At 43.9% G+C, this 57,671-nt stretch carries 45 protein-coding genes, 1 other RNA gene and 1 pseudogene (1 of these 47 only partly in view); 28 read left to right on the forward strand and 19 right to left on the reverse strand.

All coding sequences use genetic code 11. The features are described 5' to 3' along the window. Positions 1-55: 55 nt before the first annotated feature. Together ssrA and AC5JP1_RS05655 are read right to left on the reverse strand one after the other, a co-directional pair. Positions 56-414: a transfer-messenger RNA gene (ssrA, locus tag AC5JP1_RS05650) on the reverse strand. Positions 415-499: 85 nt separating this feature from the next. Next, on the reverse strand, positions 500-1,171 hold the full coding sequence (locus AC5JP1_RS05655; RefSeq protein WP_493843474.1) for an alpha/beta hydrolase: 672 nt from the start codon (positions 1,169-1,171) through the stop codon (positions 500-502). A 395-nt stretch (positions 1,172-1,566) separates the two neighbouring features. On the opposite strand from AC5JP1_RS05655, the gene AC5JP1_RS05660 reads away from it, so the two are divergent. From AC5JP1_RS05660 to AC5JP1_RS05675, 4 genes are all read left to right on the forward strand, one after another. After that, on the forward strand, positions 1,567-2,931 hold the full coding sequence (locus AC5JP1_RS05660; protein WP_493843475.1) for a glycerophosphodiester phosphodiesterase family protein: 1,365 nt from the start codon (positions 1,567-1,569) through the stop codon (positions 2,929-2,931). A 233-nt stretch (positions 2,932-3,164) separates the two neighbouring features. Beyond that, on the forward strand, positions 3,165-3,941 hold the full coding sequence (locus AC5JP1_RS05665) for a response regulator (RefSeq protein WP_493843476.1): 777 nt from the start codon (positions 3,165-3,167) through the stop codon (positions 3,939-3,941). Between the two features lie 16 nt (positions 3,942-3,957). Next, a complete protein-coding gene (gene creC, locus AC5JP1_RS05670; RefSeq protein ID WP_493843477.1) occupies positions 3,958-5,715 on the forward strand; it encodes a two-component system sensor histidine kinase CreC in 1,758 nt (585 codons plus the stop codon). Between the two features lie 130 nt (positions 5,716-5,845). Further along, entirely contained in the window at positions 5,846-6,046 is a 201-nt protein-coding gene (locus AC5JP1_RS05675; RefSeq protein ID WP_493843478.1) for a hypothetical protein, read from the forward strand. Between the two features lie 134 nt (positions 6,047-6,180). Here the strand turns inward: AC5JP1_RS05675 and aroC are convergent, their stop codons facing one another. Further along, positions 6,181-7,284 (reverse strand): chorismate synthase, encoded by a 1,104-nt coding sequence (aroC, locus tag AC5JP1_RS05680; RefSeq protein ID WP_493843479.1) that lies wholly within the window; start codon positions 7,282-7,284, stop codon positions 6,181-6,183. A 159-nt stretch (positions 7,285-7,443) separates the two neighbouring features. Then, positions 7,444-8,616, reverse strand: a complete 1,173-nt coding sequence (gene prmB, locus AC5JP1_RS05685; protein WP_493843480.1) for a 50S ribosomal protein L3 N(5)-glutamine methyltransferase — start codon at positions 8,614-8,616, stop codon at positions 7,444-7,446. Between the two features lie 359 nt (positions 8,617-8,975). Here prmB and AC5JP1_RS05690 point away from each other — a divergent pair, with 359 nt between their 5' ends. Continuing rightward, positions 8,976-10,334, forward strand: a complete 1,359-nt coding sequence (locus AC5JP1_RS05690) for a L,D-transpeptidase family protein (protein ID WP_493843481.1) — start codon at positions 8,976-8,978, stop codon at positions 10,332-10,334. 224 nt (positions 10,335-10,558) lie between these two features. Here AC5JP1_RS05690 and AC5JP1_RS05695 read toward each other — a convergent pair whose 3' ends face one another. Then, the gene (locus tag AC5JP1_RS05695) at positions 10,559-10,771 is read right to left on the reverse strand and encodes a hypothetical protein (protein WP_443524476.1); all 213 of its coding nucleotides are present in this window, start codon (positions 10,769-10,771) and stop codon (positions 10,559-10,561) included. A 279-nt stretch (positions 10,772-11,050) separates the two neighbouring features. Here AC5JP1_RS05695 and AC5JP1_RS05700 point away from each other — a divergent pair, with 279 nt between their 5' ends. The 5 genes and pseudogenes from AC5JP1_RS05700 (at position 11,051) to AC5JP1_RS05720 (ending at position 18,408) form a co-directional block, all read left to right on the forward strand. Next, entirely contained in the window at positions 11,051-12,823 is a 1,773-nt protein-coding gene (locus AC5JP1_RS05700; RefSeq protein ID WP_493843482.1) for a TIGR00341 family protein, read from the forward strand. 205 nt (positions 12,824-13,028) lie between these two features. Beyond that, on the forward strand, positions 13,029-15,701 hold the full coding sequence (gene alaS / locus AC5JP1_RS05705) for an alanine--tRNA ligase (RefSeq protein ID WP_493843483.1): 2,673 nt from the start codon (positions 13,029-13,031) through the stop codon (positions 15,699-15,701). A gap of 354 nt (positions 15,702-16,055) precedes the next feature. Beyond that, the gene (locus AC5JP1_RS05710; protein WP_319050114.1) at positions 16,056-17,342 is read left to right on the forward strand and encodes an aspartate kinase; all 1,287 of its coding nucleotides are present in this window, start codon (positions 16,056-16,058) and stop codon (positions 17,340-17,342) included. Positions 17,343-17,704: 362 nt separating this feature from the next. Next, positions 17,705-17,872: pseudogene (gene csrA, locus AC5JP1_RS05715) on the forward strand (carbon storage regulator CsrA); the annotation flags it as partial. 161 nt (positions 17,873-18,033) lie between these two features. Further along, positions 18,034-18,408: a HopJ type III effector protein gene (locus AC5JP1_RS05720; RefSeq protein WP_443524480.1), complete on the forward strand. Its 375-nt coding sequence runs from the start codon at positions 18,034-18,036 to the stop codon at positions 18,406-18,408. Positions 18,409-18,532: 124 nt separating this feature from the next. Here the strand turns inward: AC5JP1_RS05720 and AC5JP1_RS05725 are convergent, their stop codons facing one another. Continuing rightward, positions 18,533-18,844, reverse strand: a complete 312-nt coding sequence (locus tag AC5JP1_RS05725; protein ID WP_493843484.1) for a YeaC family protein — start codon at positions 18,842-18,844, stop codon at positions 18,533-18,535. 52 nt (positions 18,845-18,896) lie between these two features. Next, entirely contained in the window at positions 18,897-19,901 is a 1,005-nt protein-coding gene (locus AC5JP1_RS05730) for an NAD(+) kinase (RefSeq protein WP_443524483.1), read from the reverse strand. Positions 19,902-20,219: 318 nt separating this feature from the next. Here AC5JP1_RS05730 and AC5JP1_RS05735 point away from each other — a divergent pair, with 318 nt between their 5' ends. After that, positions 20,220-20,942 carry a Bax inhibitor-1/YccA family protein gene (locus AC5JP1_RS05735; RefSeq protein ID WP_058024171.1) on the forward strand — a complete coding sequence of 241 codons (723 nt, stop codon included), beginning with the start codon at positions 20,220-20,222 and terminating at the stop codon, positions 20,940-20,942. 145 nt (positions 20,943-21,087) lie between these two features. Here the strand turns inward: AC5JP1_RS05735 and AC5JP1_RS05740 are convergent, their stop codons facing one another. Then, positions 21,088-23,877 carry a heavy metal translocating P-type ATPase gene (locus AC5JP1_RS05740; RefSeq protein WP_493843485.1) on the reverse strand — a complete coding sequence of 930 codons (2,790 nt, stop codon included), beginning with the start codon at positions 23,875-23,877 and terminating at the stop codon, positions 21,088-21,090. Between the two features lie 592 nt (positions 23,878-24,469). Here AC5JP1_RS05740 and mrcB point away from each other — a divergent pair. From mrcB to purH, 6 genes are all read left to right on the forward strand, one after another. Then, on the forward strand, positions 24,470-26,914 hold the full coding sequence (gene mrcB / locus AC5JP1_RS05745) for a penicillin-binding protein 1B (RefSeq protein ID WP_493843486.1): 2,445 nt from the start codon (positions 24,470-24,472) through the stop codon (positions 26,912-26,914). 46 nt (positions 26,915-26,960) lie between these two features. Further along, positions 26,961-27,776 (forward strand): tetratricopeptide repeat protein, encoded by an 816-nt coding sequence (locus AC5JP1_RS05750; RefSeq protein ID WP_493843487.1) that lies wholly within the window; start codon positions 26,961-26,963, stop codon positions 27,774-27,776. A gap of 187 nt (positions 27,777-27,963) precedes the next feature. Further along, positions 27,964-28,890: a 50S ribosomal protein L11 methyltransferase gene (prmA, locus tag AC5JP1_RS05755; RefSeq protein WP_493843488.1), complete on the forward strand. Its 927-nt coding sequence runs from the start codon at positions 27,964-27,966 to the stop codon at positions 28,888-28,890. A 162-nt stretch (positions 28,891-29,052) separates the two neighbouring features. Beyond that, a complete protein-coding gene (locus tag AC5JP1_RS05760) occupies positions 29,053-30,228 on the forward strand; it encodes an MJ0042-type zinc finger domain-containing protein (protein ID WP_493843489.1) in 1,176 nt (391 codons plus the stop codon). A gap of 180 nt (positions 30,229-30,408) precedes the next feature. Then, complete coding sequence (fis, locus tag AC5JP1_RS05765; protein WP_443524491.1) at positions 30,409-30,771, forward strand: DNA-binding transcriptional regulator Fis; 363 nt, start codon at positions 30,409-30,411, stop codon at positions 30,769-30,771. Between the two features lie 149 nt (positions 30,772-30,920). Then, positions 30,921-32,501: a bifunctional phosphoribosylaminoimidazolecarboxamide formyltransferase/IMP cyclohydrolase gene (purH, locus tag AC5JP1_RS05770; RefSeq protein WP_493843490.1), complete on the forward strand. Its 1,581-nt coding sequence runs from the start codon at positions 30,921-30,923 to the stop codon at positions 32,499-32,501. Positions 32,502-32,663: 162 nt separating this feature from the next. Here the strand turns inward: purH and AC5JP1_RS05775 are convergent, their stop codons facing one another. Next, positions 32,664-34,538, reverse strand: a complete 1,875-nt coding sequence (locus tag AC5JP1_RS05775; protein ID WP_493843491.1) for a SurA N-terminal domain-containing protein — start codon at positions 34,536-34,538, stop codon at positions 32,664-32,666. 351 nt (positions 34,539-34,889) lie between these two features. Then, positions 34,890-35,210 (reverse strand): HU family DNA-binding protein, encoded by a 321-nt coding sequence (locus tag AC5JP1_RS05780; RefSeq protein WP_161808411.1) that lies wholly within the window; start codon positions 35,208-35,210, stop codon positions 34,890-34,892. A 453-nt stretch (positions 35,211-35,663) separates the two neighbouring features. Between AC5JP1_RS05780 and AC5JP1_RS05785 the strand changes: the two genes are divergently transcribed. The 8 genes from AC5JP1_RS05785 to fdx all read left to right on the forward strand — a co-directional run bounded on the left by AC5JP1_RS05785 (position 35,664) and on the right by fdx (position 42,792). Continuing rightward, the gene (locus tag AC5JP1_RS05785; protein ID WP_493843492.1) at positions 35,664-36,308 is read left to right on the forward strand and encodes a hypothetical protein; all 645 of its coding nucleotides are present in this window, start codon (positions 35,664-35,666) and stop codon (positions 36,306-36,308) included. Between the two features lie 475 nt (positions 36,309-36,783). Next, complete coding sequence (locus tag AC5JP1_RS05790) at positions 36,784-37,293, forward strand: Rrf2 family transcriptional regulator (RefSeq protein WP_493843493.1); 510 nt, start codon at positions 36,784-36,786, stop codon at positions 37,291-37,293. Further along, positions 37,290-38,516, forward strand: a complete 1,227-nt coding sequence (locus tag AC5JP1_RS05795) for an IscS subfamily cysteine desulfurase (protein ID WP_493843494.1) — start codon at positions 37,290-37,292, stop codon at positions 38,514-38,516. The genes AC5JP1_RS05790 and AC5JP1_RS05795 overlap by 4 nt, the downstream gene beginning before the upstream one ends. Positions 38,517-38,672: 156 nt before the next feature. Further along, the gene (gene iscU / locus AC5JP1_RS05800) at positions 38,673-39,083 is read left to right on the forward strand and encodes a Fe-S cluster assembly scaffold IscU (protein ID WP_319050099.1); all 411 of its coding nucleotides are present in this window, start codon (positions 38,673-38,675) and stop codon (positions 39,081-39,083) included. A 223-nt stretch (positions 39,084-39,306) separates the two neighbouring features. After that, positions 39,307-39,627 carry an iron-sulfur cluster assembly protein IscA gene (iscA, locus tag AC5JP1_RS05805; RefSeq protein WP_493843495.1) on the forward strand — a complete coding sequence of 107 codons (321 nt, stop codon included), beginning with the start codon at positions 39,307-39,309 and terminating at the stop codon, positions 39,625-39,627. A 64-nt stretch (positions 39,628-39,691) separates the two neighbouring features. Beyond that, complete coding sequence (gene hscB, locus AC5JP1_RS05810) at positions 39,692-40,273, forward strand: Fe-S protein assembly co-chaperone HscB (protein ID WP_493843496.1); 582 nt, start codon at positions 39,692-39,694, stop codon at positions 40,271-40,273. Between the two features lie 216 nt (positions 40,274-40,489). Further along, positions 40,490-42,370, forward strand: a complete 1,881-nt coding sequence (hscA, locus tag AC5JP1_RS05815) for a Fe-S protein assembly chaperone HscA (RefSeq protein WP_493843497.1) — start codon at positions 40,490-40,492, stop codon at positions 42,368-42,370. Positions 42,371-42,453: 83 nt separating this feature from the next. Beyond that, the gene (gene fdx, locus AC5JP1_RS05820) at positions 42,454-42,792 is read left to right on the forward strand and encodes an ISC system 2Fe-2S type ferredoxin (RefSeq protein WP_319050095.1); all 339 of its coding nucleotides are present in this window, start codon (positions 42,454-42,456) and stop codon (positions 42,790-42,792) included. Positions 42,793-42,887: 95 nt separating this feature from the next. On the opposite strand, the gene AC5JP1_RS05825 is transcribed toward fdx, so the two are convergent. From AC5JP1_RS05825 to mfd, 3 genes are all read right to left on the reverse strand, one after another. Beyond that, the gene (locus AC5JP1_RS05825) at positions 42,888-44,312 is read right to left on the reverse strand and encodes an adenylate/guanylate cyclase domain-containing protein (RefSeq protein WP_319050094.1); all 1,425 of its coding nucleotides are present in this window, start codon (positions 44,310-44,312) and stop codon (positions 42,888-42,890) included. A 402-nt stretch (positions 44,313-44,714) separates the two neighbouring features. Further along, a complete protein-coding gene (locus AC5JP1_RS05830; protein ID WP_057759208.1) occupies positions 44,715-45,146 on the reverse strand; it encodes an HIT domain-containing protein in 432 nt (143 codons plus the stop codon). Between the two features lie 172 nt (positions 45,147-45,318). Next, positions 45,319-49,029 (reverse strand): transcription-repair coupling factor, encoded by a 3,711-nt coding sequence (mfd, locus tag AC5JP1_RS05835; protein ID WP_493843498.1) that lies wholly within the window; start codon positions 49,027-49,029, stop codon positions 45,319-45,321. Between the two features lie 395 nt (positions 49,030-49,424). On the opposite strand from mfd, the gene AC5JP1_RS05840 reads away from it, so the two are divergent. Further along, positions 49,425-51,059 (forward strand): BCCT family transporter, encoded by a 1,635-nt coding sequence (locus AC5JP1_RS05840; protein WP_493843499.1) that lies wholly within the window; start codon positions 49,425-49,427, stop codon positions 51,057-51,059. A 117-nt stretch (positions 51,060-51,176) separates the two neighbouring features. On the opposite strand, the gene rraA is transcribed toward AC5JP1_RS05840, so the two are convergent. Together rraA and AC5JP1_RS05850 are read right to left on the reverse strand one after the other, a co-directional pair. Beyond that, positions 51,177-51,695: a ribonuclease E activity regulator RraA gene (gene rraA, locus AC5JP1_RS05845; RefSeq protein WP_493844440.1), complete on the reverse strand. Its 519-nt coding sequence runs from the start codon at positions 51,693-51,695 to the stop codon at positions 51,177-51,179. Between the two features lie 198 nt (positions 51,696-51,893). After that, positions 51,894-52,595: an NAD-dependent epimerase/dehydratase family protein gene (locus tag AC5JP1_RS05850; protein WP_493843500.1), complete on the reverse strand. Its 702-nt coding sequence runs from the start codon at positions 52,593-52,595 to the stop codon at positions 51,894-51,896. A 462-nt stretch (positions 52,596-53,057) separates the two neighbouring features. On the opposite strand from AC5JP1_RS05850, the gene rpsT reads away from it, so the two are divergent. Both rpsT and AC5JP1_RS05860 read left to right on the forward strand, forming a co-directional pair. After that, entirely contained in the window at positions 53,058-53,324 is a 267-nt protein-coding gene (rpsT, locus tag AC5JP1_RS05855; RefSeq protein WP_058024191.1) for a 30S ribosomal protein S20, read from the forward strand. A 129-nt stretch (positions 53,325-53,453) separates the two neighbouring features. Next, a complete protein-coding gene (locus tag AC5JP1_RS05860) occupies positions 53,454-54,605 on the forward strand; it encodes an FAD binding domain-containing protein (RefSeq protein WP_493843501.1) in 1,152 nt (383 codons plus the stop codon). A 97-nt stretch (positions 54,606-54,702) separates the two neighbouring features. Here the strand turns inward: AC5JP1_RS05860 and AC5JP1_RS05865 are convergent, their stop codons facing one another. From AC5JP1_RS05865 to AC5JP1_RS05880, 4 genes are all read right to left on the reverse strand, one after another. Beyond that, entirely contained in the window at positions 54,703-55,539 is an 837-nt protein-coding gene (locus tag AC5JP1_RS05865; protein WP_493844441.1) for a histidine phosphatase family protein, read from the reverse strand. Positions 55,540-55,646: 107 nt separating this feature from the next. After that, positions 55,647-56,444 (reverse strand): metallophosphoesterase, encoded by a 798-nt coding sequence (locus AC5JP1_RS05870; RefSeq protein WP_319050088.1) that lies wholly within the window; start codon positions 56,442-56,444, stop codon positions 55,647-55,649. Between the two features lie 246 nt (positions 56,445-56,690). Continuing rightward, entirely contained in the window at positions 56,691-57,389 is a 699-nt protein-coding gene (gene pyrF / locus AC5JP1_RS05875) for an orotidine-5'-phosphate decarboxylase (protein ID WP_493843502.1), read from the reverse strand. 72 nt (positions 57,390-57,461) lie between these two features. Further along, positions 57,462-57,671, reverse strand: the 3' portion of a protein-coding gene (locus AC5JP1_RS05880) for a lipopolysaccharide assembly protein LapA domain-containing protein (RefSeq protein ID WP_493843503.1). It continues 198 nt past the right edge of the window; the window shows 210 of its 408 coding nt (coding positions 199-408); its start codon lies beyond the right edge, outside the window — the gene reads right to left on this strand; it ends in the stop codon at positions 57,462-57,464.

Raw genomic sequence — 57,671 nt, forward strand, 5'->3', positions numbered from 1 at the left:
AGACAGGCAAAATAAAGGGCTGACAGTCTATGACGGTCAGCCCTTTATCAATGTTTGGTGGAGATGGCGGGAGTTGAACCCGCGTCCGCCAGCATTACGCTCATGAATCTACATGTTTAGTTTCTGTCTTTAAATTTAATCCGCACCGATCCGACAGTCAGGATGGATTGGACGATTCTCTACTTTTGAACCCAAGCGATTGAGACAATCCCTTGTGGCGAGCCTACATGCGGACGCTTCAACTTAGTTAACCAACTGTAGGTGATCAGCAACTAAGTAAGCAGGGTTTATGCTGCTAGAGCGTAAGTTTCGTCGTTTGCGACTATAACAATATATGTTTGATTAACGAGAGGACATACACTCTCGACATGCATCATTGAGTTTCATCACCAGCGTCGAAGCCAGAACATCCCCAATAAGGTCGCTTATTATATAGGAATATCAGGCAAGTTTTCAACCTATAGTAGACTTGCATTACATTACGTTACAGCTTAGTAGACTAAGCCAAAACCGTATTTAACCATCTACCGATATTTTGAATCTGCGGCATGCAGACTTGATGTGCCATCGGATACGCATTATAAGAGACATTATAGTCTTTTGCCGATAATAACTGCTTCGCTTGCTCACCTAGGATGACAGGCACGACTGGATCATGAGAACCATGCTCAATCAAAATGGGCATGTCTTTATTGGCAGCACTATACTCGATATTGTCGTTGGTTGCTAAGTAGGTAGAAAGTGTCATCAAGCCAGCCAAACGTTCTGGATAGCCAAGTGCCACATGATATGCCACTGCCCCGCCCTGCGAAAACCCTGCAATAACGATATGCTCTGCTAGTACACCGCGCTCCATCTCACGGCTAATCAAATCTTGTATCTGCTGAGCAGACTCTTCAATCTGAGCCACATCTACTTTACGCTCTAGACTCATCTCTATGATGTCGTACCATGCTGGCATCACCATGCCGCCATTTACCGTGACTGGGCGTTTGGGTGCATGCGGAAAGATAAAACGTACTGCCATATCATCAGCCAGTCCAAGCTGCGGTACCACTGGCTCAAAATCATGACCGCTAGCACCTAAGCCATGCAGCCAAATCACTGCGCGATCTATCTTTTTTTGAGAGGGATTGTGTTCAACGACGACTGCGTCTAAATAGTTACTCATAGTTATCCTTAATAATGTAGTGAGATATGCCCTAAGCATTTCTATATTTTTTGCCAAAATAATGTGGGTGTCATTAGATGGTCAATATCATCTGTTAGTTTGAGAGTGTGGTCAATAGTGCAGCATGAAACAGACCATAGCAAAAATGTGAACCCTATAAAAAGACACGTATGACCTTAAGACCGATAGGTTCAATACTATCAAGCTTGAATACTGTTAACTGTCTATTCTTTAGTACATGTGCTTACAATAGTGTCCGCATTAATGCTAAATTCTTACACGGTTAAGCTTTTACAAGAATACATTGACTTTAGTGCTTTTTAGCAAAACGTTATTTTTTTAATTCCTATCCATATAACCGATGGGATTTTTATAATTTTGCAGGAACATTTTACATGACAATTTCTAATAAATCAGCGCTTGAGCTGAGTAAGCAGACGCCGGCCAAGGTTAATAAGATTAATCTTGCCTTACCTTTAACGCTGATCAGCTCATTATTGATAGTAGGTTGCACTGCCGATAGCCACTCAATTCTCACATCAAAAGCATCTTCATCAACTGCACAACTGCAACCACAGTCGTCTTCACCTTTCGCGTATACTTATGGGGTACGTCCGTTTTATCTGATCAATGATATGGACGAAGGACCACTAAAAGAAGAGCTATTGGCGTGCAAATCGCAAACGCCTAGTAAGACAGACTTCTCTATTGCACATCGAGGAGCGCCATTACAGCTACCTGAGCATACTTATGACAGTTATGTGGCTTCGGCACAGATGGGTGCTGGCATCTTGGAATGTGATGTGGCGTTTACCAATGATGGGGAGCTTGTCTGTCGTCACGCCCAAAACGATTTGCACACCACTACTAATATTTTGACCACACCGCTGGCCAAGCAATGTACGGTACCGCCCATCTTAGATGCTAAAGGCAAACTTACCAATGCTGATAGTATCGAATGCCGAACCTCAGACATTAGCGGTGCTGAGTTTAAAACCTTGACGGGTAAGATGGATGCTGCAAACAAAGAAGCAACCAGCATTAGCGAGTATATGAATGCAACCGCGCCGTGGCGAACAGATTTGTATGCACAAAACGGCAAGGTGATGACGTTAAAAGAGCATATCGCATTGGCGCGCAAGCTTGGTATGAAGCACACGCCTGAGTTAAAAGCGCCTGCAGTAGCCATGCCGTTTAATAGCTATCGTTTAGACGACTATCGCCAACAGCTGATAGACACTTATAAAGCTGCCAACGTACCTGCAAGCGATGTTTTTGCTCAGTCATTCAATATAGAAGATCTTGATTACTGGATCAAAAAAGAGCCAGCTTACGGGGCTAATGCTGTCTACCTCATTGATGACAGCAACGAGACCGCTAACGATAAAATATTTGATAAAGATGACGCAACCACTTGGAAGCACTCATTGGCTGATATCAAGGCTCGCGGCATCAATACTATTGCACCAGCGCTTTGGCTATTAGTCACTACCGATGGTAAGGGTAAACTGTTGCCCTCAGCATATGCAAAACAAGCCAAAGCCAATGGTCTCAATATTATTACGTGGTCGATAGAGCGTTCAGGGCCATTAACCGATGGTGGCGATTGGTACTATAGCGGTCTTGGTGATGCTATCAACAATGATGGCGATATGATGAATTATATTGACGTCCTAGCGCAGGACGTTGGTGTCCAAGGTATTTTTTCGGATTGGCCCGCTACGGTAAGCTATTATGCCAACTGTAAAGGTCTTAAATAGGTTTTAGCTTAGTCTGTTAATAGACAATCACGCTTAATCTTTATTATCAAGGTCAGCTTATCCGTTAAGCTGGCCTTTTTTGTTGAATGCATTAAGGGAGTAACGTCATAAACGGTTTACTGAGCACACCCCTTTTCCATTAACTTTTCACACCATTTAACTCGTGGCAGCCAGAGCAACCCACGCTTTTGTGCTACGATAATTTACTAAGCTTATAAGACGATATAGAGACTATGACCCATATTTTACTGGTAGAAGATGATCCTGCTATTGCCATGTCACTCAAAGTGACTTGCAAGCGTGAAGGCTGGGATATGACATGGTTGGATAATGCCAGTAGTGTGTTACCCATGCTGCATAGTGATGAGGCTCGCGACCTATCGGCGATTATTATGGATGTCGGTCTACCAGATGGTGATGGTCTGAGTCTATGTCAGCAAATACGCCATGCAACTGATATCGATACGCTAAAAGATTTACCTATTGTGTTTTTGACCGCGCGTAGCGATGAGGTCGATCGTATTTTGGGGTTGGAGATGGGCGGTGATGACTATTGTGCCAAGCCCTTTAGCCCACGCGAATTGGTTGCACGCTTAAAGGCTATCTGGCGACGTGAGCAGTTACTGGTTCAGCAGTCTGAATCTTATACAACTAATGACAAAGTTGAAAACACGCCCGCAATCAACCTAACTGGGCAGGCACTGACGTTTGAAAATCAATCTGGTGTTTGGCACTATCAGCCGCTTAATTACTCATTGAGATGGCAAGGACAAAAGCTTGAGCTTAGTAATACAGAACGCAAAATCTTACTGTCATTATTACAAGCACCGAACCAAGTGTTTAGTCGTGAGCAACTGCTTAATGCAGTAAGCGACTATCCCGATCATCGCTTGGCGCGCACGATTGACAGTCATGTTAAGTCGATTCGTAAGCAGTTGGCGACCGTCGATGCGAGTATCGATGTGATTCACACACATCGCGGACTGGGTTACGCACTATGTCCTGCTTGATAATGGCTTTGAACCTATGAATCAAAAAGCCGATAACCGTAGTGATAGTAATAGTGACATCAATCGCGATCACAACATCGACGATGATCAAAGCAATTGGTATGCCAAACTACACCCTATTGGTACTGCGCAGCAAGTCCCTAAACGCAAACGACTGCTCAATCTAAGTATCTTCTTTAGAATTTGGTTGGCGGTCGCTTTGGTACTCATTGTCTGCGGTGTGGTTGCCTTTACGCAGTTATTCGGCTACGTCAAGCCTACTGCACAGCAAGTCATTGAAGATACCCTACTAGATACCAGTAAATTACTTGCTGCTAGTCTACAGGTGCCTCTATCTACAGGTCAGCTTTATGATGAAGCTTACCAGGCACAGCTTGATGCTGCGTTTGTTGCTATGTCAACGACTGACGATAGTCTGGGTCCTATCTACCAAACCAAGAACCATACCAGCTTTCGAGTATATGTGACAGACAGTAGCGGAAAGGTCATTTACGATTCGCTCCCCAAACCTGATAATAACGAAGGGCAGAATTACGGACGCTGGAACGACGTCTACCTCACACTAAGAGGTCAGTACGGCGCAAGAAGTACGCTAAAAGACTACCAACGACGTGATGGTTCGGTCATGTATGTGGCACAACCAATAAAAAACGCATCTGGTGACATTATGGGCGTAGTCAGTGTCGGCAAGCCTGTCGCCAGCATATTGCCCTACTTAGACGATACGCGTAATCGCATGCTCATCACCGCGATATTTATGAGCATCGCAGCCCTCATTCTGGCAGGGCTAGTAGCATGGTGGCTCAAACAAAGCATTACCTTAGTCACCCAATACACTAGTGCACTGGCAGAAGACACCAAAAAGCCCTACTTTTATCTCGGTCATGAACTAAACAGCCTGACAGACACAATCGAGTCCATGAAACATCGCTTGGAAAATCGTGCTTACGTCACTGACTATGTGCATACGTTGACCCACGAGCTTAAAAGCCCGCTGACTGCGATACGCGCCAGTGGTGAGCTATTAGAGGATGATGGCATGGATGGAAATGCCCTTGATCATGATGATCGGCAGATGCTCATCGAAACAATAGGTGAACAAAGCATAAAAATGCAGCAGCTTATCGATCGACTGCTATTACTTGCTAAAGTGGAGCAGCCTACCTTTAAGCTCAACCGTCAGCCAACACCCCTACTGCCATTATTGCAGAGCCTGATAAAAGACAATACAGCTAAACAGCAGCGGCAGAACCTTAAACCTATTGATATCTATATTGATAATGAGCAAGTGACCGACAGTATAGACTTGCCAGCAGATATCTTAGCGTCTACTAGCGTGTTCGCTGATGAGTTTTGGTTGATACAAGTGCTACAGAACGTACTAGATAATGCCATTCATTTTGCTGACAGCATTGTTGAGATTTCTTTGTATAGTACAGCGCGGAAGGTCACTATCGATATATTTAATGATGGCAAGCTGCTGCCTGAATACGCTATCGCAAAAGCTTTCGAGCGTTATTTTAGCTTATCGCATCAGAGCCAACCCTCTTACCAAACCGCTGAATCAAAACCGGCTACTAACGCTGGTAGTACGCTCAAAAAAGGTACGGGGCTTGGACTGACTTTGGTAAAACAAGTCATCGAACATCATGGTGGTCAAGTCACTATTAACAACACCCATGCCGACAAGAGTAAAGCTAGTGCTAGTAAACTCAGCACCCATCAAAAGCAACGTTATGGCGTTATCGTTAGCATCACCCTGCCATTGGCTTAAAAATAAACATGTACGGCAGTTCATCAATTTTACATCATGACTGCATATGATTTCTATCTCTTCATTTTACGATAGCGCTATAGGCTGTTGAACAGCCAAATTCGTAAAGCAAATTAGGAGAAGATATCAAATGGCAAAATTACTCACTGACAGCCTTACTATTAGAAATTTAGTAGGTCATAGCCGTTATCATTGTATAGAGATATTATCAAACCAAGGGCTGAGTAGCATTACTTTTGGGCACTGGTTAGCAATTCCCAGTCAGCGGTTATTACTGATCTTTCGGCATCAACAATGTGTGGCTATTGATACGTATCAATTGGCAGCCTAATACTTTGACAGTTCAAAACGTTTATTATATTTAGATATAATCAATATTATAACGAGCCATAAAAAAGCCCTTTATCGCCTCTAGTAATTGGATACTGAAAGCGATAAAGGGCTGATTACTCTACGACGGAAATACTAGGTGATTGATTGCACTGGTGGTTTCACGTCCGCGTTTTGACCGCGGTGACGCAGATAGTGATCGAGCACTACAATTGCTAGCATCGCCTCTGCGATGGGCGTCGCACGTACACCAACGCATGGGTCATGGCGACCTTTAGTCAGCATATCGACTGCCTCGCCTTGCGTATTGATACTCTTACCAGCCGTGGTAATACTAGACGTTGGTTTTAGCGCAATACTCACACGAATATCTTGCCCTGATGAGATACCGCCCAAGATACCACCTGCATGATTGGCCGCAAACCCATCTGGCGTCAGCTCATCACGAGCACTATGTCCGAATTGACCTGCCACGTCCATACCATCACCAATCTCAACCCCTTTGACCGCATTAATACTCATCATCGCATGCGCGATATCGGCATCTAAACGATCGAACACTGGTTCGCCCAAACCTACGGGTACACCGCTTGCAATGACTTCAAGACGGGCACCGCAACTGGTCCCTTCGCGGCGCAGACTATCAATGAGAGTCTCAAAACGGCCAATCGCTTCTTTATCAGCACAAAAGAACGGATTGCTGTTTACGAAGGCCCAATCGATTCGGCTAGGGTCTAGGACATTACTGTGCTCACTACCGATTTGGGTCACGTGACCACGAATTTGTACGCCCAGACGTTCTTGCAAGTATTTCTTTGCAATAGCACCCGCTGCCACACGCATGGCAGTCTCACGAGCAGATGAACGACCACCGCCACGATAATCACGGAAGCCATATTTCATGCTATAAGTATAATCAGCATGCCCAGGGCGGAAGGTATCTTTGATGTCGCTATAATCTTTTGATTTTTGATTGGTGTTACGAATCAATAGACCGATAGACGTACCTGTGGTCTTGCCTTCGAATACACCGGAGATAATCTCAACTTCATCAGACTCGCGGCGCTGGGTCGAATACTTAGACGATCCTGGCTTGCGGCGATCCAAGTCTACTTGCAAATCTTCTGCAGATAACGCCAAACCTGGTGGTACACCGTCAACAATCGCCATAAGGCCTGCGCCATGTGACTCACCGCAAGTGGTAACCGTAAAAACCTGCCCAATACTATTGCCTGCCATAACTATCCTTAAACAAGTAAACGTTACTGATGACTATTTGATCCATCTTTTATGATTAGTGCTTATAATTCTCGAGTACAGATGTCGGTTACGGATATCAGCTGTTATTGTTTAGCGCATTCACTCATACAACCGATATCCATGCAACTTAATGGCTGACTATTGGATACTGTCCAATAGTTGAACAAAAGAGGCAAACAGTTGACGATGTGATACCAGCTCATCATAAGTGATGGCAAACACCCCATGTCCGCCATGAGCGAACTTTAACCAATCGAACTGGATTTCAGGATAAGCTTGTTTTAGTGCCCATTCGCTGTCACCCACTTCACAGATCAACAATCCTTCTGGACTCAGATAATCTGGCGCTTCAAATAAAATGCGATGCACCAAGTCCAAACCATCTTGACCTGCGGCTAGCGCGTGCTCAGGCTCATACAAAAACTCAGGAGGCAAATCTGCCATGATAGCGGCATCGACATATGGCGGATTGGTGACGATAAGCTCATACTGGTTCTCAGCAGGTATCTTAGCAAACAGATCTGACTCAATTACGTTGACTTGATGTCCAAGGTCATGATGATCGACATTGACCATGGCTACTTCTAATGCGCCCTTATCGATATCGACTGCATCAACCAATGCATCGACGAAACGGGTCGCAAGCGCAATGGCGATACAAGCAGAACCAGTACACAGATCCAAGATACGCTCAGGCTGTGACAACTGCTTCACGTCTAAACCATGGTCATAAAACACCGCTGACTGCTCATTTGGACTAACGCCTAGAGGCTTGGCAAGTTCAGTCACATCAAAGTATGGATGGAACTGCTGGCGAATCAACTCTGCGATTGGCGAGCGAGGGATAAGGACACGTTCATCCACATAAAAAGGCAAATCACAGAAGTACGACAAGTTAATCAAATAGCTCAATGGCTTACGTTCAGCGATGCGCTCTTCTAACAACCCAAGTACTGCCTGCTTCTCTGACGTGGTCAAACGGCAGTCTAAAATCTGCTCATTGGCTGACCAGTCCAACGATAGCGAATGCAATACGATGGCTGAGGCTTCTGCAAACTCATCTGTAGTGCCTTGCGCGACAACCACATCATAGTTACGCAACTGCGTGACCGAAAAACGAATAAAGTCGCGGATACTTACCAGTTGCTCACGCGCTTCATTCAGCTCTGCTTGTAGGTTAGCAAATTCATCGTGCTCACCAAGAAGTCCAGTCTCTAAATTATACTCCATCTCGCCGTCTAAGCCCTCAGACTCATCGTTAAAGTATTGGTTTTGAAACTCTTCTGCACTCATTGTTTGGTCTTCTGACATATCGCACCTTATGGATTAACTACATAGCGGATTAAATTGCTTTTTGCTAAAAACTGCTTTTTGCTAAAAGTCGGTTTATTAACCAAAAATTTAATCCTACATTATAGACGTAAACACCTAATAGCGCCAATCAGTGTCGCTATTACTGCAACAAAAAACAGGGGTAGTCTCAGATCATTTGCGTAAGAATCGCGCACCATGCCATACATATATTCGTTAAATTATTACCCAACTGTAGCGAATACGTCAGCAGCTGACGTTTGGCAACCGTTAAATACAAAAACATGTGTCAAAAGTTTGCGATGGCGACAAATTATGCGCATAATAGCCGCATTAGTAGCAACCACAAGTGATTCAACATGATGAAAATAAAGCCTATTATTACTGCTATATCTATTGCCACCATAAGTGCTAGCGTTGCCGCATTGGCTGCGCCTGCTGATGCTACTCGCACATTGCCAGTACGCACATCAGATACGATGCCGAGCCTTGCCCAAAAGGTGAGCTTGGATGTACAAGAAAATCGTAGCAGCTCGTTAGACAGTCGCTTGCCAGCTGACCGTATGACTCAGCTTATTGATTCAAAGAGTGAGCCAAAGGCTGCAGATAACATGAGCGCTGCAGAATTGACACGTAAAGATGAGCAAGCTGACCGTGATGATGATATAACTGAAGGCCAAGCTGTTGCTGCTCCTAGCGATTTGTCATCTATCAATTCATCTGACCCACTTGCTTTTGAGCTGCCAGAGAGTGAAAAGCGTCAAGACTTCAGTGATGATCCAACCATCAAAAGCATTGAAGACAAAGATGGTAAACGACACACCACACTAAACTTATCAAACTATGCTAAGCAAGTGAATAGTGCTGTCTGGTCACCAAACATGAACGTCAACTCAGCAATGACCATCAAAATACAAGCACTACTTGATTGGAACCATGCGTCTCCTGGTCCTATCGATGGCGGTTGGGGCATGAACAGCAAAAAAGCCTTGGTCAACTTTCAAGCGATGAGAGGTCTGCCAAAGACAGGTAAAATGGACCAAAAAACGTGGGATGCCTTAGTAAAAGATATTCCTGCAACCAAACCTGTATTGGTCACTTATACCCTGACTGAAGATGACCTTAATACCAATTTTGCAACCACCCCTTCTGGTTCAGAAGCCAAGTCAAAAATGAAAGGCTTGTATTATCAAGACATCAAAGAGATGTTAGGCGAACGTTTTCATATGGACGTACGCTACCTCGATAAGTTGAATAAGAATAAAGAGTATAAAGTTGGTGAGACGATCACCGTACTGAACAACCGTGGCAAGCTTAACCAACGTATCAACCGTATCGTTGCCAACAAAGCAGATAAGACACTCTATGCATACAACGGTGACAAGCTAGTTGCTACCTACCCAACGACCGTCGGTAGCGATGCCACACCGTCACCAAAAGGGTCGTTTAAGATCATCAACAAAGTAAAAATGCCTTGGTATAAATCAACTGTCGGTGAAGGCGCTCAAAAGAAAGTCCATATGATAGCACCAGGACCGAACAATCCAGTGGGTGTGGTATGGATGGGTTTATCTAAGCCTTCTTATGGATTACATGGTTCACCAGTACCTGAAGGTATCAGTCGCCAAGGATCAGCAGGTTGTGTTCGTTTGACCAACTGGGATGTGTTAGAGGTTTATGCCAATGTCGAAAACGGCGCGGTTGTCGAACTTCAGTAAGTCTGATTGACTATCCCAATCCATCATAAAAATCATGACAAAAAAGACCTCCATCGTGAGGTCTTTTTTATGTCTACTTGTTTTTTCTGCTTATTTATAATATCACTTTCCATATAGTCGCCTTATATATAGCGACCTTTTATAGAATCACTTTGTTGTAGAGCTGCCTTAGAATCAAAGCGTTTTAGCACAGCTTCTCACTTACAAAACGTAGGTCTTATTAACTACGCCTCGTAGCCCTCCTCATCACCCGTAATGTTGCCAATTTTTTTGGCAAAGAACATCGTTACAGGAATAGAAGCCAAAGCACCCACCGCGACCGCTATTTGCATATGAGCGATCTCATCGAACCCCATAATGAGCGTACCAATGATGACAACGCCTGTGGTGACCGTGCCTGCTATGATGTAAATAACAGCAAATAATGACCAATTCATGATTTAATCCTTACTTTTTTTGTGGGTATAATCTATTTATACTTTAATTCCACAATTTTAGTAAGTATTTAATCTGAACGCTTATATCACCTATATCAGATGACTTTTATTCAAAACCATGTTAGCTTTAAGGTTTTAGATGCATGCTAATAAACTGCTCTTTTATCACACGCTTACCTATCTATACTCTCCTTTGCCTAATCGCAAAAAACCTCTATACCTTTGTCCGTTTATCATTACAATAGTGACTTTCTTCATTCGTTGAGAAAGTTATCTGTTATGACCTCATCTAAAAAAAACGTATCTACTGACTCAGCTCAGCAGAATAAAACTTCAGCCAATGCTGATCCTAAAAACAATCAAGATGCTTTGACTGATTCAGTAGCGGATACGGCGATAAGCGACACTGAAATGACCAACATGACTCAAGAAGCACTAGAAAATGAAGATCTAGCCTGTGCTGAAAACCCTGAAGCCAATGTTAAGATAGAGTCAATCAGTGAAGATGTAGTGGTAGCCACGCTGGAGACAACTGAACCTATGTCCCAGTCCAATTCTGAGCAGCCTAACCCTAATAAGCCCAATTCTGAGCAGTCCAATCCTAAACAGCAGAACTATGAAGACTCATCTGAATCCCAATCAGATTTCTTTCAATCAGATGCGGCTGATACATTAGAGAGGAGCGCTCAAGACAAAAAAAATGCTGACATAACAAAGCCAACAGACGACGACCTATCTGTCGATGCTCAACACGCACCCGTAGACAGCTCTGATGAGCAAGCAGACAGTCAAGTGAAAACGAATAATACATTGAAAGATGAAAGTGTACATGAGCACGATAGTTTGCAAAGCGATGATCAATACAATGATCAAAATAACGATCAGGATAATGAACAAGACAACAGCCCTAATATAGATGAACATAAAGAACACGAAAGCGATGAAGAAGAGGTTCAGGAAGAAAAAGAAGCCAAGCTTGAGTCTTATAAGCAGTTTGTCGCTGAGCAGTTCAATAACAAAAAAGTAGATTATCCAGAGGTGCGGGTTAGGATTGAAGCCAATGCACTGCCCAGCAGAATGTACTTCATTATGAATATCCTCTCTGCCATCATCGCAAGCTATGGTCTAGTAACCAACTCAGCAGCGGTCGTGATTGGCGCGATGCTGGTTGCGATGATGCTAGGTCCCATCACTGGCGTCGCGTTAGCGATCATCGACTACCGTATGCCCCTACTACGTAAGTCACTAGTCACCGTATTTCTGGGGGTGTCATTGGTATTGGTTGTTGGATTCATCGTTGGCTGGCTACACAAAGACCAACCCTTGACCGCTGAAATACTATCGCGTACCCAGCCCACCTCTATGGATCTTATGATTGCATTGGCAGGTGGTACGGCTGGTGCCTATGCAATGGTGTCTCCGCATTTATCAGTCGCGGTAGTCGGCGTTGCAGTAGCCACTGCGTTGGTGCCACCGCTTGCTGCTAGTGGTATTTTATTTGCTAACGGTGAGCTACAGCTTGGATTTGGTGCGCTTTTATTGGCAGTAACCAACATCATTGCTATTCAGTTTACTAATGCACTTGTGTTATGGGTTTTGGGTTTTCGCCGCTTGGTCGACAACGACTATAAATCAAACAACTATCTGACTTTTTTGCAGCGTAACGCGGTGACTTTGTTATTACTGGGTGGTTTGGGTACCTATTTGACCATCAACCTACAGACCAATGCCAAGCAGCAGGTGTTTGAAAGTAGTGTGAAAGAAGCTATCAACAGCTACTTTATCGATCAAGGCAACGTGCTGACCAATACTCAATTTGACACATCAGATGAGAATCAAGTCGTGCGTGCAGTCGTGCGCGGTGAGACGACACCAACCTCAACCGATGTCCGTCAGATCGAGGCGGTCATTACCCAAGATATGGCAGATAATTTTCCTGAGTATCTACCCATCAAATTGCAATTACGCTATCTGCCCGTACAAGTGATTGAGTCTGACCCCGTGATAAAAGACAAACTCGATGAAACTGATGCTGCTATTTTGACCAACTAGCTTGTCCATTGGACTGACCTGATTGCACGATTGGCTTGTTTGAACCGCCAATCTTGATGCGCTACCAATCAAGCAGCGGTAAGCATGCGCATAATAACCTAGCAGTTATAACTCTTGTACCAAGAGCTTAGGCGTTTGTGCTAAAATCGCTTGCAAAATTATTTTATGTTATTTACTCAATTCTATCCGTCAGTAAGGAGCCGCTGTGAGCCAGCCATTTCGCTCAGCCGATATTCGCCAAGCCTTTATCGATTTTTTCATAAGCAAGCAGCACACCCAAGTTTCATCGTCTAGCTTGATTCCTCATAATGATCCAACATTACTATTTACTAATGCCGGTATGAATCAGTTCAAAGAAACCTTTTTGGGTATGGAACCACGTGACTACACCCGTGCTGTAACTTCTCAAAAGTGCGTCCGTGCTGGCGGCAAGCATAACGATCTAGATAATGTCGGCTACACTGCCCGCCATCACACGTTCTTTGAAATGCTAGGCAACTTCTCATTTGGCGATTACTTCAAACAAGCAGGTATCGAATATATCTGGGAGTTTTTGACCTCAAATGAGTGGCTAGCCATTGATAAGGATCGTCTGTACGTCACCATTTATGAAACCGATGATGAAGCGTTTGAGATTTGGAATAAAAACATCGGTATTCCAAGCGATCGCATCATTCGTATTGGCGATAACAAAGGTGCGCCTTACGCTTCTGATAATTTTTGGACCATGGGTGATACTGGTCCTTGTGGTCCTTGTACCGAAGTCTTTTATGACCACGGCGCCGATATCGAAGGCGGCTTGCCAGGTACTCCTGAAGAAGATGGCGACCGCTTTATTGAGATTTGGAACTGTGTCTTCATGCAGTTTAATCGTCAAAAAGACGGCACTCTATTACCGCTACCAGCACCCAGTGTCGATACAGGCATGGGACTTGAGCGTATTAGTGCCATCATGCAAGGCGTCCATGGCAACTATGAGATCGACCTATTTGTCCATTTGATGGATGCGGCGGCTGAAATCCTAGAGATTGATAATGAACAGCAGTCATCACTAAAAGTCATTGCCGACCATATTCGTGCCGTAGCGTTTTTGATTGCTGATGGCGTTACGCCAAGCAATGAAGGTCGCGGCTATGTCCTACGCCGCGTCATTCGCCGTGCCGTACGTCATGGCAACAAACTTGGTGCAGATAGTGAGTTTTTCTACAAAATGGTGGCGCCGCTCGTCGCAGAAATGGGCAGCGCTTATCCAGATCTAAAAGAAAAACAAACTGCCATCGAAAGTGCCATTCAAAAAGAAGAAGCACAGTTTGCTAAAACATTAGCCCAAGGTTTGCGTTTGCTTGCCAGCGAACTTGAAGGCTTACAAGATGGCGATACGCTATCTGGTGAAGCTGCCTTTAAGCTTTACGATACTTACGGCTTCCCACTCGATTTGACTGCCGATATCACTCGTGAGCGCGGTATTGTCATTGACGAAGCAGAATTCGATGAGCATATGCAAGCGCAGCGTGAGCGTGCCCGTGATGCTGGCAAATTCGACGTTGATTACAGCAGCGTCATCCAAGTAGAAACGCCAACGACATTTATCGGCTATGAGCAGCTTGAAGAAGAAGGTGTCACTGTTGATGCACTTTACCAAGATGGTAACCCAGCAGACAGCTTAACAGAAGGCATGGAAGGCGTTGTCGTACTTGATCGCACCCCATTCTATGCAGAAGGCGGCGGTCAAGTTGGTGAGCTTGGTGAAATTCGTACCGAATCAGGCGTCTTTAATGTACAAGACACTAAAAAATCTGGTCAGGCGATTATTCATTATGGTGTCGTGACTATGGGTGAGATTAGCCCTAAGCAGACGGCTGACGCTCATGTACTCTCAAGCATCCGTGCCGCTAGTGCAAAAAACCATTCTGCTACTCACCTATTACATGCAGCGCTAAGAGAAGTATTAGGTGATGCGGTTACGCAAAAAGGCTCATTGGTCTCAAGCGAAGTACTACGTTTTGATTTTGCCTACGACAAGCCTGTCAGTGCCGCTGAAATTACGCGAGTAGAGCGTCTCGTCAATGAACAAATCCAAGCCAACACCCCTGCCCGTATCGAGCACATGTCGATTGATGAGGCCATGAACCAAGGCGCTATGGCACTGTTTGGCGAAAAATACGGTAGTGACGTTCGAGTCCTAACCATGGGTACAGACAGTATCGTAGATGGTCAGCGCAAGCCGTTCTCTATCGAACTATGCGGCGGTTTACATGTGCAGCGTACTGGCGATATCGGCGTGCTAAAGATCACCAGTGAATCAGGTATCGCAGCTGGTATTCGCCGTATCGAAGCAGTTACTGGCATGAACGCGGTCAAAAACATGCAGCAAAGCGAGCAGCAACTGGGTGAATTGGCAAGTCAGCTCAAAGTAAAACGTCCTGAAGTGGCGCAGCGTGTACGCACCATGGCAGATAAGCAGCGCGATCTTGAAAAACAACTAGAGCGTCTGCAACAAAAGATGGCCAGTGCTCAAGCAGCTAACTTACTTGATGATGTGCAGACTATCGCAGGTACACCAGTTCTTATCAGCACCCTAAGCGGCATCGATGGTAAATCTATCCGTACGCTGATGGACGATATCAAATCAAAACTACCTGATAGCGTGATTGTACTCGTCGGTGATAAAGACGAGCAGTTGGCGCTCGCAGCGAGCGTAGCGAAGTCTGTCACTGCTAAGATAAAAGCTGGTGATATCATTCGTCATTTGGCGAGTGAGCTTGGTGGTAAAGGCGGCGGTAAGCCTGACTACGCCCAAGGTGGCGCGCCGAAGTCTGGCAACAGTGCAGCGGTTATCAGCGCTCTACCTGCTTGGATTGAAACCCAGCTTAGCTAAGCTAGTGAATATTAGACCAGCGAGTATATTGGTATAGCGCGTCATAATATACCTTATATTTATCGCATAGCTTTACTCGACTACGCACCAAATACGCGATTGGTTATAACCACTATAACCAATCGCCATATATCTAGGCGATACTGAGACTTAAAGTTGTGCTGTAGATATGGTATAAAGGTCAACGTTTGGGCATGTTTTTCGTTCATTAAAGGTAGTAGACACAACCAGATGAACAAAAACCTAGGGCATCACTTTTATAATCTGGCTTTATGTATACAAGCATTGATAGGTCTCACATTGACACTCATCACTGATCATAAAAAGTCATTATTGAATAATAGGTAGATTTTTATGGCGTTAATAGTACAAAAATACGGCGGCACCTCAATGGGCAGTATCGACCGCATCAAAAACGTCGCCAAACGAGTCAAACGCTGGCATGACAATGGTCACCAAGTGGTCGTTGTGGTTTCAGCTATGAGCGGCGAAACCAACCGCTTGATTGATTTAGCACGCCAAATTAGCAACAACCCTGACGCACGTGAATACGACCAAATGGTCTCAACGGGTGAGCAAGTCTCTATCTCACTACTCGCTATGGCGATTAAAGAGCTTGGTATTGGTGCTCGCTCATTTACTGGTCGTCAAGTCGCTATCAAAACCGATAACGCCCATAATAAAGCCCGTATCGAAAGCATCGATGATAAAAACATACGCGAGCAGCTAGATGCTGGCAATATCGTTATTGTGGCAGGCTTTCAAGGTATTGATGAAGCAGGCAACGCGACCACACTCGGACGCGGTGGCTCTGATACAACAGGTGTGGCGATTGCAGCAGCTTTGGGTGCTGATGAGTGTCAGATCTATACTGATGTCGATGGCGTCTATACCACTGATCCTCGTGTGACCTCAAAAGCCAAAAAACTTGAAAAAATTACCTTTGAAGAAATGCTAGAGATGGCTAGCCTTGGTTCAAAGATTCTACAGATTCGTTCAGTAGAGTTTGCTGGCAAGTACGGTGTACCTCTACGCGTACTATCTAGCTTTGATGAAAACACAGACGGCAGCTTTGACCAAGAATTTCAAGACAATGTGGGCACCCTAATTACGATAGACGAAGGAGACAATATGGAACAGGCAATCATCTCAGGTATCGCGTTTAATCGAGACGAAGCAAAAATCTTAGTACGCGGTGTACCCGATCATCCTGGTATCGCCTCTGCTATCTTAAGCCCCATTGGTCGCGCCAATATCGAAATCGATATGATTGTCCAAAACCTATCAGACAATGGTACCACTGACTTTACCTTCACTGTAAACCGCACTGACTTGGACAAGACCCTAAAAGTGCTCAATGAAGAAGTCAAAGACGAGATTGGTGCCAAAGAAATCTCAGGCAATAGCGAAGTTGTCAAAGTCTCATTAGTCGGTGTTGGTATGCGTTCACACGCAGGTGTCGCAAGCCTAATGTTCCAGACATTGGCTGAAAACAACATCAATATCCAAATGATATCGACTAGCGAAATCAAAGTGTCTGTACTGATTCAAGACCAGCACTTAGAAAAAGCCGTCAAGTCACTGCATACTGCATTTGGTCTTGACCGTGAAGACGGCGAAAGCAAAATCGCTGGGCTATAACCCTCAAAAACTGTTAAAATACCGCCTGAGCATTGTCGGTAATTTGTCCAGTGCTACTGTTATATTGATATAATACTCAAATAAAATAGGATCTCTTTAGGTCCTATTTTTATTTTTTGCCCTAGCTAAAATGAGCACTTACCTAATAGTTTTGTGAAAAAACCGTGACAGTATCTGTTATGCCACCTATAATGGGGCTTTCATTTGGGCTAAATGAATCTACCTATCGTTACCGTTATGAGCACGATGTCGAGCATTGTAATTATTGATACATTGCTTGCTTAGTGCTACGGTAATGTTCTGCAATTGAGAAGTAATCTGATGAGTAATAATTTGTTGATGCGACATAAGGAGTGTGACGCATGTTAATTTTGACACGCCGCGTGGGCGAAACGCTAATGATTGGCGATGAAGTCAGTGTGACGGTTTTGGGCGTCAAAGGCAATCAAGTACGTATCGGTGTAAACGCACCGAAAGATATTGCCGTACATCGCGAAGAGATTTATCAACGTATTCAGCATGAGCGCTCTGTACAGTCGCAAATGCAGCATCTTGAGCAAGGCAACTTTTCGCCTTCATTCGATGACGAAGACTATTTCAATCGCTAATCTATAATACTTGATGCTCAGCTGCTATTGGGTATCAATAAGTACTATATTGTTTTTTTAATCTGCTCTGAGGTCATTTATTTATGAGTATCCGCCAATCAGATATATCGGCACTACTTAATGGTTTGAACAAAAAAGCCATTGGATTCAATGATGTCATCAGCTTTATTGATGATTTTTATCGCTATGCGCCTGCCCCTTTCGTTAATGGCATGGTACATAATGCCGCTGGTGAAAACGAAGGTAGTGCAAAGATTTTTGGTTTTGCTAAGCATCATGGTTTGAACCAGCTGGACACGCTAAAACTATTTGGCGAACACTATGCTAAAGTACAATCAACGCCTAATGGTACTGATCACGCCAACATTCGTAACTTTTTGCATTGGGGCTGGCAGGGATTTTTGATGCAGAAAAACCCACTAACGGTTCGTCCTAGTGTCGATACGACTGCAATCTAATCATGTATTGTGATTAAAACACTATAAAGTAAGAAAGCCACGCTAATGAGCGTGGCTTTTTTGTGATGGCTGTATTTATGGCTATTACAGACCTACCTATTTGTAGGTCTATTTATCACAAAACTTATTTATCACGAAATTTGACAGGCTGCACGGCACCTTTAGGGTTCGGCATATTAGGATAATGATGTTCATGCTCGACATCACATTCAGCACCAACCACTGAACCGTCGTCTTTTACTGGTTTGTGGATATAGCCAGTACGTTCAGCAGGCGGTAGATGCTCATGCTCCCATACCATTACCGCTTGCATACAAGTGTCGCGCTGCTCAGCAGTAATTTTGCGACCATCAGGCCATTTGCCCAGCTCAATCGCCATACGGAATTTATCGACTACCTCAGGCGTTAGACTTGCTAGTATTGTTTGTTTATCCATTTTGCCTACTCCACTGCGGTTTTTGGATCATATTTCTCTGTAAAAGACTGACTTATTCATCGTCCATGATATCATCATCGACATCAAGACTGAATTCTTCAGCGTGGACATTCCAGTGTAACTTTGTCCGGCACGCTTCATAAAAATCAAACCCAGGTGGGTGCAACAAAGTCAGTTTGTCAGGGTGCTTACGAATATGTAAGCGTTGCTCTTGTTCGAGCGGTACACTGGGTTTGCCATCTGCACTAACCATTGGCTGCGTACGGTTGTCTTCATGGATACGAATACAGACTTCACTATTACCGCTGACCACAATCGGACGACTAGACAAGGTATGAGGATGCATAGGCACGAGACAAATGGCATCCATACTCGGATGTATGATAGGACCACCACCAGATAGCGCATAGGCAGTTGAGCCTGTCGGTGTTGCTGCTATTAGCCCGTCACTATGCTGTCTATATACATCGTGTCCGTCAATTTTCATCTGAAAATCAATCATATGTACCGACTTGCCAGCATGCAACACGATATCATTGAGCGCCATATCCTCATGGACTATTTTGCGCCCTTCTCGTATTTCCATCGTAAGTAAAAACCGATGATCCAGCTGATAGTCTCCCATCAACACCTGACGCAGTTTAAACGCCGCTTCATCAGGCTTTACATCTGCCAAAAACCCTAAGCGACCACGGTTAACTCCCAATACAGGCACACGGTAACGTGCTAATGCTTCAGCAGCATGTAGTATCGAGCCGTCACCACCGACCACAATAACCAAGTCACAAATCTCACCAATTAAGCCGCGCTTTACGATTTTGACTTTTTCTATGTCTATAAGATCCAGTGTGGGCAAATTGGCAGTTTGCACATCCATGATCAATGTCAAATTCATATCATTGATGGTTTGGGCGATCTGCACCAGACTTTGAGTGACGCTGCGTTTACCAGCGCGGCCCATCAGCCCAATGCGCCTAAAAGCAGGGTTCTTGATAGCGTGGAATAGCTCTGATTCATGTAAGTGTGGCAATCTTGCTGACTGCGCTGAGTTTTCCATAAAACGACTCGGTATAACGGTGAAGTACAGGGCAATGATAGCGATAAATGCGCGCTTAGACTAGCATGTTTCTCAATTATCGTTGTTAACTGTCGTAACTGACCCCATATAAAAGCTATCAAATGACTTACTTAGCCTTACTTGCCTGCCCAATATACGCACAAGCGTGCAGCAGTTTGATACGTGAGCTACTGACACTATTAGACAGCTAGGAAGACAGTCACAATGGCTGTCACGCAAACACAGTTGACAATAATGGCGGTTTTGCTAAAGTAGCTAACATCTCTATTTTCATATTTTATTATTAAGGATTTATGTATGGCCAATCCTATTGTCAGTCGCGCAGAACTTGCGATCGGCGGTAATCCAATGACGGTCAAGGGCGTTATTCAAAAGACCAGCCTGTTACTTGGTTTATCAGCTATTACTGGTGTGGGCTTTTTCTTTTATGCGCTTATGGCAGGTTTATCGCAAGGTTTTATTACCATGGCAGCCTTCGGTAGCATGATTGCTGCGTTTGTTCTTGCCCTTTTTATTACCTTTAAGCCACAAAAAGCCAAGACGTTGGCAGTGCCTTATGCCTTGTTAGAAGGTATCTTTTTGGGCGGTATCTCATTATTTTTTATGAGAATGTATCCGACCGTACCAGTAACTGCAATGTGTGCGACGTTCGTCACAGCAGCAGTCATGTTAGGTCTTTATCGCTCAGGTTTGGTTAAGGTTACTGAAAAATTCCGCTCTATTGTGACCTCAGCCGTTATTGCCATTATGCTGGTATATGTCGCACAATGGGTGCTTTCTCTAGCATTTGGTTCAACACTACCATTCTTGTTTGAAGGCGGTGCTATCGCTATCGGCTTTAGCTTGTTTGTGATTGTTATCGCTTCTTTTACGTTATTATTAGACTTTGACAATATCGATCGCGGTGTTGCGATGGGTATCTCAGAAGACTACGAATGGTTATTCAGTATTGGTATCCTTGCGACTCTAGTCTGGATGTATATCGAATTCATGCGTCTATTGAGCTATTTACAAGACTAATTCTATACATTGTCTGATAGCAATTCTGTATAAAAACCGCCTTAACTACTTATAATTGAAGGCGGTTTTTTTATGGCTGAATGTTACAGGCTTGGGCTTGCTTAACGTCAATGCATTCTTTTAACGTCAGTGCGTTCTGAAGTGACTAGGCACGTTTTAGACGCAGCGCATTCAACACGACAAACAATGAACTAAGCGACATACCAATAGCAGCAAGCCATGGTGGTACATAACCTAAAGCCGCTGGTATCAGGACAATACTGTTGTAAGCGAGCGCCCAGCGGAAATTTTGCTTAATGATGCGCTCTGTTTTATCAGAAATACGTTTAGCAGCAGTGATGGCCTCTATTTGACCGTTTAGGATAATACTATCACTAGATACTTGTGCCAGATCTGCCGCACCAGCAATTGAGGTGGACACATCTGCTGCTGCCAATACTGGCGCATCATTGATGCCATCACCAACCATCAATACGACCGCGCCTTTGGCTTGCAGCTGCTGAATATGATTGACCTTGTCCGTCGGAGATAGACCATTATAGGCAGCCTGCATTCCTAAGCTATCAGCCATCGTCAGCGCTTGCGGGCTTGGATCCCCTGTTAGCATCACAGACTCGATACCTAGCCCTTTTATAGTATTAAGCATCGTTTGAGCACTATCTCGCACTTTATCATTAAAATAAAAGCATGCCAGCGCCTGCCAGCCATTGGTATTTGCTTTTTGGCAAGACAAAACAACAGCTGAGCTTGCGCGATGAGTTAGTAAATCGATGGTCAAATCATTGTTTTTTTCAATACTATTTATATCACTGTCTAAAGCAAAACCTTCATGACCGATGCGATATCTCATACCATCAATCATTGCTTCCACACCACCTGCCGGATAGTGCTGTACTGCCCGCGTCGTTGGTAGATGTAATTGATAAGCAGCAGTTAGCAGAGCGTGTGCAATCGGGTGACGACTACCGACTTCTAAGGCAGCTGCAATTGCTAATAGCCTATCTTTTTGCGCTATTGACGACCCATCATCCGTTTCTGTCTGATCTATTGGTGCCACCAGTTCAATATGTAATAGATTTGGCTTACCGTAGGTCAGCGTTCCTGTTTTATCAAAAGCAATATGAGTGATTTCAGCCAGCGTCTGTAGCGTATGCCCGCGCGTCGTCAAAAAACCATAGCTGGCTAAGCGATTGGTGGAAACAGTCAACGCTATTGGCGTCGCCAATGATAGCGCACAGGGACAAGTAGCGACCAATACAGCGACCGTTGCCCAAATAGCCTGACTTGGATCGACGATATACCAGCCAACAAATACTAAGACTGATAACACTAAAATACGGGCGACAAACCAACGTGCCAGCTTATCCGCTTGCTGTGCCAGTTTGGGCTTTTCACTCATCGCCCGGTTCATTAGCCTATCGATGAGACCTATCTGACTGTCTTGTGGTAGCGCTGTAACTAGCATCTCAAACGGTTGGCTATCGTTTTGTGCGCCGCCGACGATATAATCGCCTTGGGTCTTGATGATTAAGTCACCCTCGCCCGTCAGTAAGCTCTGTGACACGGTTGCCGTCGAGCTCAGCAAGATACCGTCACTGATAATCTCTGAACCTGCCTCAACCAAAATAACATCACCCACTTGCAAGCTGTGAGCCGTCACCATTTGTTTTGACGATACATCACCTTCTAACGGTGAGGTTGCATTTTTTTGATTACGAGAGTGCTGCCACTCTTGCGCAATATCTGATGTGAGCTGATGGACATCCGCATCTATCTTCTGCATAAAGTTAGGCATCACGTCAGTTGCAGAGACTGCCACCTCATGAGACTCATTTTCGATACTGTCATCTTGCTGAGCGCTATTGCCCCTAAGCTGCTGCAAGATACGCGCTGCCGCTGCTTTGTCTTCAGCCACTTTTTGGACCAATACAGGCTCGACCACGACCAAATCATTAGCCATAGTGGCAGCTTTTAGACGTGCATTGTGCTCGATATAACGCCCTGCTAATAAAAAGAATATAAACATACTGACTGAGTCGTAATACGTCTCCCCTTGTCCAGTAACGGTGGCATAGAGGCTGGCAAAAAAAGTAATAATCAGCGCCAGACTGACGGGCACATCCATATTTACTTGGCGTGCCCGAATCGCCGACCACGCTGAGGTAAAGAACGGGATACCTGCATAAAAGAAAACAGGCGTGCTCACAAATAACGATACCCAACGCAAAAAATCGCGCTGGAATATCAACATATCGCTATATTCACCAAAATAGAGCGCAACAGCGTACATCATCGCCTGCATCGAACCCAATGCTGCAATACCGAGACGCAAGAGCATTTGATTATTATGACGTGCCAGCATGGCCTCATGAGTATCTTGCCGATAAGGCTTGGCTTCGTAGCCGATTTCATTAATGACCGCTAGAATGCGACTGATTGGCAGCATGTCTTCATTCCAGACGACGCGCATACGCTGATTGGTCAGATTTACCTGACACTTACTGATGCCTTGTAGCTCATCAAGACGCGACTCAATGAGCCACGTACAGGCAGCACAGCGCAAGTTATTAACAGACAACTCGGCAACTGACAGTCCATCTTGCGCATAGACGAATTGCGACTTTATCTCATCATGATCGTATACCTCAAGGCGCGTCAGCTGAGTCGGCAAGCTTGCCGTACGGTTAATCTCCGAACGGTCAAGATAATATTGTTCAAGACCTGCCTCTACGATACTCTGCGCTGCTAGCTGACAGCCCATACAACACATCTCACGCGACTTGCCTAATATCTCGGCATGAAAAGGTGGCTGCGGTACAGGATCGCCGCAATGGAAGCAGTGATCAGCCAATGGAAGCACTAACCCTTCAATAATAGAGTTATCTTTGTAGGAATGAGTGGTGGTAGATGCTACAGATGATGAGGTACTAGACATAGTCGGCGCTTACTTCCTTTGACAAGCTTACTCAAAACGTACTCACTAAAAGCAAGCTTGCTGTTATTGACTATTAATTAAATAAGAACAGTCATTTTTGACGATACTGACATTACTACTGGTTGAAACTGTTACTAATTGGAGTTACTACTCGTTAAGATTACTATTGATTGCGACTACTATTAATCGAGACTGCTATTAATTGATATTGGCATTGCTACTGTTAGCATAAAATAAACAGCAGAAGGCTGATGGTAAAAATAAATCCAGCAGCAGTTTCATACAAATTACATCGTTGCAGCAATAATAAATTGTTATCCTATATACGTTTATCAACGCTATACAAGTTGCTCACACCTCACTGCTCTTAACGGTGTTTCAGTTAAGATTATACTACAAGCAATCACCCTAGGCAGTAACATCAGCACTGCTCTGATGCCAATGAATGCGCCCGTTGACGATGATAGATTGAAAAATTCATCAATTTACGTCATTATGAGGCAGTTTTTTATCCAAAAATGGTGCGACGTCCGTGCAAAAATCCAATTTTAAGTTATTAAATACTAAGTCAGCTCCATCATCTAAGCCTGCTATGAGTACATTACCTTCACAGCAGCGCGGCTTGGTGTTTAGTAGCCTTCTATTAATTGTTATCATCGCAGGCATGGTGCTCTTGGCCCTGTACCTGATCAAACTTGATCGCACCATTACCCATAAGTTTGAAGGTAAGCGTTGGGATATTCCAGCCAAAGTATACTCGCAACCACTTGAGCTGTATCAAGGCGCCAACGTCGATAGAGATACGATGAAGACGTGGCTAGAATTGCTTAATTATCAGAGCAATAAAGCTTACGATCGCACTGGTACTTACCATAGATCAGGCAATACTTATTTTATCCATACACGCGGCTTTACTTATAGCTCCAGCGACAAAGATGCTGAGCAAGTCATCAAAATGACGATTGCTAATAATAAAGTGGACTCTATTCAAAGTACCGTACCTGCCAAAAGCGGCATCATACGTCTAGAGCCGGTGAATATTGGTGGTATCTATCCTGATAGTAATGAAGATCGTATGGTGGTGTCTTTAGATGACGTGCCTCAGCCATTGATTGACGCTTTGATTGCCACCGAAGATCGCGCATTTTATGAGCATAAAGGCGTCTCGATACGTGGTATCGCTCGTGCTGTTTACAATAACTTTTCTGGTGGTGCAAGACAGGGCGGCTCAACCATTACCCAGCAGCTTATCAAAAACTTTTATCTCAACTCAGATCGCACCATAAAGCGCAAAGCCAACGAAGCGTTAATGGCAGTATTGCTTGAACTGCATTACAGCAAAGATGAGATCCTACAAACGTATTTAAATGAGATTTATTTGGGTCAAAACGGCAACCGCTCTATTAACGGTTTTGGATTGGCTGCACAGTTTTATTTTGACAAGCCACTCAATGAGCTACGCTTAGATCAGCAAGCCATGCTAGTCGGTATGGCAAAGGGACCAAGTATTTATAATCCTCGTCGCAATCCAAATGATTCAAAAGCACGCCGTGATGTGGTACTTAATAACATGCTCACAGTAGGCACGCTAAGCCAAGAGGATTACGATAAAGCTTTAGAGCAGCCTCTTGGTATCGTGGACAAGCCTGCAGAAGGCAAAAGCCAGTTCCCTGACTTTTTGGATATCGTTAAACGCGAGCTCAACACTGTTTACTATTCAGACGATCTCAAAAACGAAGGTCTCATTATTATCAGTACCTTAGACCCTATCGCGCAATTAGCAGCAGATAAAGCAGTTGATAAGAAACTTGGTGAACTGCGCCGTAGCGGTAGCAAAACTAAAGACTTGCAAGGGGCGCTCGTCAGTGCCAACCCGGAGACTGGTGAACTGGTTTCTGTCGTCGGTAGTGGCAGTGAGTTCACAGGATTCAACCGTGCTGTTGATGCCAAACGCCAAGTTGGTTCTTTATTGAAGCCTATTATTTATATGACAGCGCTTGAGAGTGGTCGCTATAACTTGGCAAGCTCAGTGGATGACTCCCCTATCACAGTCAACCTAAGCGATGGTACCGACTGGAATCCCAAAAACTATGACAACCGTGATCATGGCTATGTACCTTTTACCACAGGATTATCGCAATCTTATAACCAATCTGCGGTACGTCTGGGTATGGAATTTGGGGTTGATACCTTTGCCAAACAACTACGCCGCATGGGAGTTGAAGAAAAGATACCACCGTACCCGTCAGCGCTGTTAGGTTCTGTCAATCTTAGCCCGATGGATATGCTGGGTATTTATCAGGTCTTTGCCACTGGTGGTTTCCGCACCCCTATTCATAGTATTCGTACGGTTATTGACGATCGTGGGCGTATTTTGCAGCGTACTGGATTGAACACTCAGCGTAGTATTCCACCTGAGACCAACTTTTTGACGAACTATGCGCTACAGCAGGTGGTTTCAAACGGTACCGCCAGACGTGCCCAGTCACTTGGTAGCAATCTAAACCTTGCTGGTAAAACGGGAACGACGAATGATTACCGTGATGCTTGGTTTGCAGGCTATAGCGGCAACTATGTCAGTGTGGTTTGGGTTGGCCGTGATGACAACAAACCTATTGGCCTGAGCGGTGGTACTGGTGCGCTTCCTGTCTGGGTTGACTACATGAATCGTCTAAAACTTACCCCTGTAGCGTTACCAGAACCAGAAGGTATAGAATGGTTGTGGTTAGAGAACAACTCAGGCAAGCTGTCTAATGAGCGCTGTACCAATGCGCGCTATTTACCAGTCATGTCCGCGTATCTACCAGAAGAAGCCAGTAGCTGTGCGCTGAGTTTGTACCAACAAGATCGTGCCCGTGAGCAAACGCAATTCCAGAACCAGCAAGGTGCCATCAATCAGCAGCGTCGCCGTGAAGGTTTAGAGATTCCAAACGGTGAAGCAGTTGAGAACACGGATTCAGAAAACAGCAATGAGCAAGACAATGGTAACGAAGAACGCGCTGATACTTGGTACGACCGTGCTGTTGAATGGTTCTAACGTTATTTTTGATATTTAGCTTTTAATATTTAAAAAAGGTCTCGACATGATCCCATCTTTACAGCAATTTGCCACTGTTAAAGAAGAAGTGACTCAGTGGCGCCAAAAGCTGATGTCAGCCAACACTATGCTTGTAGGTGGTGCCTTAGCCGGCATGCTGAGTCTCAGCGCTTGTCAGACCGTACCCAGTACGTCGACAACTGCGACAAACACAGTACCGATACAGACAATCCCATCATCACAGCCGCCAGTTGCAAGCACAACAATCATCACCCAGGCGCCCATTGTTGACGTAGATGATGAAAATGAGTATCCAGTTGAGCCTTATATCCCACCTGAGCAGCTCGAGTCGCCAAACCCATTGACGCAAGAGGCGCCTATATTTGAGCCCTCTACTCCAGTAACGACAGAGCCTGACCTAGGCATTGCCGTACCCTCGCGTAATGACTATATCATCTCTGAGCCATCAGCACCCTCCCATAACGATTTACTGGAGCAGGCACGAAAAAACTCGCAACAACGGGCGCAACAGTCGACCAGCAACAACAGTACATTGCCTGCATTTCGTAACTTGATGCAGGTCGGTATCAATCAGCTAAAAGCCGGTCAACTGACCAACGCCGAAAATAGCTTCACTCGCGCACAGCGTTTGGCACCTAAATCATCCGCCGTGTACTTCTATTTGGCCCAAGTCGCCTTGAAAAAGAACCAACCACGCAAGGCAGAAGCAATGGCGCGGCGCGGTCTTAGTGTGTCACAAGATGCCAATCGCAGACGGGCACTGTGGCAAATTATCTTACAATCAGGTCAAGCCCAAGGTAATTCACGCGTTATCAATGAAGCAAGGCGAGCTTTGCGCTAATAGACAGGTACATAGTTGATAGACGATACATAGTTAATAGGCAGATATCTAACTGATAGGGATCTACTCAGAAACCTATAAAATTTCGAATTATTATTTGACAGATATTTGGCGTCCCACTTTCGACACCAAATATCTGTCTTTCATTCAAAATACACATTTATTATTTTAGCTTAAGGTTATCTTTATGGCATGGCAACAACTGCACTTACAATGTGAAAAATCAAACGTCGATTTGGCCGAAGCGCTTTTATTAGAGGCCGGTGCTCTATCAATTGCCCTAGATGATGCAGGTGATCAGCCTTTGTTTGAACCACTACCAGGCGAATCCCCACTGTGGGATGAGGTGATATTGACTGGTTTATTTGACGCGACTACTGATTCTGGTAGCCGTCAGGCTGTTGAGCAGCTCAGTCATGAAATCGCAGCACAAGTACAAGCAACCCGCATTTGGCTAACGGCCGTTGATGACAAAGACTGGGAGCGCGAATGGATGAGCAACTATCATCCTATTGAATGTGCCAATGACTTATGGATTGTGCCAGACTGGCTAACGCCGCCTAACCCTCAGGCGACAAATATCATCATGGATCCAGGCTTAGCTTTTGGTACCGGTTACCATGCTACAACTCGTCTCTGCCTTGATTGGCTGACAGAGCAAGATCTGACAGATAAAGTGGTCATCGATTACGGTTGTGGCTCAGGTATTTTAGGTATCGCTGCTTTATTATTGGGTGCACGCCAAGTATATGCAGTTGATATCGACTCGCAAGCGGTGCTCGCGACCAATCAAAACGCGGTACGCAATCATGTGGGTGACCGTCTGCAAGCGTTTTTGCCAGAAGCATTTACTGAACACTGTTCGCAAAACGATATCTTACCTGTAGAAGTCATCGTCGCAAATATCCTAGCAAAACCTTTAATTGGCTTGGCGCCTTACTTCTCAACCTTGATTGCACCAAAGGGCCGTATTGTTTTAGCAGGCTTGATTGAGTCACAAACTGAGCAAGTTATGACCGCTTATCAGCCCTATTTTGCCCTCGATCCTAAACATGCTTTTACCGCTCAAGAAGACCAACATTGGCAGCGTTTATCTGGTACATTTACTAGCTAGCAACATTTAATTACATCTGTTACGATAGAGGGCAGTCAAACGTTAGGTATTTGACGCCACTCTGTCTTTGCTCATGATTGATATAATTTTAAGAGCACTGTAGGTAGCTGTTGGTGAGTGGCGATGCGGTATTGATAACCATACTTTTTTGGATTCGGCCCTATGACCACCCCTATAAAAACTCAGTGCCCTCATTGCCAAGCTTACTTTAATATTCAACAAACTCAGCTAAATAAAGTCAATGCTACCGTCAGCTGTGATCAGTGTCATCAAAGTTTTTTGGTCAACAAGAACCTCGTCGTAACTTCTGATACCTCAGCAACTCAAAGTACCAAAGCAAAACGTCCTAATACTAAACCGTCACTCAATCAAAAACGTTCATCCGACACTCTCATTCATGATGATCTTATCTACGATGATATGGATATTGATGAGCCAGAGGATAATCCTACAGAATATGCCTCTTTAGATAGTATGGATGCTTGGCTGACCCAAGTCAGCAACACACCTTCTACTACAGAAACATCAGCTACTGGGCAACACTCGCCCTCTGATATTAAACATAAAAATAACGATCCAATGGCAAAACCTGCTACGACACATGTGGTACCAGAGTCTTCCTCGATAGCACAAGAAGTCCTCAGTTCTGCAGCTGCCAATGATATTCACGCCAGTGTAGATGATACAACTGACAACTCATGGCTTGAAGCACTTCTTGACGAGCAAAGTAAACGCGACGAAAAGCCAATAAACGACACAGATTTATCACAGCTACTAATAGATATGGGTGTTCCTATTAGAGATGAAGAAATCTCTGCCGCAGAACATGCAAAAATAGCACAGGCACATTTTGCGCCCACATCAGCAGCACTTTCGATCGCCTCTATACTTTGGATACTCGGGTGCTTGGTATTGGCGCTCCTACTTGCTGCACAATATGTTATGTTTAATTTAGAGACTTTAGTCAAGAATCCTGCCAATGCCAAAAGGCTACAAGCCGTATGCTCTGTTGCAGCGTGCAGCTTGCCAAGTGCAGACTTGACTGCTTTTACTATCACTACTCCAAATCATAGAGCCAGCCAAATACAAACAGCGGGCACATTTAGCGATATAAGTGCGACACTTAACAACCAAAGCACACAAGCGCAGCTCTATCCAAATATAAAAGTTAGTGTTTATGGCGCCGATAGCCTTATCGGAGAGTTTATTGCAGCGCCCACCGATTACTTATTGGGTAAACAAAGCCAGCTACCTGCTAACGACAAAAAACGTCTGCTGTTTACTATACCCGTTGACGACAGACAAATCCGTGAAGTTACCATGACACCACTTTATTGATTTTTATTGGTATCAGCATAAATATTTTTCATAGGTGATATGCACCATACTTACTCTCGATGCGTATCGTTGTAATCAAGATAGCCATCAATCTGTCAGCGTTAGACGATATTAATTTGATATACTATTATTCTGACATCTAATGGTTTGACACTTTTTTCATTTCAAGGATATTATCTTATGGCACCTCATGCACAGCATAATGCCCACCATTTTGCTAAAAGCTCTGAGCATCCTGCCGACTATAATAAAGAAGACTATCACTCCTCTACTCATGATTTTTCGCGCTCTTTAGATAGTGCTGCGAGTAGCGTACAACAACCTCTGCATGTACATGTTGAGCGTGTGGTACGTCAATACTTTGCAATGCTAGGTGACGAGATGCCGACCGACCTATACGAACTGATCTTAAAACAGGTTGAGGAGCCTCTTTTATCTGTGGTTCTCGAAAAGACTCGTGGCAATCAAACCAAGTGTGCGCAAATATTGGGTCTGAATCGGGGTACTTTACGCAAAAAACTCAAAACCTACGACTTAATGTAGCACTGCTATATGAGCTTACTCATCGTCGCTAATTATCATGCATGGCAATTGAATATTCATAGCTTTATCTATCACGATAGAGTTTATGCTCATTGTCATCACCACCTTGCCAGACGTTTACGTCAGGCTTTTTTTATGGAAGATTTTTTATGAGTACAACCCCACTTGCCCTACTCTCGGTCTCTGATAAATCCAATATCGTTGAGTTTGCTCAAGGCCTTATCAAAGCAGGTTTTGGCTTACTCTCTACTGGCGGTACTTATCGCCTACTTACAGAAAACAATGTTGCCGTGACTGAAGTTTCAGACTACACCGGCTTTCCTGAAATGATGGATGGTCGTGTAAAGACACTGCACCCTAAAATCCATGGTGGTATTTTGGGTCGTCGTGGAACAGACGATGCGATTATGAGTGACCATGCCATCGAACGTATTGATTTGGTGGTCGTAAACTTATATCCATTTGCTGAGACGATTGCTCGCGCTGACGTGACTATGAACGACGCTATCGAAAACATCGATATTGGCGGCCCTACTATGGTACGTTCAGCGGCAAAGAATCACGCTCATGTCGGTATCGTAACTGACCCTGCTGACTATGATCGCGTGATTGACGCTTTAGATGGTACCACTGAGCTAACAGCTGCGCTGCGCTACGATTTGGCAGTCAAAGCCTTTGAGCATACCGCACAGTATGACGGTATGATTGCCAATTTCTTAGGTAGCCGTGTCAATGAGACACAAGAGCCAGAAAACTTCTCACGTACATTCAATGTACAGCTAGAAAAAGCACAAGACCTACGCTATGGTGAAAACCCGCATCAAAACGCGGCATTTTATACTGAAAACCAACCCCTAAAAAGCCAGCAGGCTTCTATTGCAACGGCCAAGCAACTACAAGGCAAGGCGCTATCATATAATAATATTGCCGACACAGATGCTGCCCTTGAATGTGTAAAAGCCTTTAGTACCCCTGCTTGCGTAATCGTCAAGCATGCCAACCCTTGCGGTGTTGCAGTTGATAATGATCAAGTAGCGGCCTATCGCACTGCTTTTAGCACTGATCCTGAATCTTCTTTTGGCGGTATTATTGCATTCAACCGTCCATTGACCCTTGCTGCTGCAAAAGCGATTATTGATAATCAATTTGTAGAAGTTATCATTGCGCCTAGCATTGAAGATGGTGTGCTTGAAGCGACATCGACTAAAAAGAACGTACGCGTATTGGTATGCGGTGAGCTACCAGCACCAGATCAACGTGATAGTCAGCTAGACTATAAGCGCGTCAATGGTGGTCTACTGGTACAAGAGCAAGATCTTGGTTTAATTACCGCAAATGATCTAAAAATCGTGACTGATGTCCAGCCAACTGAAGCACAAGTTGCTGACTTATTGTTCAGCTGGAACGTCGCAAAATACGTCAAATCTAATGCTATCGTTTATGCCAAAGGTCAACGTACTATTGGGGTTGGTGCAGGTCAAATGAGCCGCGTCAACTCAGCACGTATCGCTGCTATCAAAGCAGAACATGCTGGATTAGCTACTGAAGGTGCGGTCATGGCCTCAGATGCCTTCTTCCCTTTCCGTGACGGTATCGATAACGCTGCCGAAGTGGGTATCTCTGCTATCATTCAGCCAGGCGGCTCTATGCGTGACAACGAGACCATTGCTGCCGCCAACGAGCATGGTATTGCGATGGTATTTACAGGTATGCGTCATTTCCGTCATTAGACTGTAATGTCGTTTTATAGATTGACATAAATAGCAGTCGTGATATTCAGCTGCTACTTATAATCAACCTTCACAATATAAGTGCTATCCAAAAAAAAGCCACTGTAACGTTACAGTGGCTTTTTTTCGGTCAATGCTTTTTTTTAGTAACAGGATAAACGCTTAGCGCCCTTGCGCGTTAGCCATATTAGATTCATTGATCTCAACCTGATACATCAGACGCAGATAATCTAAGTAGTCTTGCAACTGATCTTGACCCAAATTGTCACGAATGATGCTAGCGGTCTGCGCTCGTTGCATATCAGACAGTGGTGACTGTTGCTCAGTTTGGATGCGATCACCCACCAACAGCGTTGCACCAAGCTCAGTCTCACTAGCAAGGGCTACCACGTTACCATCAGTAGCTTGCTTGCTAAAAGCCAAGCCGCGCTCTTTGTCTGTTAGCAGTGTCGTTTGACGGTTTATCTCACCCAATGCTCGTAAGCTTACTGACTGCTTAGAGATATCACCTGATGTTTTGATACCAGCAGCTACCGCCTTGGCTTCTTTTAGTGCCAATGCTGTGGCTCTTTGCTGACGTAATATCTGAGTGATTCTTGGTGTAGCAGCACTCAGAGCAAGCGTCTTGGTAGGACGATAGTTGGTTGGTTGTACCCATACCGTACCATTACCGACTTCTATACCGGCTGTTACTGCTTGATCTTGAATCGTAAACTCATCAAAAGCCTGTTTGACCACTGCTGGTTGCGACAGGACTGAGCTGTTGTTTTGTTTGCGGTAATCTTCGATATTTTTTAGCGTCACATTCTCTTGCTGCGCTATATCTTCGATACTAAAACCATCTGCTGCCAAATCATTAATCGACGTTACTTTGTCCGCATAAATCTCTTGACGCTTATATTCTTTCGCTTTTGCTGTTAGCTCTTCACGCATACTCTCAAGACTCGGTATTTTTTCACCATTGTCTTCGGTAACTGTAAATATCTGATAGCCAAAGCTGGTTTTGATAGGTGCGGTCACATCCCCAACGCTCAATCCTTCTAAAGCGTTCTGAACCGTATCAGCATCACTACCAAATACAGAAGGGTTGAAGCGACCGATATCACCGCCTGTTTCTCCTGAAGGGTCATCTGATTCTGTTTTGGCCACAGCAGCAAAAGACTCGCCTTTTGCTAAGCGCGCTCTGATTTTGTCTGCTCGTGTCTTAGCGTCATCACCCGTCAATAGAATTTGGCTCACTCGGCGCTCGTCAGTAGCAGCAATACTTTGCTTATACGCTTCATACTGCTGCTGTAATTCTTCTGAGGTTATCTCATCGACTTTGATGGTCTGCGGGCTAAGCTGGATGTAAGCCAAATTGACCATCGCCGCACTTTTTAATGTGTCTTTGTTGGCATCATAGTACGTTTGGATGTCGGCTTTGCTGAGCTTGACCTGATCTGCGTAGTCTTGCCAGTTAAAACGGTGTATCCAGACATTGCGTGACTCTAGTTGTAAGTCAATTAACTGACTAACCGCCTGCATGGGATATACCGCTGTCCCTACGATACTGGCATTCAATTGATCCAAACTTAGCTGATTACGAAACTCTGCAAACAACTGGTTTTTGGTCATACCACGTTGACGCAAGAAGTTTGAAAACTGGTCATTAGAAAAATTGCCATCCGCGTCTTTAAATATATCTTCTTCGCGCAGTAGACGATTGATCGTATCATCAGAGACTGTCATGCCAAGCTTGCCCGCCTGCTGCTCTAACAGGGTACGGTCAATCAGACCTTTTAGCACTTGTTCATGCAGTACGTCTTCATTTAATAAACTGGCATCATCAACTTGCTCGAGTATTTCGCTACGGCGGTTATTGACGGCAGTCTGATACTCGGACAACCCTACGCTTGCCTCACCTACCTGAGCGACTTGATTGGGATCAACTCCACCGCCAAAATAGCTTTCGACACCCAATAAGGCAAGTGGCGATAGGCATAAAATCAATAAAATGCGACCCGGCCAGCTTTTTAAGAAATCGCGCAATTTATCCATAGTTATCTCTGCTTTATTAACCTATATTGATGAAAAACCATTGTAATACCGCTAGGAGCCAATAAATGCAACCTGCCAATATCAATGCTATCTAAGCCGGCAATGGCAAAAAAGAAGAACGTCTGCATGTTATAAAATAAAACAAGGCTGAATAGCAAACCTTACTTGAACAACGCATCTATCGCGCGCCCTATGATACGTGATTTTTCATCTATACTCAAAATATTCACATCGTATTATTCACGTTATATGATGCAAACTATAGCGACAAAAAAAGCACCTAAATATTAGGTGCTTTCTTGGTGCTTAACTTATGACATCAGCCAAAGCACCCTTTTGCTATAGGGCGTCTTAGTTCAAGCGCTCTTTTAGGTTTTTGCCAGCTTTAAAGCTTGGTACTTTGCTTGCTGGGATGCTTAGCTCTTCACCAGTTTTTGGGTTACGGCCCGTGCGTGCTTTGCGATCTTTTACGCTAAAAGTACCGAAACCAACTAGAGAGATGCTATCGCCAGCTTCTAAAGCTTCGCCAACACTTTCCATTACAGCATTCAAAGCATCACCAGCTTGAGTCTTATTTAGACCACTTTTGTCCGCGATGCTATCAATTAATTCTGACTTATTCATAAAATTTCCTTCAAGTTTAAGGGGGTAATAAACGCTCACGCCAAGCATTGTAACGCTCTCATGGTACTTACGCAATAAAAACTACCTGACTGGCGTATTAACAGGTTTCACTTTGTTATCGTCTTTATATCAAGGCAGCATAAGGAGCGCAAGCGATTTTACATATTTTTGTGCGATATACTACGTATTTGACACCCAATGTTACGCAAAACATCTGCAACCTGTATTCAGGCAGGTTACTTTATCCTATCTAACTACCCTGCATATTTATTTATGCTTTGAAACGATTGTCAGACGGTGTCTGTGCACTGCCAGTCATAAATAGTAGTGTCTTTATTGACTGCTAAATTGTACTGTAATAATTTTGCCACTGACAGAAACTAGCGTTACTTTTTATTATAAAGGCGTTACTATAAACGAAATATCACTGCAAATTCTGTATACAGATAAACTTAAGTTCACTGATGTTCAATTTGCTAAATAAAAAAATGGATTACTTGCATGAAGCGTTCTACGTTGTCTCACTCTCTTCTTAATATTATTCTGGTGTTCATAGAGTCAGCGCTAACACTATTGTTGCGTTTAGATCCTGAACTGCGTAAAGCCGCTTATCCACTTGCTAAGCAAGGTACCGTTGTGGCACTACGTTTATACCTACCTCATATAGAAGTGTTTGCTACTTTTAGCACCAAAGGTGTGTTATTGGATGCTCAGCTACCTGTTGGACGTAGCGAGCCTGATGTTGTCATCAACGCCTATAGTATTCAGGTCATCAATGCCATCACGACTCATGACAGAGAAACAACCGAGAAATTACAGATGCGCGGTGAATCTCTACAAGTGCAACTGGTCAAGCAGTTCATTATACAGCTTGGTCTTGGCAGCCTGATTCAGGGTTTGATCAGAAAAATGAAAGGCGGTAAAGGCAAAACCAAACCGACCGATGCTGAAATGGCAGAGAAAAAAGATAACTATAAGCAGCGCATCAAAGAACAACAAACTCAAATTAATACATTGACCATCAAAAACCGCGAGCTTGAGACCACGGTAAAAGAGCTACAAAGTAAGCAAAAAACCTTAATGATTGTGACTGTCGTAGCGCTTGTCATTATGATCGGCTCAGTCATTGCCCTACTTATGAACTAACGCTAATCAAGACCAGTTTCAACACTTATATACTTAGTACTAGCTATACATAAGCATTTAATACTCGAAGTAGTATTAAACGCTTATGTATAGCACCCTCCTCTCTACTCCACACCTTTATCGCTAGCTACCTTATCACTACCCATCATTTAACAAGCTTTTTATAATCTGTATATATAATCAACTCTACTACTGGTTTATAAGTACATGTCACACGTCATTGTTTTTATCAATCATAGCGATAAGCTCTATTAACCGTTCGACCACACTTTAATCTTGACTAAATTACTCAGGATTAAGTATAATTGACCTAATCGTTGCACACATCGGGCTAACCATCTGTTGTCTAATAACGATAGAACACAACTTAGCTGGGCAAGATTGCCAAATCCTATATCGCTATAGTATTACCTTTCTATATGCCCTTCTAAGATCGTTGTTAAATAAAGATGACATACAAGTTTGGAGATGACACATGCGTTTAACTACTCGAGGCAGATATGCTGTCACTGCTTTATTGGATTTGGCACTACAAACCAGTCAACAAGAGAGTGCCGTTTCTTTATCTGATATCGCTAAACGACAATCGATTTCTATATCCTACCTCGAACAGTTGTTTTCCAAACTTCGCAAGCGTGGTCTTGTGACCAGTATCCGCGGTGCTGCAGGTGGCTACCACCTAGCTAAACCATTAGATGAGATAGATGTGATGAGTATCATATCTGCGGTCGATGAGTCGGTAAATGCCATGCAGTGTGAAGGACGCGGTGACTGTCAAGGTGGTACAATGTGCCTAACTCACGATCTGTGGTGTGCACTATCAAATCATATTGAGCAGTACTTGAAAAATATAACATTAGCGCAATTATTAGATATGGAAAACGTGCAGTCAGTATCAGAGCGTCAGCACACCTCTACAAAAGATATTTCCATAAAAGACATCAATACTATTACTTTATCGAACAGCGAGGCAAACCCAGCATGAGCCAACATAATAACCTTATATACTTAGATTATGCCGCCACCACACCAGTTGCTAGACCAGTAGCTGCTAAGATGAGCGAATATCTGACAGTAGATGGCATCTTTGGTAATCCAGCCTCTCGCTCACATGGCTATGGCTGGCAAGCAGAAGAAGCTGTTGAGACTGCCCGCGGACAAGTTGCTGAAGTTATCAACGCCGATCCACGCGAAATTGTCTTTACTTCTGGTGCGACTGAGTCTGACAACCTAGCTATTAAAGGCGCAGCTCACTTCTATCAGTCTCGTGGTAAACACATCATCACTAGCAAAATTGAGCATAAAGCCGTGTTAGACACGTGCCGTGAGCTTGAGCAAGAAGGTTTTGAGATTACCTATCTTGAGCCGCAGCCAAGCACTGGCCTTATCTTAGCAGAGCAAGTAAAAGAAGCGTTACGTGACGATACTATCTTAGTATCGCTTATGATGGTGAACAACGAGCTTGGTACCATAACTGATGTGACTGCAATCGGTGAAATCACTCGTGAAGCTGGCGTAGTATTCCACGTCGATGGCGCACAGTCTGTTGGTAAAGTAAAAATCGACCTTGAAGAAATGAAAATTGATTTGATGAGCTTCTCAGGTCATAAAGCGTATGGTCCTAAAGGTATCGGCGCATTATTTGTTCGTCGTAAGCCCCGTATTCGCTTAAAAGCAGAGCAACATGGTGGTGGTCATGAGCGTGGTATGCGTTCAGGTACACTGCCGACGCATCAGATCGTTGGTCTTGGTGCCGCATTTGCTCTAGCTAACGAAAGCTTTGAGACAGATCATGCTCATGCAGCAAAATTACGTCAAAAGCTGTGGGATGGTCTTCAAGATATCGAAGAGATTTATCTAAACGGCGATCTTGAAAACAGCGTACCTAATATCGTCAATATCAGCTTTAACTTTGTTGAAGGTGAGTCGCTAATGATGTCGCTAAAAGATTTAGCTGTATCGTCAGGATCAGCCTGTACATCAGCAACGCTTGAGCCATCATATGTATTGCGCGCTATCGGTCGCCCAGACGAATTGGCACACAGCTCAATCCGCTTTAGCTTTGGTCGTTATACGACTGACGAAGACGTCGATACCGTTATTAAGCAAATGCATGAAGCTGTTGACAAATTGCGTGCCCTATCACCACTTTGGGATATGTACCAAGAAGGTGTTGACCTGAACTCAGTTGAGTGGGCTGAGCACTAATTTTTAGTATAGCTTTTTAGTATTAAGTAACCACATATAGTTTATTAAACGATTGATTAGACAATTAAGTTAAGCGTTTGACCCCAATTATCGATGAGTAGTCAGACATTCAAAGTTAACAAACGACTATTCATCATCTAACCAGGAGAAAACCCCATGGCCTATAGTGACCAAGTTATTGATCATTACGAAAACCCACGCAACGTTGGTAATCTTGATAAAAATGCCAAAAACGTTGGTACCGGCATGGTCGGTGCCCCAGCTTGTGGCGATGTAATGCGTCTACAAATCCAAGTCGACGATAATGGCATTATCGAAGACGCACGTTTCAAAACTTACGGCTGCGGTTCAGCAATTGCTTCAAGCTCACTTGTTACTGAGTGGCTAAAAGGCAAGAGCTTGGATCAAGCTGGCGAAATCAAAAACAACGATATCGCCCAAGAATTAGCGTTACCACCAGTAAAAGTCCATTGCTCTGTACTTGCAGAAGACGCTATCAAAGCCGCTATTAGCGACTACAAAGGTAAGCACGGTACAGCAGTAACGGCAGAAGAAGCTGCTATCTAAGCTCAACCTATTAGCGTCTGCGTTATGATTTACTAGCAATGCTAAAGTGGCAATATCTAAATAGCTACTGACGCTAAAGAGGTGACAATGACATTATGTAATTGTCACCTTTTGTTTTCTGGTAGTCGCTAGTCTATTATTTTGGCAAACTTCTAATTTTAGTTGCCAATTTATATAAATTTTTATTAATACTTATGATTATTAATAGTCAATGGGAGTTGGCATGATTGAAATGACAGAACGCGCCGCTCAGCATGTTCGAGACTTCTTGGACAACCGCGGTAAAGGTGAAGGCATTCGCGTTGGCATCCGTACAGCGGGTTGCTCGGGTTTGGCTTATGTCTTGGAGTTTGTAGATACTCCTGATGGGAATGACACGCGCTATGAGAGCCGCGGTGTAAGCATCTTTATTGACCCCAAAAGCCTAGTGTATTTGGACGGTTTGTTAATGGATTACGAAAAAGAAGGCTTAAATGAAGGCTTCAAATTCACCAATCCTAATCAAAAAGGCGAATGTGGCTGCGGTGAATCTTTTACTGTCTAATACTTCGATAAACTACTAGCCAGATAAAGACTTAAAGAAACAAATAAAAAGTAAGGCGTATGATATGACAGACTCTATTCTAGACACGCAATTTGAGAACTTCTTTGCCCTATTTGAGCAACCTGTACAATTTGAAGTCAACCAAGACAGTCTGGATCAACATCTACGTCTATTACAAAAACGCTATCATCCTGATAATGTCGCAAAGAATTTAGCAGATGCTAAGCAAGCAAAGCAGCAATCAGAGCAAGCCTCCGCTATCATCAATCAAGCATACCAAACGCTCAGTGCACCTGATAGCCGTGCTGGTTATCTATTGGATATGGCAGATCAAGCTCAAAATATAGAGCACTCAATTGCAGATTTGGATTTTTTAGAAGATGCGATGGAGATGCGAATGGATCTAGATGACGCTATTACAGGTAAAGACCTTGCAACCTTGCAGCAGTTACATCCTCAAATTACAGCACGCCTGAACAATCAGTCTGAACGCTTTAACACTGCCTATACAGAGCAAGACTGGGGTACAGCCATTGATGCGACACAAAAACTGAAATTCTTAGTGAAGCTAAATGCTGATGTGACGACTGGTCTCGATGATGTCGCCAATACAGCGCATTCAGATGATGACGATCTCTATGTTTAGATATCCGTAGGTCGTGTATTTTTTGACAATTAGATTTTAGTTTTGGCGTTAGATTCTGTATAGATGGTTAAATTAATATCAACTATGCCGTATAATCTCTAACCCTAAGTATGCATGACTGCCAAGATTTTCTGTCCTCAATGTGAGAACGTAGTTGTTATATCTACACTATATTTGCTCCATTTTACTTATTCATTTTATCCCTGAGTTATTCTTATGTCTTTAATGCAAATTGCCGAACCCAATCAAAGCGCCCAACCTCACCAGCATCGTTTTGGTCTAGGGATTGATCTTGGCACCACGCGCTCACTGGTCGCCGTAGTACGTTCAGGCAAGGCGCAAGTCTTAGAAGCAGGCAAAGCGTCAGATACGTTGTTGCCTTCTGTAGTCTATTATCCAGCGACAGGTAACCCATTAGTGGGCTATGATGCCTTATCTCATTTAGCAGACGATCCAAAAAATACGATCGTCTCGGCTAAGCGTTTTATGGGTCGTAGCCAAACTGATATCAAATTTTCTCATCCTTATGAGTTGTCTGGTAATACAGATGCTATGCCAGCATTTGTCACGGCTCAAGGTGAAGTGTCACCTGTGGAAGTATCAGCGCGTATATTGGCGGCGCTTGAGCAACGTGCAGCAAGTGCCCTACCTGCAGACAGTATAGAAGGTGCTGTCATTACGGTTCCTGCCTATTTCGATGAAGCGCAGCGTCAAGCGACTAAAGATGCTGCCCAAGCGGCTGGCATCAATGTACTACGTTTGTTGAATGAACCAACTGCTGCCGCGGTTGCTTACGGCCTTGATCAGCAAAATCAAAATGATAACAAAGAAAACTATTACCTAATCTATGATTTGGGCGGTGGTACTTTTGATGTGTCTATCTTAAAGTTGAATGATGGCGTCTTTGAAGTATTGGCAACAGGCGGTAACAGTGCGCTAGGCGGGGACGATATTGACCGTCTTATTACCAACTGGATCATCAAGCAGTTGAGTATTGATCCAAAACAGGTAAGCCTTCATGACAAATCGATACTCGCACAACAAGCCAAAGCTTATAAGCAAGCACTAACTGAAGCAGAACAGGTTGATATTGACGTTACTGTCAACGGACAGTCTTACAAAGGCACACTAAGCCGTGAAGACGTGTTAGCTATTGTCGAGCCTGTTAGTCGTCGTACTCTGAGCGTATGTGAACAAGTACTGCGCGATGCTAAGCTAAATGCTACAGATTTAGACGAAGTTATTTTAGTTGGCGGTTCAACCCGTATGCCCGCCATACAAGCAGTCGTCACTGAATTTTTTGCCAAGCAGCCGCTTTCTCGTCTCAATCCAGATGAGGTTGTTGCTTTAGGCGCGGCCCAAACTGCTCACCAGCTGGTCAATGGCGACAGTGATAGCAATCTGTTGTTGTTAGATGTGACGCCATTGTCATTAGGTCTTGAGACCATGGGCGGCCTCGTTGAAGTACTGATTCCGCGTAATACGCCCATCCCTGTCAAAAAACGCCAAGTGTTTACTACTTATCAAGATGGTCAAACTGGCATGGTTATCCATGTGGTGCAAGGCGAGCGCGAAACCGTCGAAAACTGTCGCTCGCTTGGACGTTTTGAGCTATATGGTATTCCGCCTATGAAAGCTGGGTTTGCTCGTATCGAAGTCACCTTTAGTATCGATGCCAATGGTCAGCTTACTGTCAGTGCTCAGGAAACGACGACCAAAACAGAAAGTAAGATCGAAATTGTGCCGTCTTATGGTTTGTCTGATGAGCAAAAAGAACAATTGCTTGTTGCTGGGTTTAAGCATGCAGAAGAAGATAAAAATGCGCGTTCTTTGATTGAGACCAAGGTAGAAGCTGAACGTGAAGTATTGGCTTTAGAGTCTGCACTGAACGAGTTTGCAGCGCTACTCTCTTCTGATGAGCAGCAGTCTTTAGCAGAGCAAATACAAGCACTGAAGACCGCACTTAGCACTAGTGATTTAACACTTATAGAAGCGCAGCAGGCTCAGCTCAAGCCACATAGCGATGCTTTTGCTGCTCGCATTATGAATCAAAGCGTCAAAGCCAGCATGGCAGGTACTAGTGCTAAAGACTGGTAAGCGACACGCTTAAAATGATAGCTTAGTCATTATACTAAGCTAATTTCTTATTTTTAGATTGATTAGCATTGGACACATAATTTATGCCAAAAGTTACTGTACTACCCCATCACGAAATTTGCCCAGAAGGTGCAGAAGTTGAGCTAGAGTCTGGCGAAAACCTATGTAAAGCGTTACTAGGAAAAGGTATCAAAATTGAGCATGCTTGTGAAATGTCAAAAGCGTGCACGACGTGTCACGTTGTCGTACGCAAAGGATTTAATAGTCTAGATGAGATGGATGATGTGGAAGCGGATCTATTGGATCGCGCATGGGGTTTAGAGCCTGACTCGCGTCTGTCATGTCAGGTCATGCTTGATGATGAGGATTTAACCATCGAAGTACCCAAATATACGCTAAACCATGCAAAAGAAAACCATTAATAAATAATAAGTTGTATTTTACTCTCAAAAAAGCCAGCTATAATTAAATAGCTGGCTTTTTCTATCAATAACATGCCACGATATTACTGCTCATATCATGACTTTTTCTGAGTACTATGACGTTTACTTTCTTCAGCTATGCTAGTGGCCAGTTTTTCTTCTTCTTGCTCGATACGCTCAAGCGCAAAATTTAAGCGTGTTCTAATGTCCTGATAATCATTGTCTTTCATATCTTTAAAGTTCAAATGCAAGTTAAAACCCGGTAAGGTATGATCTACCCATTTAGACAAGTGACCTTTATTAGCATCAGGGTCAAACACCTGCCACGCGTCAATCTTATTATCAAAACCCTTTAGTCGAAACGCGCCAGCATGCTGACACTCATAGTTATGACAAATATAATCATAGGTGCTCTCGCTTACCAGTATCTCATCTTTGCCAGCATGTGCTTCAAGCCTTGATGCTAGGTTAGCTTCTTTACCGATGAGCGTATAGCTGAGGCGATTGTTGCTCCCGAAATTACCAACGTGGCAATAGCCAGTGGTAATGCCGATACGTATATATAAACCCTCAAACCCCATAAGCCGCCATTTCTGACGTAAGGTGCGCATCTCTCGGCGCATATCTATCGCCATCGCCACACAGTCTAGTGCATCTTGGCGTGAACCACGGCTATCAGGCTCTCCAAAAAAACAGACCATACCATCGCCAATAAACTTGTCCAGTACAGCCCCATGCTTTTCAGCAATCAACGTCATGCAATGCATATAGGTATTCAAAATATCAGCCAAATTATCCGCACTTAAACTATCAGACAGCTCCGTAAAGCCTACAATGTCTGAGAACATAATGGTTAATTTAGCACGCTTGTTGGATACACTAACTGGACTATCTGTTCTGACAATGGGTTCCCAGATTTGCGGTGGTACAAAACGAGTCAGCTTATTGATAACTGATACCATCGTACTCAAACGCTCGCCTGCCTGCTGAGCACATGATTTGTAGGCAACATACTCTCGATACGTACGCCGAAACTGGCATAGAATCACAGCCATACTTGCCAATAGTACTGTAGGTGGTAACCAGCTGTCATTACAGTCTATTCCACTGGGTCTTAGAATGGCGCTGACATAATAGAAAATGACAGCAGTCACTAAGGCTACGGTAAACAATCTTAGGCGATTCTGAGGCTTATTTAGAATAATTCTAACAGCAATCAAAGACGCCAAGCTGAGCGATATAATAATGCAAAACTGTGTCACGCCAATAACGACTGCCAGTAAAACAATGACAATATTGGACGTCCAAAAGTTGGTCTGGCGTCGATAGTTATAGATGAGAATCATCAGACTAGGCAGTGCAATAATAACGAGCAATGCCATTGAGGTAGGACGGAAGTCGTAGTATACAGCGAGTAACATGACCGTGAGTATTAAAACAAAAACTTCTGGGTAGTCAAATCGGCAGATGCCTTTACCCTCTAATAAAGTTTTTGGTTTCAATGTCTCTTTAAAAGGCATATTGAGTGTTCACTTAAATAAGACGGACTATCGAAGAGACAAGACATATAAGAATAACATGTATAGGCACTTTGTCTTTATGATAAATAATCATAAGATATATCTAATAATATATTATACTTTTTAAATAGTACGAAACCTAGGTCATCGGTAACTAAAAAAACACCATTTATCATCTAATTGCACTACTGACTCGTAAGGTTTTATGGCTGTAAACACCCAATAGTATTAAAAAAGAAGCCAGATACAATCAGGTATCTGGCTTCTTTTCATTTCTGCATTATTTATTACTTCATAACTGTCGTTGTTACGCTGACACGTCGAATCTTTTTTATTACCGATTTCTTTTGTTAGCGGCACTATTAATAAATAGTATCAACTAACAATAGTGTCGATCACTTACTACATTTGCCAATCGAACGGCATTTGATGATGACCGCGTAGTGCCATCATCAATGTCTGCTGCATTTGTGCCAACACTTCTTTGGTATAAGGGACTGCTGGTACACCCCATACTGGATTTGGCCATTGCATGTCGTTTTGATAACGGACAATATGGTGAAAATGAAGTTGGGGTACTTGGTTGCCAAGGGCAGCGACATTCATCTTGTCCGCTTGAAACGTTTTAGCTAACTGGCTCGATAACCAGCTTGACTCACGTAAAAACTGAGTCTGATCTGCTTCAGACAGCTCATACAGCTCTTTTATACCTGATACGCGCGGCACTAATATCAGCCATGGAAATTGACAGTCATTAATTAAACGACAAGTGGATAATGGAAAATCCCCTACTAAAAAACTATCAGCAGCAAGTTTATGATGAAGTTGGAACATAATGACGGTTCTCTTGTTGTTTAATGCAAATAAAAGTAGGTACAAAATATAAAAGGTGAAATACAGTTTGGCTATTTTATCAGTTATCCTTTCGATAAAATAGCACCATAACTGACTGCTTCACTGTTACCTATCAACCTACTCAAACTATCTACCCTTTATCAAAGCCAAACTAAGCAGGTTCTGTCACCATATGCTCGCTAAAATAGCGCAACAGTTCTTGTATGACCGTCACTCGCTGCTGCGGTGTTGCCAACTTATCGCTATGTTGATAGCGAATACCAGATGCGCCATTCATACGGTAATGCTGACCATTCGATTGAATTAGCTTAATAATAGCTAAGGCATCGACTGGCGTATCTGGCGCAAACTCCAGCGTCATACTACTACTATTCGCATCAATCTTATTAATCTTTAATGGTTCTGCTTGCAAACGCAATCCATGAATGGCAAATAGCTGCTTGGTTTGGTCCGGTAACGCGCCAAAGCGGTCAATCATCTCTGTACGAATATCCGTCAATGATTCTTTGTCATCAGTGTTGCTAATGCGTTTATAAAACAACAAACGCTGATGCACGTCGTGTAGATACTCTTCTGGAATAAGCGCCGAGCTATGCAAGTTAATCTCGCTGGTTAGCGATAATGGCGTGTTCAAGTCAGGCTCTTTACCGGCTTTAATTGCTTTAGTCGCTCGCTCCAGCATATCCATATACAGGCTAAAACCAATCGCCTGCATATTACCACTTTGCTGCTTACCCAATATCTCACCTGCTCCGCGAATCTCTAGATCTTCACTCGCCAGCATAAAGCCTGCACCTAGTGTATTGGCGCGTTCAATCGCGTGAAGGCGGCGCTTGGCATCTCCTTTAAGACCTTTAAGAGAAGGCACTAATAAGTAGCAATACGCCTGATGATGACTACGTCCTACGCGGCCTCGCAGCTGGTGTAGTTGCGCTAGACCAAATTTATCAGCACGCTCAATGATAATGGTATTGGCATTTGGCACATCAATACCTGTTTCGATGATAGTCGAGCATACCAGCACATTGAATTTTTTATGATAGAACTGCTGCATGATTTGCTCAAGCTGGCGCTCTTGCATTTGCCCGTGAGCAACGCCTACTCTTGCCTCGGGTACGAGGTCACGAATGGTCTCTGCCATACGCTCAATACTAGCCACATCGTTGTGCAACAGATAGACCTGCCCGCCGCGTAGCAGCTCACGCAAGATAGCCTCTTTCATCAACGCTTCTGTCTTTTGCATGACAAAAGTTTTGATGGCAAGTCGGCGTGCAGGTGGGGTTGCGATAATAGACATATCACGCATGCCTGAGAGCGCCATGTTAAGCGTTCTAGGGATAGGCGTCGCTGTCATAGACATACTGTCTACATCTGTCTGAATAGCCTTGATACGCTCTTTGTGGCGCACGCCAAATCGGTGCTCTTCATCAACGATCATCAGCCCTAGATTGGCGAACTTCACATCGGGCTGTAACAGTTTATGAGTACCAATCACGATATCGACTTTACCATCAGCCAAATCCGCCAGCACCATGTCTTGATGTTTTTTACCACCGAAACGTGACAAGCTCTCAATACGCACTGGCCAATCAGCGAAACGATCGCGGAAGTTGTCTTCGTGCTGTCCTGCGAGCAGTGTGGTAGGTACTAATACCGCTACTTGATAGCCTGCACTAACAGCAATAAAGGCTGCTCGCATGGCTACTTCTGTTTTGCCAAAACCAACATCACCGCAAATGAGACGATCCATTGGCTGGTTTTGTCTCATGTCTTCCATAACGGCATGGATGGCATTGGCTTGGTCAGCAGTCTCTTCAAACGCAAATTGACTGGCAAATAGCTCATATTGCGACGGGTCTATTTTAAAGTGGATGCCAACTTTAGCCTCACGCCTCGCTTGCATGTTGAGCAGCTCTGCGGCAACATCATGAATCTGTTCTAACGCCTTTTGCTTGGCCCTATCCCACTTACCACTACCAATCTTATGGAGCGGTGCTAACGCTGGATCACCGCCACTATAACGACTGATCATTTGCAGATTAGCGACCGGTACATAGATACTGGCATCATCGTCATATTTTAGATGAATAAACTCTTGCTCACCATCGCCCACATCTAGTGTAATCAGACCATTGTAGCGACCGATACCATGCTCAATATGTACCACTGGGCTACCGTCTGTTATCTCAGTGACGCTTTTGACTAAGAACTCTTCTGATACACCGCTTTGACGACGGCGACGCGTTTGTAAGACTTGACGACCGAACAGCTGCGTCTCACTGATTAATACTAAGCGTTCAGGCACATAGACACCACGCTCAATCGGTGCCACAGTCAGACCGACATGCGGTAGACGAGCATTATTCATAGCACTCGTTTTATCTGTTGCTAAGAATGCTTCAAAGCTATCATATGCCTTGATATCAATCTTGCCTTTAAACAGCTCAATGAGAATCTCACGACGGCCAGCGGTTTCTGCGACGATTAGTACTGGCGTTGCGGTTTCTTGCTGTGTGGTTAAGAACGCTAATAGCTCAGCCAATGGTTCAGACTTTTGGTGGTTAACTGCCAGATCTGGCGGTTGTTGCGCACTTAACGTGACTAGGCCTTGCTGTTTAGTCTCATTATCAATGATATTGAGCGGCAGCTGTCTCTCAGATGGGAGTTTACTTTCAATATCCTGTGTCGCTAGCTCATCGCGTGCGCTTAGTATCACTCGCGGGTACTGGTTTAACTGCTCATTGAGCGCGTTAGATAATAGATATAACAGCGCAGGGTCCACGATAGGCTTATCAATATCGTGCCGGCGCTCCTCATAACGGCGCTGGATCTGTGACCAATAGTCTGCCTGTTTTTCGTTGATCAGCTCATCTGTGATAAACAACGCATCATTCGGTAGGTAAGAGAATAAACTACTCTCTTCTTGCCAGTCTTTTAAATCAAAAAATAATGGCTGATAATATTCCAGTCCGCTACTCGCAATACCTGCCATCACATCTTTATGCAGCTCAGACTTGCGGCTACTGGCATTAGGGAACATGGCCGCAAAGTTCGTGCGAAACGTTTCGCGTCCCTCATCCAGAGGGAACTCTTTTGCGGGAAGTATTTGAAACTGCTCGATAGGCTTAGAGATATCTGGCATCTTATGTAGTAATGACAGTGACTCTTTGCCCATACTGGTATCATTACCCGTCAGCATTGCCTTGAGATCGTCAGCGGTCAAAGTGCGCTGCGTTTGCGGATGAAAAAAGCGAATGGTTTCGATTTCATCGTCAAATAGGTCCAAACGCAACGGAAAAGGCTGACCCATAGCAAAAATATCAATAATGCTGCCACGCACAGCAAACTCACCAGGCTCAAAGACATTGTCAACAGCACGGTAGCCCGCTTTTGCCAATAGCCCGCGTTGAGTGCTGATATCGAATCGATCGCCAACACTCAAATCAAAATGCTGACCGATTAACCAACTCGGCGGCGCCACACGATGCATTAGCGCCTGTACTGAGATAAGTAGCACGCCTGAGCTTGGCATGTCTGTCAACAAGTTAATACGTTCACTGACGATATCTTGATGCGGGGACAGCTCATCATATGTCAGTGTTTCCCAGTCGGGGAACACATAGGCATCGACTCCGCAAAATGCCAGCTCGGTTTCTATCTGATTGAGTTGGTTTTGGTCGCGTGCCACCACGACTTTTAATCGCTCGGCAACATTCCATAGTGGCGTCTGAACCAAACTTGCCAACCACAAGCTACTGACCGCACCATGGACAGGCACTAGCCAACGCCGCTCGGCATTTTGGATAGGAAACAACTGCTGGTTAATAGGGTCGAACGCATCAGTCAAAGCAGTAATAGGCATAAAAGATAGGATCAAAGTTAGGGAATTAGAAAGCTATTATACGAATATTTGAGCAATTACCAATACGATTTGACAAAACCAAACAGTTTGTTAGTATGGCACGCTTTTTATAATTACCGATCTTAACGTTTATTGTTTTGAGCTCTCTTTCTATTATTAGCATTTTATTGTTTTTATATACGCTTTCGCATATTAGCTTAAACAATTATCTCCTATAAAGGCTTCTGACTGAGTGTCAATTACTCAGTAGCTTTTACGATTTATAGATCCTTAGAAGCCCTTTTATATCACCTAAAATTTAAAGCTTGTAGCTGCCAAAAACTATTTACTATTAATGAGTAGTCGATACTTTGACGGTGTCCAGCTCAGCTAACTCATCAGGAGATTCGTCACCTATGAACGAGCAAAAACAGATTCCAAAGCACCTTCTCGACAAGTTCCGTCGCAGACTCTATACCACTGAGCATACCACTGGTGAAAATAACACTGAGATATTAGGGTTAGATTTACACAGACCTGTATTCTTCTTTACCGCGATTGCCGTTATTGGCTTTGTTTTGTTTGCATTATTACTACCTAATATAGCCAACGCTTGGCTTAATGGTGCTCAAGATTGGGTGGTCAATAGTTTTGATTGGCTGTTTATCAGTACCGCCAATATCATGGTGATATTTAGTCTGATATTAATTGTGTCGCCCTATGGCAGTATTCGAATTGGTGGTATCAATGCCAAACCTGATTTTAACCGGGGCTCATGGCTCTCAATGCTGTTCGCTGCGGGTATGGGCATCGGTCTTATGTTTTGGAGTGTGGCTGAACCATTGGCTTATGCAAGCAGCTGGGCAGGTACACCACTTGGCGTAACCGCAGGCAGTCCTGAAGCGTATCGTGCTGCTATGGGTGCAACGATGTATCATTGGGGTTTGCACCCTTGGGGTATCTATGCCGTCGTTGGTTTGTCATTGGCCCTATTTGCTTATAATTTCCGCTTTCCATTGACCATGCGCTCCGTGTTTTATCCTATTTTTAAAGAAAAAACATGGGGGTTACCTGGCCATATTATTGATATATTGGCCGTACTAGCGACGATATTTGGTTTAGCAACGTCACTAGGCTTGGGTGCTCAACAAGCAGCCAGCGGACTCAATTATTTGTTTGGTTGGGACTTCGCAGGTAATTCACTTGAGATTGCCATCATAGTGGTCGTCACTGCGCTTGCCACAATATCAGTAGCACGTGGTCTCGATGGCGGGGTCAAGCTGTTGAGCAACGTTAATATGCTAGTCGCTTTGTCGTTACTATTGTTTGTATTCTTCGTTGGAGACTCACTCGGGCTTCTAAGCAAAATCGGCGCCACCACTATTGATTATGCAACTTATATCATCCCTTTATCTAATCCTATAGGCCGCAGTGATGGTGAGTTCTTTCACGGCTGGACCGTGTTTTATTGGGCGTGGTGGATCAGCTGGTCACCATTTGTAGGTATGTTTATTGCTCGTATCTCAAAGGGCCGTACCGTACGTGAGTTTATTACTTCAGTGATGTTAGCCCCTACCATGGTAACCATCGTCTGGATGACGGTCTTTGGACAGTCAGGATTGAGTCAATATGACAATAAAGTCGGTGAACTGGCAGGTGGGGTTAGTGATGCGTCCTTAACCTTGTTTCAGATGCTGGCAAACCTTCCTCTAGGAACCATTACTTCTTTAATTGCTATCATTCTAGTAATGGTGTTTTTTGTGACCTCATCAGACTCAGGATCTTTGGTTGTCGACACGATTACAGCGGGTGGTAAACTTGAAGCGTCAATATATCAGCGTATATTTTGGGCAGTTGCTCAGGGTCTTATTGCTATTGCGCTGCTCTATGGCGGCGGCGCACAAGCTCTAAAAACCATCCAAGCAGGCTCAGTAAGCACAGGCCTACCTTTTACCTCGGTATTGATTGTAATGTGTATTAGCTTGTGGCTTGGCTTACGCAGAATTTATAAAGCACGTGAGCAGATGCTCTCGGAGCTTGAAAAATACTAACGGTTTGCTTATTTTCAATCAAAAAACCCAGTTCTGTCATTGAACTGGGTTTTTTCTTTATAGTCGTTTGGGATATATATTTGTTAGTGATTATATGAAGTTCAGACCAATAATAATTTACGCTATTAAAGGCTCATAACTTGCAATAATGCCATTGTTATCTGCATAAACAAACATGCCTGAGTTGAGCGTTAAATCACCAAAGCTGATTTCAATATCTGTTTGGCCTTCATCACGTCGGGTCGACTTGCGCGGAATACAACCAAGCGCCATGACACCAATATTCATCGCTGCCATGTCATCAACATCACGTACACACCCATATACGATCACGCCAGCCCAGCCATTGTCGATGGCTGATTGCGCAATCATATCCCCCAGTAGTGCACAGCGCATAGACCCGCCGCCGTCGACGACCAACACTTTACCGTTGCCCGCTTCATCTTTACCATCACTATTCAATAACGATTTGACACGGCTATTGTCTTCAAAACATTTGACTGTCACGATTTCGCCGCAGAACTTATCTTTTGCGCCAAAGCTATGAAAAGACTTACCTTCTATATTAGGTAGGCATACTTGCGACTCAGGATTAGCATCCAATAAGTCACACGTCACAAAATTATCTCTATTCATTTCCATTGATTCTGACATTTCTTCTACTCCTTATCATTAATGAGTTTGCTCGTTGATATTTTTATGCCTACTAAAGATACTGTATTTTCTGCCAATGTTATAATTTTAGGCTCGTATCATTGGTAAATGCTCACTCTAGATGAGCAGTCTCGTATGTCAACTTTAGAACGTACTCTACATTGAAAAGACACCACACCTTTATTTTTTGACGCGAGTCATCGACAGCATCTTTTTATTTTCGATAATGTCTGTCTGCTGAGTCTGAGGTTCGGAGCGGTATTTGCTACGATGATAGATATCATGCGCACTCATCGCCATAGCACTAGCAACACGTTTGGCAGAGATCGGATGTAGTGAGAGCGACTCTGAAACCAAAGGCGAGATCAGTTTAAACGCTTTTTGACCAATACTCTCAAGCGGACGCCCTTGATGCTTGCCAAGCAATAACGAAGGTCGTAAAATCACCAATTGCGTAAAACCCAATGCCATAATAGACTGCTCAGTCTCGCCCTTGACACGATTGTACAAAAACCGACTGTCGATATCAGCGTTCATCGACGACAGTAGAAAGAAGTTTTCCACACCTTTATCACGACATAGTTTGGCAAAGTTAACATTGTAATCGTGATCTATCTTTCGAAAAGCCTCATCGCTACCAGCTTGTTTTTTGGTCGTACCCAGACAGCTAAAGGCATCTGTCGTTCGGTCAGCACCGACGCTTGCGAACACCTCAGAGAGGTTTTCAAAATCATTAACCTGATAAAATCGCATGCTGGCATTAATGTAGCGTGGCGGGCGCCGAGCGATCACAATCAGTGTGTCATAAAGCTCACTCAGCTGTTTTGCCAAATGCTGCCCTACCAATCCCGTTGCGCCAATCACAATTGCTTTTCGCTGCATACTCTATCCACTTATATGACATTAAAAATTCTATATTGATGAAGAATGACCCATGCTAAGGTCTATCGTTAGGATATCATACCTAAATTCATAGCCAGCTGACGCCATTATGCACAATATATTGTAAAAGATTTTATCAGCTACTTATATCTTCTAGTGTCTATGATTGGTTTCGTTATCTAAATGAGCCAAATTTATAAAATTACACCACTTCTTTGAGCATTAATCATCAAATATATTGTCCTATGCTCAATAATTTGCTAAGATAACCGGCTTTACACGTCAACGCTGTTTAATTATTCCAAACAGTTCTGGCGCTTGCGATGATCTATTCATATTAGATACTTTAATATCAGACATCGACATCATGTTTGACGAGAGGCTGCTCGTCACCGATGATTGTTAAACCCATTATTGCAATCAACATTCATATTTTTATCTGTCTTTATCAAGGAGATACGCGTGGCTAATACTGCACAAGCTCGTAAACGCGCCCGTCAAAACACCAAACGTCGTCAGAACTCTGCGTCACAACGCTCTATGGTTCGTACTTACTTAAAACGTGTTGATGCGGCTATCGAAGCTAAAGATTATGACGCGGCTACCGAAGCTTACAAAAAAGCGGTACCAGTTATTGATCGTATGGCTGACAAAGGTATTATTCATAAGAATAAAGCTGCTCGTCGCAAGAGCCGCCTAAACAAAACAATCAAAGGCCTACAAGCTTAAGATTTGTATTGTTTAGACCGCATCACGCTTTTATAGCGTAATGACTAAAACCTTGCCACTGGTTCTCATACCGGGGCAAGGTTTTTTTATGCTACTCTCATGTACATATAAATATCTAGGAGAGGCTTAGTGGAATCAATAAATAAACGGGCAATCGTGATTGGTGGTTCATTAGCTGGGCTGTTTTCAGGGACACTATTACGCTCTATTGGCTGGCAAGTAGATATTTATGAGCGCTCTACTCATGATTTGGACAGCAGAGGCGGCGGTATTGTATTGCAGGCCGATGTCGTCACCGCCCTCAAAAAAGCAGGCATTGCGACAGAAAATTTAGGTGTCGATGCCCTTGAGCGTTATTACCTACAAAAAAATGGCCAAATTGAAAAAATGGCCATGCGTCAGACACTTACCTCTTGGAATATTCTGTATCGCTCGATGCGAAGGCACTTTTCAGATGCGCATTATCATCAGGGTAAAGTATTGGCGCAGGTACAATCGAAAGGCGCTAAGGTAACCGCTACTTTCGTTGATGGCTCTTATGAGACTGCAGACTTATTAATTGGTGCTGACGGCCCAACCTCAACAGTGCGTCGGCAGCTTTTGCCTACTTACGAGCCTCAATATGCAGGTTACGTGGCTTATAGAGGCTTGGTCGACGAGGCTGACTTAGAGCCAGAAGCCGCCGAGATATTTACGGAACGATTCGTATTTTATGATTTCCCAAACTCCCATATTTTGGCCTACGTCATTCCTGGCGAAAACGAATCACTGGTTTCAGGAAAACGTCGATTCAATTGGGTATGGTACGTCAACTACGACGAGAAGATAGAGCTTGCTCACATACTTACTGACAAGAATGGTAAGCCGCGAAAGTACTCTGTTCCACCAGAAATGATGTCACCTGCGGTTGAGGAAGCAATGCGACACTACGCAGATGATGTACTTGCTGACCCTTTCAAAAAGTTAATAGCCGCAACTAAAGCGCCCTTTGTACAGTCTATTTTGGATTTGACAGTGCCGCAAATGGCTTTCGATAGCGTTGCTCTGATAGGCGATGCTGCTTTTATTCCTCGCCCTCATACAGCAGCTGGTACCTCAAAAGCTGCGGCAAATGCGATTTCACTGGTAGAGGCACTGGTCCATCATAATCATGACGTTACTAGCGCTTTACAGGCGTGGGAGAGCAATCAGCTATCGTATGGCATGACCCTCTGGAACCATGGTCGTAGCGTAGGTGATCGTTCTCAGTTCTCCTATGGCAAAGACCGAACAGCAGGATAAAACACCAGATTAGAATGGTTTCTCGCTTTTGAGTTGCTTAGGTGATATTGGTGCTTGGGTCAAGTTGATGCCCAATAAAAATTAAGCACCTTAGCAATTAGCGCCAATCCAATGTTGGCGGCAGCAGTAACTTACTTGGATGAATGCCCGCTGCACGATAACCCTCTAGTAAAGAGCTGATCGGCCTGGTATATACTTGTCCTCGCCAAATAAAATGCGCGTTTGCCTGATCGAAAGGTTTGTCATCAAACCATAAGAATACGCCTTCCATCATCTTTGGCCAGTCATTCCAGTCAATCTCAACCAAATCAAACATCACTGCTAAAAATGCAGACAACAATGTATCGTGACTCACGGCAAGCATTAAATGGCCCTGCTGTGGTTGGTTTTGATAAAAAAGCGATAGAATATCAAGACCACCTTGATAGGCATTTTTGGTGCCTTCAAGATTGCCTTGCAAAAAGCGATTGATAAAATTTAGCACCCCAATCTCTTTAAATACTGGATTTGCTATTTCAGGCTCAGTGACAAGGCTACCAGGCTCAACCAATAGTGATTGATGTGCAATATCACGTTTGAGACCAGCCCCTTCTTGCATCAACTGCGCGGTATCAATACAGCGTCCAATCGGACTTGAAATACTATCGACATCGAGTGAGTATGGGAGGTGACCTGCAAGCCAACGCCCCCAAGACTTAGCCAATACGCGACCTTTAGGCGTCAGCGGTAGCTGATAACTGGCAAACCCATTGCCATCAGAGCGCTCACGCAAAGAATGCCTAGTAAACAATATCAGACGTTTGTCTTCAGGTAATAAACTGACAGAGGGAATCATACTATCTGGCAGATGTGATGGTGCAGGCGCGCTTGGGGTGTGACTCGCAAGCTTGTCAGTAGATATTTTTGATGGGGTATTATTCAGATATTTACTCATGGTAGCAAGCGTAGCAGATTTTTTGTCAGGAATGAACAACATACAAATTCAGTTGCAATATATCTTGTAAATATTTGGTAGTATTTTAATGTTATATCAAAGCTAATTTAACCAATATCGATGACTCTATCCCATGCAAATGCTAAAGCCGTACTACTCACCTCATTGGGATAGGCTCTTGGATTGACGACTACCCGCGTATTGCCTATCTGATAATCAAAGGCTTCATGAGTGTGTCCATGTACCCATAGCATTGGTGCCCAGTCCTCATCCATCCATCCAGATAGATCACTAACGAAGGCCGCATTACTCGGTAAGTTGGCGTATTTTTTGGACACGGACAATGCGCTAACGCTATGATGGCTCATTACTATGGTCTTTTTACCCAGCGCTTTGGCAGTGATCAATGCTTGTTGCAACCACTGACGGTGTTTTGCATGAATTTGCATTGAGATTTCAGGCGAGAACATCTCTTTACCAGCATAGATTTGCTTATAATCACGCATAAAATGCTTAGCAGCAGCCATGGTGTCTTCATTAGCATGATACTGGTAATCAGTCCATAACGTACAGCCCAAGATCCGTACGTCCCCAATATCGATGTGCTGACATTGTAAGACACGGACACCCTCACCAGACGCTGTATTGTAGTTGTCCCAAGTCGCAAGGTTTTGGTCAAAACTCAGTACATCTTCATCAAAGTACTCATGATTGCCTGCGATAGTAATCAAAGGCACTTGTAAGCGTGCTGCCTGCTCTTGTAGCCATGGCATACCCTTATCACTATTGGCGGTATCTCCTGCTACCAATACGATATCTGCATCGGTTTTGGGAATATGCCCAATAGGCTGCGACTGGCGCACATAACTATCAATATGTAAGTCACTCAATATCTGTAATTTCATATTATTCAATATCATCCAGTAATGTCATTATCGACCATCTCACCAACATGCAAACGTACATCAAGTGCAGCCTCACTCTTTAAGCCAGCGCTTAGCAAGCCAAATATTTACTATGGTCGACAATACTTGAAAAATGCTACGAAGCATAAGACTAAACAGTGTAGCAGCTTTCTGTCCGTCATCGAACAGTAAAAAGGCAGCCTGAACGGCTGCCTTTTTACTATTAACTACTACAAACCCTATATATCAAATACTCTGAAGTATTTTGTTCAGCTTAGCCGCAGGATCTGTCGCTTGAGTGATCGAACGCCCAATAACCAGATAATCAGAACCGTCTACCAATGCTTGACTCGGTGTACAGATGCGCTTTTGATCATCAGCACTGTCTTCCGCTAATCGAATGCCAGGTGTGACCAACTTAAAGTCTAGACCACATAGCTGCTTGAGTGCCTTTGCTTCCTGTGCAGAGCAAACCACACCATCCAAACCAGCTTGCTTAGTCAATTGTGCTAAACGGCTCACTTGCACATCTAAGCCATCAGTAATACCTGTTTGCATTAGCGCTTCATTGTCCATCGAGGTCAATACAGTAACGGCAATAAGCAATGTATTAAGATCTTTATCTAGCAAACGTTGTTTTGCCAGAGACATGGCTTCTAGACCTGCACTTGCATGGACGTTCACCATCCACACACCAAGTTCGGCTGCAGCCACTACAGCTTGAGCAGTCGTATTAGGGATATCGTGAAATTTTAAGTCTAAGAATACTTCAAAATTACGCTGGTGTAGCGCCTTAATAACCTCAGGGCCACAGCGAGTAAACAACTCTTTGCCTACTTTCAATCGGCATAACGTTGGATCTAACTGATCGGCTAACGCCAAAGAGGCTTGCAGAGTCATGTTATCTAGGGCAACAATCACTGGAGAATTAATCGTGTTATTCATGGTTTTGCCATATGTCAGAATTATCAAAGCATTATATTTTTGAGGTCAGCAGTACTGCTATCGCTCAGTAAGCTAGTCACGTTTACGCTTGGACAGCGTACCACCAGCATTCAAGTCAGTTTCCGCGGCGCCCTGGACATTCGAAGTCCTCGCACCATAAACGGCTTCATCCACCGTTGGCGCACTTGCTTGACGATCAATAACAGCATTGGCTTGCGTCAGCTGCTCTTCTAAATGTGTGTTCGCCTTATTTAGACGTGATATTTCCCATCTATTCTGTAA

Source organism: Psychrobacter sp. H29 (assembly GCF_059073055.1).

What these genes read in the sequence shown, in the direction of transcription:
- AC5JP1_RS05665 (WP_493843476.1), top strand. Translation starts at nt 3,165, where the DNA reads ATGACCCATATTTTACTGGTAGAAGATGATCCTGCTATTGCCATGTCA.
- hscA (WP_493843497.1), top strand. Translation starts at nt 40,490, where the DNA reads ATGTCTTTAATGCAAATTGCCGAACCCAATCAAAGCGCCCAACCTCAC.
- AC5JP1_RS05865 (WP_493844441.1), bottom strand. Translation starts at nt 55,539, where the DNA reads ATGAGTAAATATCTGAATAATACCCCATCAAAAATATCTACTGACAAG.
- AC5JP1_RS05840 (WP_493843499.1), top strand. Translation starts at nt 49,425, where the DNA reads ATGAACGAGCAAAAACAGATTCCAAAGCACCTTCTCGACAAGTTCCGT.
- AC5JP1_RS05695 (WP_443524476.1), bottom strand. Translation starts at nt 10,771, where the DNA reads ATGAATTGGTCATTATTTGCTGTTATTTACATCATAGCAGGCACGGTC.
- AC5JP1_RS05720 (WP_443524480.1), top strand. Translation starts at nt 18,034, where the DNA reads ATGAGTATCCGCCAATCAGATATATCGGCACTACTTAATGGTTTGAAC.
- AC5JP1_RS05830 (WP_057759208.1), bottom strand. Translation starts at nt 45,146, where the DNA reads ATGTTCCAACTTCATCATAAACTTGCTGCTGATAGTTTTTTAGTAGGG.
- hscB (WP_493843496.1), top strand. Translation starts at nt 39,692, where the DNA reads ATGACAGACTCTATTCTAGACACGCAATTTGAGAACTTCTTTGCCCTA.
- fis (WP_443524491.1), top strand. Translation starts at nt 30,409, where the DNA reads ATGGCACCTCATGCACAGCATAATGCCCACCATTTTGCTAAAAGCTCT.
- AC5JP1_RS05660 (WP_493843475.1), top strand. Translation starts at nt 1,567, where the DNA reads ATGACAATTTCTAATAAATCAGCGCTTGAGCTGAGTAAGCAGACGCCG.
- AC5JP1_RS05790 (WP_493843493.1), top strand. Translation starts at nt 36,784, where the DNA reads ATGCGTTTAACTACTCGAGGCAGATATGCTGTCACTGCTTTATTGGAT.
- creC (WP_493843477.1), top strand. Translation starts at nt 3,958, where the DNA reads ATGAATCAAAAAGCCGATAACCGTAGTGATAGTAATAGTGACATCAAT.
- AC5JP1_RS05675 (WP_493843478.1), top strand. Translation starts at nt 5,846, where the DNA reads ATGGCAAAATTACTCACTGACAGCCTTACTATTAGAAATTTAGTAGGT.
- AC5JP1_RS05775 (WP_493843491.1), bottom strand. Translation starts at nt 34,538, where the DNA reads ATGGATAAATTGCGCGATTTCTTAAAAAGCTGGCCGGGTCGCATTTTA.
- mrcB (WP_493843486.1), top strand. Translation starts at nt 24,470, where the DNA reads ATGAGTACATTACCTTCACAGCAGCGCGGCTTGGTGTTTAGTAGCCTT.
- AC5JP1_RS05850 (WP_493843500.1), bottom strand. Translation starts at nt 52,595, where the DNA reads ATGCAGCGAAAAGCAATTGTGATTGGCGCAACGGGATTGGTAGGGCAG.
- AC5JP1_RS05690 (WP_493843481.1), top strand. Translation starts at nt 8,976, where the DNA reads ATGATGAAAATAAAGCCTATTATTACTGCTATATCTATTGCCACCATA.
- AC5JP1_RS05795 (WP_493843494.1), top strand. Translation starts at nt 37,290, where the DNA reads ATGAGCCAACATAATAACCTTATATACTTAGATTATGCCGCCACCACA.
- prmB (WP_493843480.1), bottom strand. Translation starts at nt 8,616, where the DNA reads ATGTCAGAAGACCAAACAATGAGTGCAGAAGAGTTTCAAAACCAATAC.
- AC5JP1_RS05730 (WP_443524483.1), bottom strand. Translation starts at nt 19,901, where the DNA reads ATGGAAAACTCAGCGCAGTCAGCAAGATTGCCACACTTACATGAATCA.
- aroC (WP_493843479.1), bottom strand. Translation starts at nt 7,284, where the DNA reads ATGGCAGGCAATAGTATTGGGCAGGTTTTTACGGTTACCACTTGCGGT.
- fdx (WP_319050095.1), top strand. Translation starts at nt 42,454, where the DNA reads ATGCCAAAAGTTACTGTACTACCCCATCACGAAATTTGCCCAGAAGGT.
- AC5JP1_RS05780 (WP_161808411.1), bottom strand. Translation starts at nt 35,210, where the DNA reads ATGCTTGGCGTGAGCGTTTATTACCCCCTTAAACTTGAAGGAAATTTT.
- AC5JP1_RS05710 (WP_319050114.1), top strand. Translation starts at nt 16,056, where the DNA reads ATGGCGTTAATAGTACAAAAATACGGCGGCACCTCAATGGGCAGTATC.
- AC5JP1_RS05725 (WP_493843484.1), bottom strand. Translation starts at nt 18,844, where the DNA reads ATGGATAAACAAACAATACTAGCAAGTCTAACGCCTGAGGTAGTCGAT.
- AC5JP1_RS05760 (WP_493843489.1), top strand. Translation starts at nt 29,053, where the DNA reads ATGACCACCCCTATAAAAACTCAGTGCCCTCATTGCCAAGCTTACTTT.
- AC5JP1_RS05735 (WP_058024171.1), top strand. Translation starts at nt 20,220, where the DNA reads ATGGCCAATCCTATTGTCAGTCGCGCAGAACTTGCGATCGGCGGTAAT.
- AC5JP1_RS05870 (WP_319050088.1), bottom strand. Translation starts at nt 56,444, where the DNA reads ATGAAATTACAGATATTGAGTGACTTACATATTGATAGTTATGTGCGC.
- AC5JP1_RS05825 (WP_319050094.1), bottom strand. Translation starts at nt 44,312, where the DNA reads ATGCCTTTTAAAGAGACATTGAAACCAAAAACTTTATTAGAGGGTAAA.
- purH (WP_493843490.1), top strand. Translation starts at nt 30,921, where the DNA reads ATGAGTACAACCCCACTTGCCCTACTCTCGGTCTCTGATAAATCCAAT.
- mfd (WP_493843498.1), bottom strand. Translation starts at nt 49,029, where the DNA reads ATGCCTATTACTGCTTTGACTGATGCGTTCGACCCTATTAACCAGCAG.
- AC5JP1_RS05655 (WP_493843474.1), bottom strand. Translation starts at nt 1,171, where the DNA reads ATGAGTAACTATTTAGACGCAGTCGTCGTTGAACACAATCCCTCTCAA.
- AC5JP1_RS05740 (WP_493843485.1), bottom strand. Translation starts at nt 23,877, where the DNA reads ATGTCTAGTACCTCATCATCTGTAGCATCTACCACCACTCATTCCTAC.
- iscA (WP_493843495.1), top strand. Translation starts at nt 39,307, where the DNA reads ATGATTGAAATGACAGAACGCGCCGCTCAGCATGTTCGAGACTTCTTG.
- AC5JP1_RS05750 (WP_493843487.1), top strand. Translation starts at nt 26,961, where the DNA reads ATGATCCCATCTTTACAGCAATTTGCCACTGTTAAAGAAGAAGTGACT.
- prmA (WP_493843488.1), top strand. Translation starts at nt 27,964, where the DNA reads ATGGCATGGCAACAACTGCACTTACAATGTGAAAAATCAAACGTCGAT.
- rraA (WP_493844440.1), bottom strand. Translation starts at nt 51,695, where the DNA reads ATGAATAGAGATAATTTTGTGACGTGTGACTTATTGGATGCTAATCCT.
- iscU (WP_319050099.1), top strand. Translation starts at nt 38,673, where the DNA reads ATGGCCTATAGTGACCAAGTTATTGATCATTACGAAAACCCACGCAAC.
- AC5JP1_RS05785 (WP_493843492.1), top strand. Translation starts at nt 35,664, where the DNA reads ATGAAGCGTTCTACGTTGTCTCACTCTCTTCTTAATATTATTCTGGTG.
- AC5JP1_RS05700 (WP_493843482.1), top strand. Translation starts at nt 11,051, where the DNA reads ATGACCTCATCTAAAAAAAACGTATCTACTGACTCAGCTCAGCAGAAT.
- pyrF (WP_493843502.1), bottom strand. Translation starts at nt 57,389, where the DNA reads ATGAATAACACGATTAATTCTCCAGTGATTGTTGCCCTAGATAACATG.